Source organism: Castellaniella denitrificans (assembly GCF_027214045.1).
Classification (GTDB): Bacteria; Pseudomonadota; Gammaproteobacteria; order Burkholderiales; family Burkholderiaceae_B; genus Castellaniella; species Castellaniella denitrificans_A.
Map to the genome: position 1 here is coordinate 56,879 of NZ_JAPWHE010000006.1, position 56,394 is coordinate 113,272.

The 56,394-nt window shown below is 65.1% G+C and carries 53 protein-coding genes and 1 riboswitch (2 of these 54 only partly in view); of the genes, 33 read left to right on the forward strand and 20 right to left on the reverse strand.

Translation table 11 applies throughout. From position 1 onward, the window contains the following. Positions 1–776 carry the final stretch of a nitrogen regulation protein NR(I) gene (gene ntrC / locus O4H32_RS09745; protein ID WP_269358680.1) on the forward strand. It extends 796 nt beyond the left edge of the window, so the window shows 776 of its 1,572 coding nt (coding positions 797–1,572); the start codon falls outside the window, past its left edge; the stop codon is at positions 774–776. Here the strand turns inward: ntrC and O4H32_RS09750 are convergent. Genes O4H32_RS09750 through O4H32_RS09760 form a run of 3 tightly spaced genes read right to left on the reverse strand, consistent with a single transcriptional unit; the run spans position 765 to position 4,196 of the window. Continuing rightward, positions 765–1,544, reverse strand: a complete 780-nt coding sequence (locus tag O4H32_RS09750) for an ABC transporter ATP-binding protein (protein ID WP_269358682.1) — start codon at positions 1,542–1,544, stop codon at positions 765–767. The two genes, ntrC and O4H32_RS09750, sit on opposite strands and share 12 nt — an antisense overlap. A gap of 8 nt (positions 1,545–1,552) precedes the next feature. Beyond that, positions 1,553–3,202, reverse strand: a complete 1,650-nt coding sequence (locus tag O4H32_RS09755) for an ABC transporter permease (protein ID WP_269358683.1) — start codon at positions 3,200–3,202, stop codon at positions 1,553–1,555. A 13-nt stretch (positions 3,203–3,215) separates the two neighbouring features. Further along, the gene (locus O4H32_RS09760) at positions 3,216–4,196 is read right to left on the reverse strand and encodes a Fe(3+) ABC transporter substrate-binding protein (protein ID WP_269358921.1); all 981 of its coding nucleotides are present in this window, start codon (positions 4,194–4,196) and stop codon (positions 3,216–3,218) included. 320 nt (positions 4,197–4,516) lie between these two features. Here O4H32_RS09760 and O4H32_RS09765 point away from each other — a divergent pair, with 320 nt between their 5' ends. From O4H32_RS09765 to O4H32_RS09790, 6 genes are all read left to right on the forward strand, one after another. Further along, entirely contained in the window at positions 4,517–5,293 is a 777-nt protein-coding gene (locus O4H32_RS09765; RefSeq protein ID WP_269358685.1) for a ferredoxin--NADP reductase, read from the forward strand. An 86-nt stretch (positions 5,294–5,379) separates the two neighbouring features. Further along, positions 5,380–5,766, forward strand: a complete 387-nt coding sequence (locus tag O4H32_RS09770; protein ID WP_269358687.1) for a Rid family detoxifying hydrolase — start codon at positions 5,380–5,382, stop codon at positions 5,764–5,766. 87 nt (positions 5,767–5,853) lie between these two features. After that, a complete protein-coding gene (gene recG / locus O4H32_RS09775) occupies positions 5,854–7,863 on the forward strand; it encodes an ATP-dependent DNA helicase RecG (protein ID WP_269358923.1) in 2,010 nt (669 codons plus the stop codon). An 11-nt stretch (positions 7,864–7,874) separates the two neighbouring features. Continuing rightward, positions 7,875–8,831 carry a LysR substrate-binding domain-containing protein gene (locus O4H32_RS09780; protein WP_269358690.1) on the forward strand — a complete coding sequence of 319 codons (957 nt, stop codon included), beginning with the start codon at positions 7,875–7,877 and terminating at the stop codon, positions 8,829–8,831. A gap of 94 nt (positions 8,832–8,925) precedes the next feature. Continuing rightward, positions 8,926–9,453: a Dps family protein gene (locus tag O4H32_RS09785; protein ID WP_269358691.1), complete on the forward strand. Its 528-nt coding sequence runs from the start codon at positions 8,926–8,928 to the stop codon at positions 9,451–9,453. A 124-nt stretch (positions 9,454–9,577) separates the two neighbouring features. Continuing rightward, positions 9,578–10,699, forward strand: coding sequence for a branched-chain amino acid ABC transporter substrate-binding protein (locus tag O4H32_RS09790; RefSeq protein ID WP_269358693.1), 1,122 nt, complete (start codon positions 9,578–9,580; stop codon positions 10,697–10,699). A 100-nt stretch (positions 10,700–10,799) separates the two neighbouring features. Here O4H32_RS09790 and O4H32_RS09795 read toward each other — a convergent pair whose 3' ends face one another. From O4H32_RS09795 to ugpB, 4 genes are read right to left on the reverse strand one after another with little or no spacing between them, the layout of a single operon-like run. Further along, positions 10,800–11,876 carry a sn-glycerol-3-phosphate import ATP-binding protein UgpC gene (locus O4H32_RS09795; RefSeq protein WP_269358695.1) on the reverse strand — a complete coding sequence of 359 codons (1,077 nt, stop codon included), beginning with the start codon at positions 11,874–11,876 and terminating at the stop codon, positions 10,800–10,802. 15 nt (positions 11,877–11,891) lie between these two features. Then, complete coding sequence (gene ugpE, locus O4H32_RS09800; RefSeq protein WP_269358697.1) at positions 11,892–12,734, reverse strand: sn-glycerol-3-phosphate ABC transporter permease UgpE; 843 nt, start codon at positions 12,732–12,734, stop codon at positions 11,892–11,894. 27 nt (positions 12,735–12,761) lie between these two features. Beyond that, entirely contained in the window at positions 12,762–13,643 is an 882-nt protein-coding gene (ugpA, locus tag O4H32_RS09805) for a sn-glycerol-3-phosphate ABC transporter permease UgpA (protein ID WP_269358698.1), read from the reverse strand. A gap of 4 nt (positions 13,644–13,647) precedes the next feature. Then, on the reverse strand, positions 13,648–14,958 hold the full coding sequence (ugpB, locus tag O4H32_RS09810) for a sn-glycerol-3-phosphate ABC transporter substrate-binding protein UgpB (RefSeq protein WP_269358700.1): 1,311 nt from the start codon (positions 14,956–14,958) through the stop codon (positions 13,648–13,650). Positions 14,959–15,150: 192 nt separating this feature from the next. Between ugpB and proC the strand changes: the two genes are divergently transcribed. The 6 genes from proC (at position 15,151) to O4H32_RS09840 (ending at position 21,024) form a co-directional block, all read left to right on the forward strand. Next, positions 15,151–15,984 carry a pyrroline-5-carboxylate reductase gene (proC, locus tag O4H32_RS09815; protein WP_269358703.1) on the forward strand — a complete coding sequence of 278 codons (834 nt, stop codon included), beginning with the start codon at positions 15,151–15,153 and terminating at the stop codon, positions 15,982–15,984. A 197-nt stretch (positions 15,985–16,181) separates the two neighbouring features. After that, positions 16,182–17,300: a high-affinity branched-chain amino acid ABC transporter substrate-binding protein gene (locus O4H32_RS09820; RefSeq protein ID WP_269358705.1), complete on the forward strand. Its 1,119-nt coding sequence runs from the start codon at positions 16,182–16,184 to the stop codon at positions 17,298–17,300. Between the two features lie 93 nt (positions 17,301–17,393). Further along, a complete protein-coding gene (gene livH / locus O4H32_RS09825; protein ID WP_269358707.1) occupies positions 17,394–18,323 on the forward strand; it encodes a high-affinity branched-chain amino acid ABC transporter permease LivH in 930 nt (309 codons plus the stop codon). Then, entirely contained in the window at positions 18,324–19,559 is a 1,236-nt protein-coding gene (locus O4H32_RS09830) for a high-affinity branched-chain amino acid ABC transporter permease LivM (protein ID WP_269358708.1), read from the forward strand. After that, on the forward strand, positions 19,556–20,320 hold the full coding sequence (gene livG / locus O4H32_RS09835) for a high-affinity branched-chain amino acid ABC transporter ATP-binding protein LivG (RefSeq protein ID WP_269358710.1): 765 nt from the start codon (positions 19,556–19,558) through the stop codon (positions 20,318–20,320). The genes O4H32_RS09830 and livG overlap by 4 nt, the downstream gene beginning before the upstream one ends. A gap of 2 nt (positions 20,321–20,322) precedes the next feature. Then, complete coding sequence (locus tag O4H32_RS09840) at positions 20,323–21,024, forward strand: ABC transporter ATP-binding protein (RefSeq protein ID WP_269358712.1); 702 nt, start codon at positions 20,323–20,325, stop codon at positions 21,022–21,024. Between the two features lie 99 nt (positions 21,025–21,123). On the opposite strand, the gene O4H32_RS09845 is transcribed toward O4H32_RS09840, so the two are convergent. Next, positions 21,124–21,735, reverse strand: a complete 612-nt coding sequence (locus O4H32_RS09845) for a glutathione S-transferase family protein (RefSeq protein WP_269358713.1) — start codon at positions 21,733–21,735, stop codon at positions 21,124–21,126. A gap of 128 nt (positions 21,736–21,863) precedes the next feature. On the opposite strand from O4H32_RS09845, the gene O4H32_RS09850 reads away from it, so the two are divergent. From O4H32_RS09850 to O4H32_RS09875, 6 genes are all read left to right on the forward strand, one after another. Further along, on the forward strand, positions 21,864–22,844 hold the full coding sequence (locus O4H32_RS09850) for a D-2-hydroxyacid dehydrogenase (protein WP_269358715.1): 981 nt from the start codon (positions 21,864–21,866) through the stop codon (positions 22,842–22,844). 15 nt (positions 22,845–22,859) lie between these two features. Continuing rightward, the gene (locus O4H32_RS09855) at positions 22,860–23,963 is read left to right on the forward strand and encodes a type I glyceraldehyde-3-phosphate dehydrogenase (RefSeq protein ID WP_269358717.1); all 1,104 of its coding nucleotides are present in this window, start codon (positions 22,860–22,862) and stop codon (positions 23,961–23,963) included. Positions 23,964–23,967: 4 nt separating this feature from the next. Next, a complete protein-coding gene (fumC, locus tag O4H32_RS09860; RefSeq protein WP_269358719.1) occupies positions 23,968–25,371 on the forward strand; it encodes a class II fumarate hydratase in 1,404 nt (467 codons plus the stop codon). Positions 25,372–25,432: 61 nt separating this feature from the next. After that, positions 25,433–25,816: a DUF488 domain-containing protein gene (locus tag O4H32_RS09865; protein WP_269358721.1), complete on the forward strand. Its 384-nt coding sequence runs from the start codon at positions 25,433–25,435 to the stop codon at positions 25,814–25,816. 30 nt (positions 25,817–25,846) lie between these two features. Next, positions 25,847–26,176, forward strand: a complete 330-nt coding sequence (locus O4H32_RS09870) for an NfeD family protein (RefSeq protein ID WP_269358723.1) — start codon at positions 25,847–25,849, stop codon at positions 26,174–26,176. Then, entirely contained in the window at positions 26,176–26,961 is a 786-nt protein-coding gene (locus O4H32_RS09875; RefSeq protein ID WP_269358924.1) for a slipin family protein, read from the forward strand. The genes O4H32_RS09870 and O4H32_RS09875 overlap by 1 nt, the downstream gene beginning before the upstream one ends. Here O4H32_RS09875 and O4H32_RS09880 read toward each other — a convergent pair. After that, positions 26,918–27,409, reverse strand: coding sequence for a thioredoxin domain-containing protein (locus O4H32_RS09880; RefSeq protein WP_269358725.1), 492 nt, complete (start codon positions 27,407–27,409; stop codon positions 26,918–26,920). The two genes, O4H32_RS09875 and O4H32_RS09880, sit on opposite strands and share 44 nt — an antisense overlap. A gap of 226 nt (positions 27,410–27,635) precedes the next feature. Here O4H32_RS09880 and O4H32_RS09885 point away from each other — a divergent pair, with 226 nt between their 5' ends. The 3 genes from O4H32_RS09885 (at position 27,636) to nadB (ending at position 32,806) form a co-directional block, all read left to right on the forward strand. Next, entirely contained in the window at positions 27,636–27,968 is a 333-nt protein-coding gene (locus tag O4H32_RS09885; RefSeq protein ID WP_269358727.1) for a c-type cytochrome, read from the forward strand. A 108-nt stretch (positions 27,969–28,076) separates the two neighbouring features. After that, a complete protein-coding gene (locus O4H32_RS09890; RefSeq protein WP_269358729.1) occupies positions 28,077–30,959 on the forward strand; it encodes an adenosylcobalamin-dependent ribonucleoside-diphosphate reductase in 2,883 nt (960 codons plus the stop codon). A gap of 212 nt (positions 30,960–31,171) precedes the next feature. Further along, positions 31,172–32,806, forward strand: coding sequence for an L-aspartate oxidase (gene nadB, locus O4H32_RS09895; RefSeq protein WP_269358731.1), 1,635 nt, complete (start codon positions 31,172–31,174; stop codon positions 32,804–32,806). A 34-nt stretch (positions 32,807–32,840) separates the two neighbouring features. On the opposite strand, the gene nadC is transcribed toward nadB, so the two are convergent. Together nadC and nadA are read right to left on the reverse strand one after the other, a co-directional pair. Further along, positions 32,841–33,722: a carboxylating nicotinate-nucleotide diphosphorylase gene (nadC, locus tag O4H32_RS09900; protein ID WP_269358732.1), complete on the reverse strand. Its 882-nt coding sequence runs from the start codon at positions 33,720–33,722 to the stop codon at positions 32,841–32,843. Then, positions 33,719–34,855, reverse strand: a complete 1,137-nt coding sequence (nadA, locus tag O4H32_RS09905) for a quinolinate synthase NadA (RefSeq protein WP_269358733.1) — start codon at positions 34,853–34,855, stop codon at positions 33,719–33,721. Before nadA ends, nadC begins: the two co-directional genes overlap by 4 nt. Positions 34,856–34,942: 87 nt before the next feature. Then, a riboswitch (yybP-ykoY riboswitch) is annotated at positions 34,943–35,073 on the forward strand. 78 nt (positions 35,074–35,151) lie between these two features. On the opposite strand from nadA, the gene O4H32_RS09910 reads away from it, so the two are divergent. Together O4H32_RS09910 and O4H32_RS09915 are read left to right on the forward strand one after the other, a co-directional pair. Further along, positions 35,152–35,721 (forward strand): TMEM165/GDT1 family protein, encoded by a 570-nt coding sequence (locus O4H32_RS09910; protein ID WP_269358735.1) that lies wholly within the window; start codon positions 35,152–35,154, stop codon positions 35,719–35,721. A gap of 11 nt (positions 35,722–35,732) precedes the next feature. Beyond that, on the forward strand, positions 35,733–37,010 hold the full coding sequence (locus O4H32_RS09915) for an arsenic transporter (protein WP_269358737.1): 1,278 nt from the start codon (positions 35,733–35,735) through the stop codon (positions 37,008–37,010). A gap of 16 nt (positions 37,011–37,026) precedes the next feature. On the opposite strand, the gene O4H32_RS09920 is transcribed toward O4H32_RS09915, so the two are convergent. The 6 genes from O4H32_RS09920 to O4H32_RS09945 form a co-directional block, all read right to left on the reverse strand. After that, a complete protein-coding gene (locus O4H32_RS09920; protein WP_269358739.1) occupies positions 37,027–37,674 on the reverse strand; it encodes a BON domain-containing protein in 648 nt (215 codons plus the stop codon). A 168-nt stretch (positions 37,675–37,842) separates the two neighbouring features. Further along, positions 37,843–38,631 (reverse strand): helix-turn-helix domain-containing protein, encoded by a 789-nt coding sequence (locus tag O4H32_RS09925; RefSeq protein WP_269358741.1) that lies wholly within the window; start codon positions 38,629–38,631, stop codon positions 37,843–37,845. A gap of 199 nt (positions 38,632–38,830) precedes the next feature. Next, entirely contained in the window at positions 38,831–39,511 is a 681-nt protein-coding gene (locus tag O4H32_RS09930; protein WP_269358743.1) for a response regulator, read from the reverse strand. Between the two features lie 9 nt (positions 39,512–39,520). Further along, positions 39,521–40,600, reverse strand: a complete 1,080-nt coding sequence (locus O4H32_RS09935) for a PAS domain-containing sensor histidine kinase (protein ID WP_269358745.1) — start codon at positions 40,598–40,600, stop codon at positions 39,521–39,523. 152 nt (positions 40,601–40,752) lie between these two features. Further along, complete coding sequence (locus tag O4H32_RS09940; protein ID WP_269358747.1) at positions 40,753–41,208, reverse strand: CBS domain-containing protein; 456 nt, start codon at positions 41,206–41,208, stop codon at positions 40,753–40,755. A gap of 67 nt (positions 41,209–41,275) precedes the next feature. Continuing rightward, a complete protein-coding gene (locus O4H32_RS09945) occupies positions 41,276–41,710 on the reverse strand; it encodes an Hsp20/alpha crystallin family protein (protein WP_269358748.1) in 435 nt (144 codons plus the stop codon). Between the two features lie 249 nt (positions 41,711–41,959). Between O4H32_RS09945 and O4H32_RS09950 the strand changes: the two genes are divergently transcribed. Next, positions 41,960–43,750, forward strand: a complete 1,791-nt coding sequence (locus O4H32_RS09950; RefSeq protein ID WP_407932644.1) for a PHA/PHB synthase family protein — start codon at positions 41,960–41,962, stop codon at positions 43,748–43,750. A 79-nt stretch (positions 43,751–43,829) separates the two neighbouring features. Here the strand turns inward: O4H32_RS09950 and O4H32_RS09955 are convergent, their stop codons facing one another. After that, on the reverse strand, positions 43,830–44,273 hold the full coding sequence (locus O4H32_RS09955) for a hypothetical protein (protein WP_269358749.1): 444 nt from the start codon (positions 44,271–44,273) through the stop codon (positions 43,830–43,832). Between the two features lie 221 nt (positions 44,274–44,494). On the opposite strand from O4H32_RS09955, the gene O4H32_RS09960 reads away from it, so the two are divergent. The 3 genes from O4H32_RS09960 (at position 44,495) to O4H32_RS09970 (ending at position 46,403) form a co-directional block, all read left to right on the forward strand. Beyond that, positions 44,495–44,872, forward strand: coding sequence for a TraR/DksA family transcriptional regulator (locus O4H32_RS09960; protein ID WP_269358751.1), 378 nt, complete (start codon positions 44,495–44,497; stop codon positions 44,870–44,872). Between the two features lie 41 nt (positions 44,873–44,913). After that, positions 44,914–45,897 (forward strand): zinc-dependent alcohol dehydrogenase family protein, encoded by a 984-nt coding sequence (locus O4H32_RS09965; RefSeq protein ID WP_269358928.1) that lies wholly within the window; start codon positions 44,914–44,916, stop codon positions 45,895–45,897. 152 nt (positions 45,898–46,049) lie between these two features. After that, complete coding sequence (locus O4H32_RS09970) at positions 46,050–46,403, forward strand: SPW repeat protein (RefSeq protein ID WP_269358753.1); 354 nt, start codon at positions 46,050–46,052, stop codon at positions 46,401–46,403. Between the two features lie 69 nt (positions 46,404–46,472). Here the strand turns inward: O4H32_RS09970 and phbB are convergent, their stop codons facing one another. Next, positions 46,473–47,216, reverse strand: coding sequence for an acetoacetyl-CoA reductase (gene phbB / locus O4H32_RS09975; protein ID WP_269358755.1), 744 nt, complete (start codon positions 47,214–47,216; stop codon positions 46,473–46,475). A gap of 135 nt (positions 47,217–47,351) precedes the next feature. On the opposite strand from phbB, the gene O4H32_RS09980 reads away from it, so the two are divergent. Next, the gene (locus O4H32_RS09980) at positions 47,352–47,891 is read left to right on the forward strand and encodes a DNA polymerase ligase N-terminal domain-containing protein (RefSeq protein ID WP_269358756.1); all 540 of its coding nucleotides are present in this window, start codon (positions 47,352–47,354) and stop codon (positions 47,889–47,891) included. After that, positions 47,881–48,810: a non-homologous end-joining DNA ligase gene (ligD, locus tag O4H32_RS09985; protein WP_269358758.1), complete on the forward strand. Its 930-nt coding sequence runs from the start codon at positions 47,881–47,883 to the stop codon at positions 48,808–48,810. The genes O4H32_RS09980 and ligD overlap by 11 nt, the downstream gene beginning before the upstream one ends. Here ligD and O4H32_RS09990 read toward each other — a convergent pair. After that, positions 48,807–49,646: a universal stress protein gene (locus O4H32_RS09990; protein ID WP_269358760.1), complete on the reverse strand. Its 840-nt coding sequence runs from the start codon at positions 49,644–49,646 to the stop codon at positions 48,807–48,809. The genes ligD and O4H32_RS09990 overlap by 4 nt on opposite strands. A 170-nt stretch (positions 49,647–49,816) precedes the next feature. Here O4H32_RS09990 and O4H32_RS09995 point away from each other — a divergent pair, with 170 nt between their 5' ends. From O4H32_RS09995 to mgtA, 3 genes are all read left to right on the forward strand, one after another. Beyond that, complete coding sequence (locus O4H32_RS09995; RefSeq protein ID WP_269358762.1) at positions 49,817–51,352, forward strand: bifunctional aminoglycoside phosphotransferase/ATP-binding protein; 1,536 nt, start codon at positions 49,817–49,819, stop codon at positions 51,350–51,352. Positions 51,353–51,470: 118 nt separating this feature from the next. After that, positions 51,471–54,158, forward strand: coding sequence for a bifunctional acetate--CoA ligase family protein/GNAT family N-acetyltransferase (locus O4H32_RS10000; RefSeq protein WP_269358764.1), 2,688 nt, complete (start codon positions 51,471–51,473; stop codon positions 54,156–54,158). 24 nt (positions 54,159–54,182) lie between these two features. After that, on the forward strand, positions 54,183–56,394 hold the 5' portion of the coding sequence (gene mgtA / locus O4H32_RS10005) for a magnesium-translocating P-type ATPase (protein ID WP_269358766.1). 401 nt of this gene lie beyond the right edge of the window; the window shows 2,212 of its 2,613 coding nt (coding positions 1–2,212); it begins with the start codon at positions 54,183–54,185; the stop codon falls past the right edge of the window.

The following is a 56,394-nucleotide window of genomic DNA, read 5'->3' on the forward strand; positions in this document are numbered from 1 at the left end:
TGCGGGTGTTGGCCGAAGGCGCTTTCTACCGGGTGGGTGGCGCGCGGCCCGTCCAGGCGGATGTGCGTATCGTGGCCGCGACGCACCAGCCGCTCGAAGAGCGCGTACGGGCGGGCCTGTTTCGCGCCGACCTGTTCCATCGTTTGAACGTCATCCGCCTGCGCCTGCCGCCGCTGCGGGAACGCCGCGAGGACATCGAGTCCCTGGCGCGGCATTTCCTGGCGCGCAGCGCGGCGGAGCTCGGCGTGCCGGTGCGCCGGCTCGACCGCGCCGCGCTGGATGCCTTGCGCCGTTTCGACTACCCCGGCAACATCCGTCAACTGGAGAACGTCTGCCAGTGGCTGACGGTCATGGCGCCCAGCGCCGAAGTCGGCCTCGAGGATCTGCCGCCCGAGATTCTGGACGCCGATGCCGCAGGGATGCCCGGACAGGGCACGCAACCCGGGCTGGACGATCCGCCGTTTCGCGTGCCGGATACGGCGGCCGCCCCGGCACTCACAGGGGGAGACGCCGCGCCGCTGCGGTCCGACTGGCGTGCGGGGCTGGAAGCCGAGGCATTGGACCGTCTGGCTCGTCGCGAATCCGGCGTGATGGATAGGCTGCAGCGGGATTTCGAGCGGACGTTGTTGCGGGTCGGTCTGCGCCAGGCCGGGGGACGTCGTGGCGAGGCCGCGCTGCGTCTGGGCATCGGCCGCAACACGCTGACCCGCAAATGCCGGGAATTGGGCCTCGACAACCCCGATGGGGACGAGGCGCCCGGGGCCTCAGGCGGCTGAAGGCGCGCCCCGCAGGCTGGCCTGGGCACGCCGGGCCATCAGGGCCTCGCGGTGAATGAAGGCCGCGATCTCCGGTGTGGCGGGATGGTGGTGCATCCCGTAGGGTGTGTCCCATTGAGCCAGCCGGCCTTCCTTCAGGATGCCGATCCGGTCGGCCACGGCAAAGGCCTCCGCCTGGTTGTGAGTGACCAGCAGCGCGGTGCGTCCGGTCGCCTTCAGCAGATCGCGCAACTCGAAAGCCAGCCGTTCCCTGGCATCCACGTCCAGATTGGAAAAAGGCTCGTCGAGCAGCAGCAGCTCGGGCTCGGGCGCCAGCGCCCGTGCCAGCGCCACGCGCTGCTGCTGTCCGCCGGACAGTTCATGGGGGTGGCGCGCCGCCTGGTCGGCCAGGCCCACGAGATCCAGCATGGCGCGCACACGCCTGTCTCGCTCGGCCGCGTTCAGCCTGCGCAGGCCGAAGCCGACGTTGGCCGCCACATTCAGGTGGGGGAACAGTGCGTAGTCCTGAAACATCATGCCCACGCGGCGGTGTTCGGGTTCGACGCGCACGCCTTTGTCCGACAGCGATCGCCCGTCCAGCCGGATCGAACCGCCGTCCAGCGGTTCGAAACCGGCGATGGCGCGCAGCACGCTGGTCTTGCCGCAGCCCGAGGCGCCCAGCAGACAGGCGATCTGGCCGGCCTCCAGGGACAGAGTCAGTTCGCGCAGCACCGTGCGTCGGCCGCCATCGGCGGCGTAGCTCAGGGAAATCCGGTTCAGTTCCAGCATATCGTGTCTCAGGAGGCGGGGCGGTCCAGCAGGCGGGCCAGCAGGATCACGGGCAGCAGGCCGGCGGCGACGATACCCAGGGCGGCAATGGCGCCTTCCTCGTAGGTACCGCGCGCGGCTTCGGCATACAGCCAGGTCGCCAGGGTATCGAAATTCAGGGGCCGCAGCAGCAGCGTGGCGGGCAGTTCCTTCATCGCATCCACGAACACCAGCAGCGCCGAGGCGGCCAGGGCCGGACGCAGCAGGGGCAGGTGAACGCGTCGCAGCATGCCGTGAACGTTTTCGCCCAGCAGGCGCGCAGCCTGGTCGATGGACGGCGGGATACGGTCCAGGCCCGCTTCCAGCGTTCCCACGGGAATGGTCAGGAAACGGATCACATAGGCCAGTGCCAGGGCGGCCGGGGTGCCCAGCAGCACCAGGCCCGTCGGGTCCAGGCCGATTGTCGCGCGCAGCGCCGCCAGCCCCCGCTCGATCGCCATCAGAGGGAACAGCAGGCCGATCGCCAGGACGGTGCCGGGCACGGCGTAGCCCAGCGTCGTCAGCCGGGACAGGGCGCTGCGCCAGGCGCGCGCGCGGGGAAGGATGCGGCGGCTCCAGGCAACGACCAGGCCGATGGCCAGGACGATGACCGTGGCCAGTGCCGAGACGGTCAGTGTCTGCCCGGCGGCGCGAAGCAGGGCGGGCGAGGGGCCTTGGCCGCCGCCCAGGCGTTCGAGCGCGAGGGCCAGCAGATAGGCGGCCGGCGCGACGAAGCCGATCAAGACGGGCGTCACACCCAGCAGGGTGGCGAGCCAGCCCGCCGCGCCGGGCAGCCGGCGCGGACGGATCGGCGCCGCGCGGCGGTTGCCGGTGTAGCGCAGGCGCCGGCGGCCGTGGCGTTCGACCGCGATCAGGACGGTCACCAGCGTCAGGGTCACCAGCGCGATCTGGGCGGCGCCCGCCAGATCGGAACGGGTCACCCAGGTGGTGTAGATGGTGACCGTCAGCGTCTGGACCCCCAGGAATTCGGAGGCGCCGATGTCGTTCAAGGTTTCCAGCAGCACCAGGCACAGGCCCACGGCGATGGCCGGCCGGGCCAGGGGCAGGGCGACATGCCGGAATGCGCCCCAGGGGCCGTATCCGAGCAGCCGGGCGGCTTCCATCAGGTGGGCCGCCTGGCTGGCGAACATGCTGCGGGTGGTCAGGTAGACGTAGGGATACAGCACGAACGACAGCAGCACGATGGCGCCTGGCAGGCTGCGCGGGTCCGGCAGCCGGAATTCGCGCGGGCTGGCATAGCCCAGGAGGGCGCGGACAGCCTCCTGGACGGGGCCGATGGGGTGCAGGATGTCGAGGTAGGCGTAGGCCACGATGTAGGTGGGCACGGCCAGCGGCAGCAGCAGCGCCCAGGAAAGGACCTTGCGGGCGGGGAAGTCGTAGGCCGTGACCAGCCAGGCGGCGCCCACCCCCAGGGCGGCGGCCAGCAGGCCCACGCCGGCGAGCAGGAACAGGGTTTGGGCCAGCGCGTCCGGCAGCACGAATTGCAGCAGATGGTCCCAGTGGGCGCCCGATCCCTGGACGGCCTGCCCCACCAGGGCCAGGACCGGGGCCAGCACGGCGAGCGCCGTCAGGACCGTCCCGGTGTGCCAAGGCCAGGCCTGGAACCGGCCGGTCGCCATGCGCGCGTCCCGCCTACTGGTTCAGGCCGGCGCGATCGACCAGTTCGCTGGCCTGCTTGCGGTGGCGCGCAATCTCGGTCAGCGGCAGGGTGTCGATCGTGAGGGGGCCGAAGCTGGCCACGGTCGGGTCAAGCGTCACGCCCGCCCTGACGGGGTATTCGTAGTTGGCTCGCGCGTAGAGGCTCTGGGCTTTGTCCGATACCAGATATTCCAGCAACTGGACGGCCTCGGCGCGGTGCGGCGCGTGACGCGCCACGGCGGCTCCCGACACGTTGACGTGGGTGCCTGGCGCGTTCTTGAACGTGGGCCGAATGACGCGGATGGCATCGCCCCACCGGCGGGCATCGCTGCCTTCGGCGGCGTTCTTCATGTGGCCTGCGTAGTAAGCGTTGGCGATGCCGATGTCGCAAATGCCGCCCAGGATGTCGCGCGCCACATCCCGGTCGCCGCCGGTGGCGGGCCGTGCCAGGTTGGCTTTCACGCCGCGCAGCCATTGTTCGGCCGCCTCGGCACCGTCGTGGGCGATCAGGGCGGCGATGAGCGCGGTGTTGTAAGGATGCTGGCCGGAACGGATGCAGACTTTCCCTTTCCAGCGCGGGTCGGCCAGTTCTTCATAGTGGAAAGACTGGATGTCCAGGTCTTTGGCGACGTAGGCCACCCGGTCACGCAGCGACAGGGCGAACCACTGGCCATCGGCCGCGCGCAGGTTGGCGGGAATGGCGGTCCGCAGCGCGGCGGAGTCGACCGGCTGGGTGACTTCGCCGTCCACCAGGTCCAGCAGGTTGCCGATATCCACCGTCATCAACACATCGGCCGGCGATTGCGCCCCCTCGGCGCGCACCCGTTCGAGCAGGCCATCCTTGACGAAGACCGTATTGACCTTGACGCCGGTATCCTGCGTGAAGGCGGTGAGTAGCGGTTCGACGAGCCTGGGTTCGCGGGTGGTGTACAGATTGACTTCCGTCGCCAGGACGGGCCCGGCCGTCAGCGACATGGCGGCGGCCAGCAGGGACAGGCGTCGGGCGAAGGACGGGGCGCGGAAGCGGATCGGCATGACGGTGCTCATAGCAATAAATGAAAAATGAGAATGGTTCTCAAAATGGATTAGCAATTTATCACCGCATTCAGCTTAAAGCAAGCTGAACGGGCTAAAATGCGTCGCGATCCAGGAGCCGCCGGGTTTCGCGCCTCAGCCTTGCGCGAAATCAAGAAACGCTCCTCGACACGCGGGGATCCGTCTTGCGTTTCCCGGCCATCGCCGTACCATCTCTTTCATAGACATTCATTCTCGAATCCTGGAGTCCGACCTTCGTCATGGCCGCTTTCAATTCCGAGCAAGTCCTCAGTGTGCGCCACTGGAACGACACGCTGTTTTCCTTCAAGACCACCCGCGACCCCGGCCTGCGCTTCCACAATGGCCATTTCGTGATGCTGGGCCTGGAGGTCGAGGGCAAGCCGTTGATGCGTGCGTACAGCATCGCCAGCGCCAACCACGAGGACAACCTGGAGTTCTTCAGCATCAAGGTGCCGAACGGCCCGCTCACCTCGCGCCTGCAGCACCTGAAGCCGGGCGACGCCGTGCTGGTCAGCCGCAAGCCGGTCGGCACGCTGGTGGCCGACGACCTGAGGCCGGGCCGCCACCTGTACCTGTTCGCCACCGGCACGGGGCTGGCGCCGTTCCTCAGCATCATCAAGGATCCGGAGGTCTACGACCGTTTCGAAAAAATCGTCCTGATGCACGGTGTGCGCTTCGTCAGCGAACTCGCCTACGCCGACTACATCCGCCGCGAGTTGCCGCAGGACGAATACCTGGGCGAAATGGTGCGCGACAAGCTGATCTACTATCCCACGGTGACGCGCGAACCTTATGAACACCAGGGCCGGCTGACGACGCTGGTCGAAAGCGGCAAGTTGTTTGACGATATCGGTCTGCCGCCCTTGGATCCGGCCGTCGATCGCGCCATGATCTGCGGCAGCCCGGCCATGCTGACCGACATCCGCGCCATGCTGGACGCCCGGGGCTTCGTCGTTTCGCCGGGGGTCGGCGAACCGGGCGATTATGTCTACGAGCGTGCCTTCGCCGAAAAATGAGCCTGGCGCGGAGCCGCCCCGGCTTTTATTTTTCGCTATTGATCGGTACACTCTGATAGTCTTTTAACCATTACCGAGTGTCCACCATGAGCAAGGCAATCATCCATACCGATGCCGCCCCGGCCGCCGTCGGCCCGTATTCCCAGGCGGTCAGCGCGCCGGCCGGCAAACTGGTCTTCCTGTCGGGCCAGATCGGGCTGGAACCCGGCACGGGCGAACTGGTGTCGGAAAACTTCGAAGGCCAGGTCCGCCAGTCTTTCGCCAATATGCAGGCCGTCATCGAGGCGGCCGGCGGCACGCTGAGCGATATCGTCAAGCTGACCCTGTTCCTGACGGACCTCAGCAAGTTCGCCAGCGCCAACGCCATCATGGCGGAAATCATTCCGCAACCCTACCCGGCGCGTTCGACCCTGGGGGTCGCCAGTCTGCCCAAGGGCGCTCAATTCGAAGTCGAAGCCATTCTGGCGCTCTGACATCCGCCGCCGTCCGCCGGGACACGCACCGTGAATTCGGCTGAAAAGCCGCGCCGGGCCGTGACCGGCGCCCGAAAGCCGGCAGGCGTGCCGCAAGCACGCCTGTTCGAACGCCTGGGCCTGCGCACGGCCGCCGATTTCGCGACGCACCTGCCGCTGCGCTACGAGGACGAGACCCGCATCACACCCATTGGCGATGCCCGACCCGGCGTTCACGCGCTGTTCGAAGGCGAGATTGCCGACAGCGAAATCCGCTTCGGTCCCCGGCGGACGCTGCAGGCCACGCTGACCGACGATTCCGGCCGCCTGGGCCTGCGCTGGCTGCACGTCTACCCGGGGCAGCAGGCCCGTCTGCATGCCGGTCGCCGGATCCGTGCACGGGGCGAAGTCCGGGCGGGTTTTCATGGCCTGGAAATCGTGCATCCGCTGGTGACGGAGCCGGACAAGCCGCTGCCCGACACCCTGACGCCCGTCTACCCCACGACCCAGGGCCTGTCCCAGTCCGCTCTGCGCAAGGCCATCGCCCGCTCCCTGGACGAAGCCGACCTGGGCGATACCTTGCCGTCCGCCGTGCGCGAAGCCTACGGGCTCGCCGATTTCGAGCCATCCCTGCGTCTGCTGCACAATCCGGGGCCGGATATTTCCCTGGACTCGCTGGCCCGGCACAGTCATCCCGCCTGGCGGCGCATCAAGTTCGATGAGTTGCTGGCGCAGCAACTGGCCCTGGCCGATGCCCGGGCCGCACGCCGCGCTCAGTCCGCGCGCAGTCTGCGGGGGGATGGCGGCCTGACGGGCCGCCTGCTGGCCGGCCTGCCGTTCGCGCCCACCGGCGCCCAGTCCCGCGCCGCGGCGCAGATCGGCGAGGACCTGGCGCGCACGCACCCCATGCATCGTCTGTTGCAGGGCGATGTGGGCAGCGGCAAGACGCTGGTGGCGGCGCTCGCGGCCGCCCAGGCCATCGAGGCCGGCGCCCAGGTCGCCGTGATGGCGCCCACGGAAATCCTGGCGGAGCAGCTCTGGCGCAAGCTGTCCGATTGGCTGGGGCCGCTGGGTGTGGCGCCGGTCTGGCTGGCTGGCGGCCTGCCGGCCGCCGAGCGTCGCCAGGCCCTGCGGGCCATGGCGTCCGGCGAGGCCCGGCTGGCGGTCGGTACCCAGGCCCTGATCCAGGACAAGGTGGAATTCGAATCGCTGGGACTGGTGATCAGCGACGAGCAACACCGTTTCGGCGTCGGGCAGCGCCTGGCACTGAATCTCAAGGGCGACCGGGCCCGGTTCCGCCCGCACCAGCTCAGCATGAGCGCCACACCCATTCCGCGCACCCTGGCGATGGCCTTTTTTGCCGACATGGACGTCTCGGTGCTGGATGAACTGCCGCCGGGCCGGGTGCCGGTGCGCACGCGCCTGTTCGACGACCGGCGTCGCGACGAGGTCCTGGCCCGCGTGGGCGAGGTTGTGCGCGCCGGGCGCCAGGCCTACTGGGTCTGCCCCCTGGTCGAGGAAAGCGAAGCCCTGCAGTTGCAGACGGCCGTCGATACCCATGAATTGCTGTGCGCGGCCTTGCCGGATCTGCGCATCGGCCTGATGCACGGCCGCCTGCCGGCACGGGAAAAATCGGCGGTCATGGACGCCTTTCGCGCTGGGGACACCGACTTGCTGGTCGCAACCACCGTCATAGAGGTCGGTGTCGACGTGCCCAACGCCGGCCTGATGGTGATCGAACACGCCGAACGCTTCGGTCTGGCGCAATTGCATCAGTTGCGTGGCCGGGTAGGGCGGGGCGGCGGCGAGGCCACCTGCGTCCTGCTGTACCAGCCGCCCTTGTCGGCCATCGCCCGGGAGCGCCTGCGGGCCATGTACGAGACGACCGATGGGTTCGAGATCGCGCGCCGCGACCTGGCCCAGCGCGGGCCGGGCGAGCTGCTGGGTTTGCGGCAGTCTGGGCAGGCTTTGCTGCGCTTCGCCGACCTGGACTCCGATGAAGACCTGCTCGAGCAGGCCCGCGAGGCGGCCGCCTGGCTGTCGGCCGAGTTTCCCGAGCATGCCCGCGCCCACCGGCAACGCTGGATGGCGGGCGCCGACCAGTATCTGCGCAGTTGAGAGGAACCCTCATGACGCTGACCGAACTGAAATACATCGTCGCCGTGGCGCGCGAGCGCCATTTCGGGCGGGCCGCGGAAGCCTGTTTCGTCAGCCAGCCCACGCTGTCCGTGGCCATTCGCAAACTCGAGGAGGAACTGGGCGTGGTGCTGTTCGAGCGCGGTGGCGCCGAGGTCGGCATCACGCCCATCGGCCTGCGCGTCGTCGCCCAGGCCCAGAAGGTTCTGGAAGAGGGTGCCAATCTGCGCGAAATCGCCCGCCAGGGGCACGACCCGCTGGAAGGTCCGCTGCGCGTCGGCGTGATCTACACCGTGGGGCCGTACCTGCTGCCTTACCTGGTACCCGAGCAGATCCGCCGCACCCCCCAGATGCCGTTGCTGCTCCAGGAAAATTACACCGCGCGGCTGCTGGAGTTGCTGAGGCAGGGCGAGATCGACTGCGCCATCGTCGCCCTGCCGCTGCCCGACACCGGCCTGTCTCAATGCGCTCTGTACGACGAACCTTTCTACGTCGCCCTGCCGCACAGTCATCCCTGGGCACAGGAAGCGCAGATCGATTCCGCCCGCCTGAAGGAAGAGACCATGCTGTTGCTGGGTGCCGGCCATTGCTTCCGCGACCAGGTGCTGGAAGTCTGCCCGGAACTGTCCCGTTTCTCGGCCTCCAGCGAAGGCATCCAGCGCACTTTCGAGGGGTCCTCGCTGGAAACCATCCGCCATATGGTGGCCGCGGGCATCGGCATCACCGTCCTGCCGGCGAGCGCTCTGGGCATGCAGGGCGTCGAAAGCCGGCTGCTGCGTTTCGTGCCGTTCAAGCCGCCGGCCCCCGATCGGCGTGTGGTGCTGGTCTGGCGCAAGAGCTTCCCACGCCAGGCGGCCATCGAAGCCTTGATCCAGGCGGTGCGCCACTGCGGCATGCCGGGCGCGACCATGCTGGAGGATGCGGCTCCTGTGGCCACCGAAGCGGACTGACGCAAACGCCCGATATGCCGGAATCGATCAATGCAAAGGGTTTTCCCTATGTTATTCTGAAGGCGTCCGATCGATTTCTAGAAGGAGCAACCTTATGGCCAAGACCGTCAAGAAAACCAGTCCGAAGAAATCCTCCATCGCGCCGTCCAGCGGCCTGCCCATCGACATCGGCATTTCCGCCGAGGACCGCGCCGAGGTCGTCGCGGAACTGTCCAAAACGCTGGCGGACACCTACACGCTGTACCTGATGACCCACAACTTCCACTGGAACGTCACGGGGCCCATGTTCAGCACGCTGCACCAGATGTTCATGACCCAATACACGGAAATCTGGCAGGCGCTGGACGCCATCGCCGAGCGCATCCGCGCCCTGGGGCATTACGCACCTGGCACCTATGCCGAATATGCGCGGCTCAGCTCGATCGCCGAGCCCGCGTCGGTGCCTTCGGCCGAGGACATGCTGCGCATGCTGGTCGACGGCAACGAATCGGTCGCGCGCACCGCACGCCGGGCCTTCCAGTGCGCCGACGCCGTGAACGATCAGCCCACGGCCGACTTGCTCACGCAGCGCCTGGACGTGCATGAAAAGAACGCCTGGATGTTGCGCAGCCTGCTGGCCTGACCTCATATCCACGCGTTGTTGCGCGACCCCGCGCAACGCGATATCGGGAAAACCCCCGTATGGCGCAATGGCCGCTATCCGGGGGTTTCGTGTATTCTTTTCCAGGTCTTTCACAGGAGGTTTTATGAACGTACGCTTTACGCCGATGGCAGCCGCACTGGGTCTGGCCGCCGGCATGATGCTTTCTTCCGTGGCGCATGCCGATACCATCCGCATCGCCATCGCGGGGCCCTTCACCGGGGCGTTGACCCAGTACGGAGACATGGTCAAGGAAGGCGTGGACACGGCGATCGAGACCATCAACGCCAATGGCGGCGTGCTGGGCAACAAGCTGGAAGCCGTTGTGATCGACGACGGCTGCGAGCCCAAACAGGGCCCGGTCGTGGCCAACCGCGTCGTCAATGAAAAGATCCACTACGTCGTAGGCCACGTGTGCTCGGGCGCCACGATCGCCGCGACGCCCGTCTACAACAACGAAGGCGTGGTCATGATTTCCCCGTCCGCCACCTCGCCCCTGGTGACCGACGGCAAGAACTACGACATGATCTTCCGCACCATCGGCCGTGACGACCAGCAAGGTCCCGCCGCCGCGGAATTCATCGCTCAAAAGGTCAAGCCCAAGGCCGTGGCCGTGCTGCACGACAAGCAATCGTACGGCCAGGGCATCGCCACCGCCGTCAAGGCGGATCTCGAAAAGGCCGGCATCAAGGTCGTTCTGTTCGAAGGCATCAACGCCGGCGACAGCGACTATTCCGCCGTGATCACCAAACTGAAGTCCTCGGGCGCCGACTTCGTCTACTACGGCGGCTACCATCCCGAAATGGGCCTGTTGCTGCGCCAAGGCGCAGAACAGGGCCTGCAGGCCAAATTTATGGGCCCCGAAGGCGTGGGCAACCCGGACATCAATGCCATCGCCGGCCCGGCCGTTGAAGGCATGCTGGTGACCCTGCCGGCCGACTTCACCTCCGATCCGGCCAATGCGTCCGTGGTCAAGGCCTTCAAGGACAAGAACCGCAACCCGGGCGGCGCCTTCCAGTTGACCGCCTACTCCGCCGTCGAAGCCATCGCCGCCGGCATCAAGGGCGCGGGCAAGGACGATCCGGCCAAGGTCGCCGCCTGGCTGCATGGCCACTCGGTCAAGACCCCGATTGGCGACATCGCGTGGAACAAGCAGGGCGACCTCAAGTCCTTCAAGTTCGACGTCTTCACCTGGCATGCCGACGGTTCCAAGTCCGTCTTCAAGTAATCCGTTCCGTCCCGGGGCGTCATGACGCCCCGGCGACGAAAACGGCGCGACCCTTCCGGGGCCGCGCCGTTTTTTCATGGCCGCGCCATGCCGGCGCGACTCAGTCCTGGATGCGCTTTCCGGTTTCGGCGTCGAACCAGTGCGCCGGGTGCTCGCCATCCGGCCCCAGCGTGATCTCGTCGCCGGGCGACAGGGCGCGGCTTCGGGTTTCGGATACGGCGCAGCGCAGGACCAGTGCCTGATCACCCCAGCGGGCATGGATCAGCTGTTCGGACCCCAGGATCTCGATCATCTCGACCCGGGCTTGCAAGCCCGGCGCGCCGAGCTTCAGGTGTTCCGGGCGCAGCCCCAGGATCAGACCGTGCGCGGCGGATCGAGGGGGCGCGGCCAGGGGCAGGGCGGCACCGTCCGGGCCGACGGCCCGGCCCTGGACATCGGTGTCCACCCGCAGCAGATTCATCGGCGGCGAGCCGATGAAGCCGGCCACGAAGAGGGTGGCGGGCCGTTCAAAGACCTCGACAGGCGTGCCGATCTGTTCGGGCACCCCTTTGTTCATGACGATCATGCGGTGGGCCAGCGTCATGGCCTCGACCTGGTCATGGGTGACGTACAAGCTGGTGGTGCCCAGGCGCTGGTGCAGCTTCTGGATTTCCAGGCGCATCTGCACACGCAGCTTGGCGTCCAGGTTGGACAGGGGTTCGTCGAACAGGAAAACAGCCGGTTCGCGCACGATGGCGCGGCCCATGGCCACGCGCTGGCGCTGGCCGCCGGATAGCTGGCGCGGGCGCCGTTCCAGCAACTGCCCCAGTTCCAGGATGCGGGCGGCGTCCTCGACGCGGCGGCGGATTTCGCCGCGCCCCAGGCGGCGGATCTTCAGGCCGTAGGCCATGTTGTCGAAGACGCTCATGTGAGGGTAGAGCGCGTAGTTCTGGAACACCATGGCAATGTCGCGTTCTGCGGGTTCCAGGTCGTTGACGACCCGGTCGCCGATCGCGATTTCTCCGCCGGTGATGGTCTCCAGTCCCGCCACCATGCGCATCAGGGTCGATTTGCCGCAGCCTGACGGCCCGACGATCACGACGAATTCACCATTGCGGACTTCCATGTCGAGGCCGTGGATGACAGCCACGTTGCCCGGATAAATCTTGCGCACGTTGCGGAAGCTGAGGGTTGCCATGGGGAATGCGTTTTCCTATTTTTCTGAATCGACCAGGCCCTTGACGAACCATTTCTGCATCAGGATGACGACGGCCGCGGGCGGCAGCATCGCCAGCATGGCCGTAGCCATCACCAGATTCCATTCGGTGACGCTGTCACCCCCGGCGATCATGCGGCGGATGCCGACCACGACGGGGTACATGTTTTCGTGCGTGGTGATGATCAGCGGCCACAGATACTGGTTCCAGCCGTAGATGAACTGGATCACGAACAGGGCGGCGATGCTGGTGCGCGACAGCGGCAGCAGGATGTCCTTGAAAAATCGCATGGGGCCGGCGCCGTCGATGCGCGCGGCCTCGACCAGTTCATCGGGCACGGTCAGGAAGAACTGCCGGAACAGAAAGGTGGCCGTGGCCGAGGCGATCAGCGGCAAGGTCAGGCCGGCGTAGCTGTTGAGCATGCCCAGGTCGGCGACCACCGCATAGGTGGGCGCGATGCGGACTTCCACGGGAAGCATCAGGGTGACGAAGATCATCCAGAAACACAGCATACGAAAGGGAAAGCGGAAGTACACCACGGCGAAGGCCGACAGCATGGAAATGACGATCTTGCCGATGGCGATCGCCAGGGCCATGAAGGTGCTGATCCACAGCATCCGGCCCACGGGCGGGGTATTGATCGCTCCGCCTTTCAGCACGGCCCAGTAGTTGTCCAGGAAGTGGGCGCCAGGGACCAGGGACATCGGCGCCCGGGCGACTTCCTGGGCCGTCTGGGTGGAGGCCACGAAAGCCACGTACAGCGGAAAGGCGATGACCGCCACACCCAGGATCAGCGTGAGGTGCGAGACGAGGTCGAGCAGCGGACGGCGTTCAACCATGGGCGCCTCCGGAAAGAGGGGCATCCATCAGTAGTTCACCTTGCGGTCGACGTAGCGGAACTGCAGCGCCGTCAGGCCGATCACGATCAGCATCAGGATCACCGACTGGGCGGCGGAGGCGCCCAGGTCCAGGCCTTTGAATCCGGCGTTGTAGACTTTGTAGACCAGGATGTCGGTGGCGTGCCCGGGCCCGCCCTGCGTGACCACGTCGATTACCGCGAAGGTATCGAAGAAAGCGTAGATGAAGTTGATCACCAGCAGAAAGAAGGTCGTGGGCGAGAGCAGCGGAAACACGATGGTGCGGAAGCGCCGGAAGGGGCCCGCGCCGTCGATGGCGGCGGCCTCGATCAGCGAACGGGGGATGGACTGCAGGCCGGCCAGGAAGAACAGGAAGTTGTAGGACACCTGCTTCCAGATCGAGGCGAAGACGACCAGCGCCATGGCGTCGGCGCCGTCCAGGCGCGGATTCCAGTCGAGGCCAAGCTGCGCCAGGTAGACCGCCAGGATGCCGACCGAGGGCGAGAACAGGAACAGCCACAGCACTCCGGCGACCGCCGCCGCGACCGCATAGGGCCAGATCAGCAGGGTCTTGTAGATGCCCGCGCCGCGCACCACGCGGTCGGCCATCACGGCCAGCAGCAGCGAGATCGCCAGTCCGCCGCAGGCCACCAGCGCAGAGAACCAGAGCGTGGTGCGAAACGAGCCCAGGTAGTCGGCGCTGGAGAACAGGTCCGCGAAATTGTCCAGCCCCGCGAACTGCGAGGACAGGCCGAAGGGGTCCTCCAGACGGAAGGACTGCCACATAGCCTGGCCCGCAGGCCAGAAGAAGAACACCAGCGTGATGGCCAGTTGCGGCGCCAGCAGCAGCCAGGGCAGGCTGCGGTGGCGGAAAACGACGCGTTTCTCCATCAACCTACTTGACGCTCTTCTGGAAGCGTTCGAGCAGGGCGTTGCCCTGGGTGTTCATTTTCTTCAGGCCTTCCTCGGGGCTGGTCTGGCCGGCGAAGATCTGTTCCATGGTGCTGTCCTCGATGTCGCGGATCTGCGGCAGATAGCCCAGCCGGATGCCGCGCGAATTCGCGGTGGTGTTGGCGTCGAGTTGCCTGACCGCGATTTCCGTGCCCGGGTTCTTGTCGTAGAAGCCGGATTCCTTGGTGGCCTGATAGCCGGCCTTGGTGACGGGAACGTAGCCGGTGCCCTGGTGCCAGGCGGCGGCCTGCGTGGGGCTGGCCAGGAACTTGAAGAACTTGATCACGCCCTTGTAGGCGGCGTCGGACTTGCCGGAGAACACCCACAGAGAGGCGCCGCCGATGATGGAATTCTGGGGTGCGCCCTGCACGTCGGGATAATAGGGCAGGGTGCTGGTGCCGAAGGCGAAGCCGCCGGTCTTGATGATGGAGGCGCGCATGCCGCTCGAGCCGGTGTACATGCCGCACTTGCCCGAGGTGAACAGGGCGTTGCCCGCATCGCCGCGCCCGCCGTAGGTGAAGGTGCCGGCCTTGGCCATTTCGGACAGGAAGCCCAGGTGCTTCTTGAACAACGGGCTGTCGAGCCGCAGGCGGGCGTCCAGGCCGCCGAAGCCGTTGTCCTGGCTGGCGTAGGGCACGTTGTGCCAGGCGGCGAAATTTTCCAGCAGCACCCAGGACGGCCAGGCCGAAGAATAGCCGCATTCCATCCCGGCGGCGCGCAGTTTTTTCGCGGCCTCGGCGACCTCGGGCCAGGTCTTGGGAGGGTGTTCGGGATCCAGGCCGGCTTTTTTGAAGGCGTCCTTGTTGTAGTACAGCACGGGAGTGGAGCTGTTGAAGGGCATGGACACCAGCTTGCCGTCCGGGGATGAGTAGTAGCCGGCCACGGCGCCCAGGAAGGCGGACGGATCGATGGGGTCGCCGACGGATTCGGACAGCGCCTGGACGGGCTTGATGGCGCCCTTGGCGTACATCATGGTGGCGGTGCCGACCTCGAAGACCTGGAGAATGTCGGGGGCGTTGCCCGCGCGGAAAGCGGCGATTCCGGCATTCATGGATTCGCCGTAGTTGCCCTTGTAGACGGCATGCACGACGTAGTCGGACTGACTGGCGTTGAAGTCCTGGGCGAGCTTGGCGACGCGTTCGCCCAAGGGGCCTTCCATGGAATGCCAGAACGTGATGTCGGTGGCGGCCTGGGCCATGCCTGCGCTGGTCAGCAAGGCGACCAGCGCGGTCGTGCGGAACAAGGGAAAAGCCATGGTGGTCTCCTGTGATTGTGCCCCCCTCCGGTCCCGTCGGGGCGGCGGCGGGAGGTGATTATAGGCAGCCATTGTGATGGGCTGATGACCGCTTTGGCAATCCCTGATTTCCTTGTCTCCTCACCTTGTTTTTTTGCAGACTCCCGGTCGGGGGCTTCTATGAAAAGACGCTTGTCCGTACAATGCCGGGTCATGAAAACCGAACTCTCTCTCGCGCTCATTGGTGGCGGCAATATGGCCAACGCCCTGGCCAGCGGCCTGATCGGCCGTCGTTGCGCGGCCGGCAACGTGCATGTCATCGACCCCGGCGAGGCCACTCGCGGGGGCTGGGAGGCGCTGGGCACCACCACGGCCGCGGCGCCCGACGCCCGTCTGTCCGAATGCCGCGTCTGGTTCTTCGCCGTCAAGCCCCAGGTGATGGCCGAGGTCGTGCGCCAGTGCCGGCCGTGGTTGCGTCCCGACACCCTGGTCATCAGCATCGCCGCCGGCATCCCCGGAGAGGCGATCGCGCGCTGGCTGGGCACCGATGACCAGCCCTACACTCGGGTCGTGCGCTGCATGCCCAACACGCCTGCGCTGATCGCCAGCGGCATGACGGGCATGGCGGCCTTGTCGGGCGTGGACGAGTCCGACCGTGCGCTGGCGGAGGAATTGTTGCGCGCCGTCGGCGAGGTCATCTGGGTGAGTGACGACGCCGCCATCGACGCCGTCACGGCGGTGTCCGGCAGCGGTCCGGCCTATGTCTTCCTGTTCCTGGAATCCCTGATCGCGGCCGGGATCGAACAGGGATTGACGCCGGACCAGGCGCGCCGGCTGGCGCTGGGCACCTTCCATGGCGCCACCCAGCTGGCGACGTTGTCGCCGGATTCGCCCGCGGTCCTGCGGGAGCGGGTGACTTCGAAGGGCGGCACCACGGCGGCGGCCCTGGCGGTCTTACAGGATCGCGGCCTGCCCGACATCATGCGCCAGGCGGTCTCCGCCGCCGCCCGTCGCGCGGGCGAACTGGCGCGGGAGTTCTCGGTTTGATCCGTCCCCAATAATTTGGCGCGGCGCATCGCCACGCTTCTTCATAAGGGATTAACCGTAGTGACACCCCCCGGGTGAGCCGTCAGAATACGCCTGCCGCTCAGGGCGGAAGCAAAACCAAGGCTTTCAGCGCCCCTGGCTTCGACCCTGACCGGGTTGTCGAAACCGCCAACGGCGCCTCTACCGGAGACTATCGAATGAAGTTCAAACTGCGCATCACCCCCTGCATCCTCGCGTTCGGATCTCTGGCTCTGGTTGCCGGCGCCCATGCCGACACCCTCAAGATCGGCATCCCACAGCCGATGACCGGTCCCAACACCCAGTACGGCGATCAAATACAGGCGGGCGCGCTGACGGCCATCGATGCCATGAACGAAGCCGGCGGCATCAAGGGCATGAAGATCGAACCGCTGCTGATCGACGATGGCTGCGAACCCAAGCAGGCGGTCCCGGCCGCCAATCGCGTGATCAACTCCGGCGCCAAGTTCGCCGTGGCGCATGCCTGCTCGGGCACCACCGTGCCGGCCGTGAACGTCTACGAACAGGAAGGCATCGTCGCCATCACCCCGGGCGCCACGTCCCCGCTGGTGACCGACACGATCAAGCCGCACTTCTTCTTCCGCACCATCGGCCGCGACGACCAGCAGGGTCCTTTCGCCGCCGATTACATCGCCAAGCAACTCAAGCCCAAGAAGGTTGCCATCCTGCACGACAAGCAGACCTATGGCAACGGGGTGGCCACCCAGGTCCAGAAAGCCCTCGAAAAGGACGGCGTGAACATCGCCATGTTCGAGGGCATCAACGTGGGCGACAGCGACTATTCCGCCGTGATCTCGAAACTGAAGGCGCTGGGCCCCGACCTGATCTATTTCGGCGGCTATCACCCCGAATTGGGCCTGCTGCTGCGCCAGGCGCGCGAACAGGGCCTGGACACCCAGTTCATGGGTCCCGAAGGCGTGGCCAACAAGGATCTCGCCGCCATCGCCGGGCCGGCCGTCGACAAGCTGCTGGTGACGCTGCCCGCCGACTTCACCAAGCGCAAGGGCAATGAACAGATCCTCGAACAGTTCAAGAAATATCAGCGCAGTCCCGACGGCGCGTTCACCATGACCGCCTACGCGGCGATGCAGGTGCTGGCCGCCAGCATCAACGCGGTGGGCGCGGACCCGGCCAAGGTCGCCGATTACATGCACGGCCACAGCTTCGATACCGCGATCGGCAAGGTCGATTACGATGCGAAGGGCGACCTCAAGCATTTCGAATTCGCCGTCTTCCGCTGGGATGCCAATGGCAACCTGACCCAGATCCAGCCCTGACGGGCTCTGCCGGCCCCGGCGCAAGCCGGGGCCGCCGCGGTTCTTCCGGGCGCTTGTCGCCCGGCCGTTTTTTCGTCTTATTCCCCCGACATCATGTCCGACCTGCTTCCTCTATTGACGCAACAGCTGTTCAACGGCTTGTCGCTGGGCGCCATCTATGCCCTGATCGCCATCGGCTACACCATGGTCTACGGCATCATCGGCATGATCAACTTCGCCCACGGCGAAATCTACATGATCGGCGCCTACGTGGGCCTGGTCACGCTGTCGGCCATCGGCGTCAACAGCGGCCTGCCGCTGCCCCTGATGGTGCTGATCATGCTGATCATGGCCGTGCTGGTGACTGCGGTCTACGGCTTCGCCGTCGAAAAAATCGCCTATGCGCCGCTGCGCGACAGCCCGCGCCTGGTGCCGCTGATCTCCGCCATCGGCATGTCGATCTTCCTGCAGAACTGGGTGGCCACGGGACAGGGCGCGCGCGACATGGCCGTGCCCGCCTTGATCACCGGGTCGTTCAACTTCACGATCGGCGCCAGCGATTTCAGCGTGACCGCGCCGTATTCCCGCATTCTGATCATCGTGGTCACGGTGCTGATGATGATCGGCCTGACGCTGTTCATCAAGTATTCCCGCACCGGCCAGGCGTCGCGGGCCTGCTCCCAGGATCTGCGCATGGCCAACCTGCTGGGCATCGACACCGGCCGGATCATTTCCTTCACCTTCATGATCGGCGCCATGCTGGCCGCGGTCGGCGGGGTGCTGATCGCCCTGGCCATCGGCAAGCTCAACCCCTTCATCGGTTTCATCGCCGGCATCAAGGCCTTCACCGCCGCCGTGCTGGGCGGGATCGGCAGCATCCCCGGCGCCATGCTGGGCGGCGTGCTGCTGGGTCTGGCCGAGACCTTCGCCGCCGCCTTCATCTCCTCGCAGTACAAGGACATCGTCGCCTTCCTGCTGCTGGTCTTCATCCTGCTGTTCCGTCCCACGGGGCTGTTGGGCAAACCCGAGGTGGAAAAAGTCTAAATGAACCAGAATCTCAAGAACGCGGCGATCGCCTCGCTGCTGGCGGGTGTGATCATCGCGCCCGTGTATGGTTTGCAGATCCTGCGCAAGGGACAGGAAACCTATCTGCAGCCCGATTGGAAAATGATCCTCGGCGGCATGCTGGCCGTCTTCGTCATCCAGCTGCTCAATGCCTGGCTGCGCCAGCGCAGGGCGGGCAAGGTCGCCTCGCCCTCGCGCTTGCGCCTGCCCGCCGTCACCGACAAATTCCGCCACCGGGCGATCCTGGTGCTGATCCTGTTCGCGCTGGCATGGCCCTTTTTCACGGGGCGGGCCCAGGTGGACATCGCCACGCTGGTGCTGATCTACGTCATGCTGGGGCTGGGCCTGAACATCGTGGTGGGCTTCGCCGGTCTGCTGGACCTGGGCTTCGTCGGTTTCTACGCCACGGGCGCCTATACCTACGCGCTGCTGTATCACTGGGCGGACTGGGGGTTCTGGCAAGCGTTGCCGTTCGCCGGACTGGTGTCGGCCTTTTTCGGCTTCATCCTTGGTTTCCCGGTGTTGCGGCTGCGCGGCGATTACCTGGCGATCGTGACGTTGGGTTTTGGCGAAATCATCCGCCTGTTGCTCATCAACCTGAACAGCTTCACGGGCGGTCCGGACGGCATCTCGGGAATCCCCAAGCCATCCTTTTTCGGCTACCAGATGATGCGCCGTTCGGTGGACGGCATGCCGACTTTCCATGAACTGATGGGCTGGCCCTTCGACAGTCAGGACGTGGTGATCTACCTGTACCTGATGGCCTTGGTGCTGGTGCTCTTCACCCTTTACTTCACCAGCCGCCTGATCCGCATGCCGATCGGCCGCGCCTGGGAGGCCCTGCGCGAAGACGAGATCGCCTGTCGTTCCCTGGGCCTGAATCCGCGCAACATCAAGCTCTCGGCCTTCACCATGGGCGCCATGTTCGCCGGCTTCGGCGGGGCGTTCTTCGCCGCGCGCCAGGGCCTGGTCAACCCCGAGTCCTTCACCTTCATCGAGTCGGCGCTGATCCTGGCCATCGTCGTGCTGGGTGGCATGGGCTCGCAACTCGGGGTCATCCTGGCCGCCGTGCTGCTGACCGTCATCCCCGAGATCGCCCGCGAATTCGCCGAATACCGCATGCTGATCTTCGGCCTGGTCATGGTCGTCATGATGGTCTGGCGCCCGCAGGGCCTGCTGCCGGTGAAACGTCCGCAAGTGGAATTGGAATCATGAGTGAAACATTGCTGAAGGTCAGCGGACTGACCATGCGGTTCGGAGGTCTGCTGGCCGTCGACCAGGTCGAATTCGATGTGCGTCGCGACGAGGTCTTCGCCATCATCGGCCCCAATGGCGCCGGCAAGACCACCGTCTTCAACTGCGTGGGCGGCTTTTACAAGCCCACCACGGGCGACATCCTGATGGACGGCAAGACCCTCACCGGCCTGCCCAGCCACAAGGTTGCTCGCCACGGTCTGGTGCGCACGTTCCAGAACGTGCGTCTGTTCAAGAACCTGACCGTGCTGGAAAACCTGATGGTGGCGCAGCACACCCTGATGGAAACCGGCCTGCTGCAGGGGCTGTTCAAACTGCCCTCGTTCCGGCATTCCGAGACCGAGGCCAAGAAACGCGCGGTGCAATGGCTGGATTTCATGGGCATCCGCGAGTACGCCAACCGCGAGGCCGGCAATCTGGCCTACGGTCATCAGCGGCGCCTGGAGATCGCGCGCTGCATGATCACCCAGCCGCGCCTGCTGATGCTCGACGAGCCCGCTGCGGGCCTGAATCCTCAGGAAAAGCGCGACCTGCAATCGCTGATCGACCAGTTGCGGCGTGAATTCGGCGTGGCCGTGTTGCTGATCGAACACGACATGAGCCTGGTCATGGGCGTGTCGGATCGCATCCTGGTCATGGAGCATGGCAAACCCATCATCACCGGCCTGCCCGACGAAGTTCGCGCGGATCCCCGCGTCATCAAAGCCTATCTGGGGGAATGACCGTGCTCAAGCTCGAAAACGTCAGCACGTTCTACGGGGCCATCCAGGCTCTGAACGAAGTGTCCGTAGAGGTCAACCAGGGGGAAATCGTCACCCTGATCGGTGCCAACGGCGCCGGCAAGACGACCCTGCTCATGTCGGTCTGCGGCAATCCGCGCGCCCGCTCGGGCAGGATCACTTTCCTGGACGAGGACATCACCCAGGAGTCCACGCACGTCATCATGCAGCGCGGGATCGCCATCTCGCCCGAGGGCCGACGCGTGTTCCCGGACCTGACGGTGGCGGAAAATCTGAACATGGGGGCGTTCTTCCTGAACCGCGCCCAGACCGAAGAGGGCATGGAACACGTCTTCGACCTGTTCCCGCGCCTGCGCGAGCGCGCCGGCCAGCGCGCCGGCACGATGTCCGGCGGCGAACAGCAGATGCTGGCCATCGGCCGCGCGCTGATGACGCGTCCCAAACTGTTGCTGCTGGATGAGCCGACCCTGGGCCTGGCGCCGTTGATCATCGCGCAGATCTTCGACATCATCCGCACCATCCGCGAGGAGGGCGTAACGGTGTTCCTGGTCGAGCAGAATGCCAACAAGGCGCTGCAAGTGGCCGATCGGGGCTACGTCCTGGAAACCGGCAAGGTCGTGCTGGCCGACACCGGCGCCAACCTCCTCAGCAACGACGAAGTTCGAAAAGCGTACCTCGGCGCCTGAGGCCGTCCCGGCATCGATACCAAGACAAACGGCCCCACCTTCGGGTGGGGCCGTTTTTTTGCGCCTGTCCACAGGACAGCCCGCAGGGGCTGTCCTGAGTCAGTCCAATCCTTCCGCCTTCAGCGCCGCCCGGACACCGGCGTCGGCGCGCAGGCGGGCCTGGAATTCCCGCAGCGCATCCAGGCCATCCAGCGGGATCTTTTTCGCGTCCGCCCACAGCAGCAGCACGAACAGGTAGGCATCCGCCACGGAACGGCTACCGGCGAGCCAGTCGCGGCCACGCAGCCGGGCGTCCACGATGGCGAACAGGCTGCGCAATTTTTCGGCCGCCTTGCCAGCCACCACCTTGCCCGCAGCCTCGTCGCCGTCCGTGTAGTAGGTCGGGCCGAAGACCAGGGAAAAGGTCTTGTGCAGATCGGAATTGCACAGGCCCAGCCAGCGGCGGGTCTCCGCGCGCTCATTGGGCGTGTCACCCAGCAGGCCGGCCTCGGGGTTCAGCTCGGCCAGATATTCCAGAATGGCGGTACCCTGGGTCAGGACGAAGTCGCCGTCCACCAGCGTGGGGACGGCGCCCATCGGATTGAGCGCCAGATAGGCGGCTTCCTTGGTCTGTTCGCGGGTCAGGCGGACGGTTTCGTAGGGCTTGCCGATCCATTCGAGCGCAATATGGGTGGCCAAGGGGCATGCGCCGGGAAAATAATAAAGTTTCATGAGGTTCCCAGAGTGGAATAGGGGGGATCGCCCTGTGTTATACCACCGCACGAGGCCGTTGAGGATTGAAGCATTCATCCATGGGGTAGACTATCCAGTTGACGCTGTCTTACGATGAGGCCTCTTTCATGGATCCCTTGCGCATTGTTTTCCTGGACCGGGATTCCCTGCCGGCGACGGAGCATTTCACCGGCCCGGAGGCGCCCCACGAACTTGTGCAGTACCCGCGCACCGCGCCGGAGCAGGTCGTCGAGCGCATCCGCGACGCCGACATCGTGATCGTCAACAAGGTCGTGCTGGCCGCAGACGCGATCGACCAGGCGCCGCGCCTGCGCATGATCGCGGTCAGCGCGACGGGTACCGACAACATTGACCTGGACGCCTGCGACCGGCGCGGCATCATCGTGTCCAACGTGCGCGATTATGCCGTGCATGCCGTGCCGGAGCACACCTTCGCCCTGATGCTGGCGTTGCGGCGCAACCTCCTTGCCTACCGCCAATCCGTGCGCGAAGGCCGTTGGCAGGCCAGCGGCCAGTTCTGCTATTTCGACTTTCCCGTGCGCGACCTCGCCGGATCCACGCTGGGCATCATCGGCCGGGGCGCGCTGGGTGAAGCGGTGGCCGAGATCGCCCGTGCTTTCGACATGAAGGTCCAGTTCGCCGCGCGCCGGGACGCGAGCGAACCGACCCACGACTACACGGATTTCAATCACGTGCTGCGCACCAGCGATGTGATCAGCCTGCATTGCCCGCTCAATCACCAGACCCGGGGCATGATCGGCGCCGCCGAATTCTCCCTGATGGAACGCAAGCCGCTGCTGGTGAACACCGCGCGCGGCGGACTCGTGGATGAATACGCGTTGGAGCACGCGCTGCGGACCGGCCAGATCAGCGGGGCGGGCTTCGATGTCGCCTCCCAGGAGCCCCCCGCGCCCGACCACCCGCTGATGCGTCTGCTGGATCTTCCGAATTTCATCCTGACTCCGCACATGGCCTGGGCCAGCGACGTCGCCATCCGGACGATGATCCGGCAGGTGCGTGACAATATCGATGCGTTCTTGCGGGACGATCCCCGCAATGTCGTCGCCGGCTATCGCGCCACCCGCTGACCCCGAAGCCCATCCATGCCAGCCGATCGTCCCGGACCCGATGTGTCCCGACCCCTGCGCATCGCCATCAATGGATATGGCCGCATCGGCCGCTGCGTGCTGCGCGCGTTGATGGAATCCCCGCATCGCCGATCACTGGATGTGGTGGCGATCAACGAGCCGGCGGATCTCGATTCCATGGCCTACCTGACCCGTTTCGATTCGACCCACGGCATATTCCCGGGCGAGGTCGGGGTGCTTGAAGGCGGGCTGGAGATCGCCGGGCGGGCGATCCCTGTCTTTCATGCGCGGGACCCTGCGGACGGCCCCTGGAGCCGGCTGGATTTCGATCTGTTGCTGGAATGCTCGGGTGCCTTCGCCACGCGCGAGCGTCTGCAGGCTTTCCTGGAAGCCGGCTGCCCCCGGGTCCTGGTCTCGCATCCGGGCCGCAGCGCGGCCGACGTGGATTGCACCATCGTCCACGGCATCAACGACGGCGACTTGCGGCCGGACCAGCGCATCGTGTCGGCGGCCTCGTGCACGACCAACGCAGCCGTACCGATCCTGGATCTGCTGGAACGCCATCTTGGCGTGGACGGCGCCTTCTTGACCACGTTGCATTCGGTGATGAACGACCAGCCCATGATCGACGGCTACCATCACACCGACCTGCGCCGCACCCGCTCGGCCATGCAGTCGATCGTGCCGGTCGCCACCGGCCTGGCCCAGGGCATCGAACGCATGCTGCCCGGCCTGGCCGGGCGCATTCAGGCCAAGGCGGTGCGGGTCCCCATCCTGAACGTTTCGGCCATCGATCTGGCCGTCAACCTGCGCCGGAATACCTCGCCGGACGCCCTGAACGCGCTGTTCGCCGCGGCGGCGCTGGCCCGACCGGACCTGATCGCCTGTACCGACCAGCCCCACGCCTCGGTGGACTTCAACCACGATCCGCATTCGGCCGTTGTCGACCTGGGCCAGACCCGGGTCAACCAGGGCCGCTTCGCCAACCTGCTCATCTGGTTCGACAACGAATGGGGCTTCGCCAACCGGATGCTCGACGTGGCGCGGGTATGGGCCGGACTTTTTCAGGATTCCGCCGCGCCGGCGCACGCAACCTTTTCTTCTTCTCCCGGAGTTTGACATCATGGCCGATATTCGGACCGAAACCGATTCCATGGGCGCCATCGAGGTGCCCGCCGCGCATTACTGGGGCGCGCAAACGCAGCGCTCCATCCAGAACTTCCCGATCGGCGTGGCCCGGTTCCGCTGGCAACCCCCGGTGATCCGCGCCCTGGGCGTGCTGAAAAAGGCCGCGGCCCAGGCCAATGCCGAACTCGGTGAACTGCCCGCCGACATCGGCAACCTGATCGTGCGCGCCGCCGATGAGGTCATCGAAGGCAAGCTCGACGGGGAGTTCCCGCTCGTGGTGTTCCAGACCGGCTCGGGCACTCAGTCGAACATGAATGCCAACGAGGTCATCTCCAACCGGGCCATCGAGCTGGCCGGCGGTCAGGTCGGCTCCAAGGCTCCGGTGCACCCGAACGACCACGTCAATCGCGGCCAATCGTCCAACGACACCTTTCCCACGGCCATGCACATCGCGGTGGCCGAAGAACTGTCGCGCCATTTCTTCCCGTCCGTCGGGCGCCTGCGCGCCACGCTGGACGCCAAGGCCAGGGCTTTCCAGGACGTCGTCAAGACGGGGCGCACCCACTTGCAGGACGCCACGCCGATCACGCTGGGCCAGGAAATCAGTGCCTGGGTGGCGCAGATCGATTTCGCTCTGGACGCCGTGCAATCGGCGTTGCCGGGCATCTATGACCTGGCGATCGGCGGCACGGCCGTGGGCACCGGCCTGAATGCCCATCCGCGTTTCGGCGAACTGGCCGCCGCGCGCATCGCCGACATCACCGGCCTGCCGTTCCGCAGCGCCGAAAACAAGTTTTTCGCCCTGTCCGCGCATGACGCGCTGGTCAATCTGTCGGCCGCGCTGCGCACCCTGGCTGGCGCCCTGATGAAGATCGCCAACGACGTGCGCTGGCTGTCCAGCGGTCCGCGCTGCGGCATCGGCGAACTGCTGATCCCGGAAAACGAACCCGGCTCGTCCATCATGCCGGGCAAGGTCAACCCCACCCAGTGCGAGGCCATGACCATGGTCTGCGCCCAGGTCTACGGCAACGACGCCGCCGTGGCCTTCGCCGGTTCCCAGGGCAATTTCCAGTTGAACGTCTACAAGCCCGTCATGGTGCACAACGTCCTGGAAAGCATCGGCCTGCTGGCCGACGCCTGCCTGTCTTTCGACGAGCACTGCGCCGTCGGCATCGAGCCCAATCGGCCGCGCATCGAGGAAAATCTGAACAAGAACCTGATGCTGGTCACCGCGCTGAACCGCCACATTGGCTACGACAAGGCCGCCGCCATCGCCAAGAAGGCCCACAAGGAACACAGCACCTTGCGGGAAGCCGCGCTGGCGCTGGGCTTTTTGACCGATGCGCAGTACGATGAATGGATCGTTCCTCTGGACATGACCCACCCCAGCAAGGCATGAGACCGGACACGGGACAGCCCTCCGCAGACTGTCCCGCGCCAGCCGGATCCGAGCCGTGAGCATGATGAAATCGCCTGTACGGATCAAACGCGTTTACGAAGCCCCGTCGGACACAGACGGTCTGCGCGTGTTCATCGACAGGCTTTGGCCGCGGGGTGTTTCCAAGGGTGCGTTTGAATATGATCTTTGGTGCAAGGACCTGGCGCCCAGCCCGGCGCTGCGCGCCTGGTTCGGCCACAAGCCCGAACACTGGGACGGCTTTCGCCGCGATTACGACGCCGAATTGCGGGACGAACGGGCGCAGGCCCGCATGGGAGAAGTCTTCGCCGCGGCCGAAGGCCGGCGCATCACCCTGGTGTTCGGCGCCAAGGATCCCGAACACAATCATGCGCTGATCCTGGCCGATGCCATGAACGACTATGCCAGGCGTCACCGCCTCGCCTGAACGGGTTCCGCCCACTACTTCGGAAAGGACATGCTGCTGGTCTATTTCGGTTCGCAATCGGTCTGGGCGCTGTCGCTTCTGGGGCTGATCCTGCTGCTGGCCGTGGTCATCGCCATCCAGGCGCATCGTGGCCGGGCCCGTGGCGGGAACGAAGAATTGCCCGGCATGATCGGCGAGATCACCCAGGCCTCCGATGCGCGTGGCCGCGCGCGCGCCCTGGTGCGTGGAGAAGTCTGGCAAGTGCATGCCGACGCACCATTGCGGCCTGGCCAGGCCGTACGGGTCTTGGCCGAGCGCGGCCTGATGCTTGAAGTCGAACCCGTCCCCGATCGGGATGTTTTTCTGGGAGAGCCCTCATGATGTTCCTGGAGCTGAATTCGGGCCTCGGCCTGCTGGTGCTCGTTTTTCTGGTGTTCGTGCTGTTCAAGCTGTTCCGCATCCTGCGTGAGTATGAGCGCGCCGTCATCTTCACACTGGGCCGGTACACCGGCACCAAGGGCCCGGGACTGATCATCGTCATCCCCTTCCTGCAGCATGCGCTGCGGGTGGACATGCGCGTGGTGACGCTGGACATCCCGCCTCAGGACGTGATTTCCCGCGACAATGTGTCGGTGCAGGTGAACGCGGTGGTGTATTTCCGGGTGGTGGATCCCGGCAAGGCGATCATTCAGGTCGAACGCTACCTGGAGGCCACCAGCCAGTTGGCGCAGACGACGCTGCGGGCGGTGCTGGGCAAGCACGAATTGGACGAGATGCTGGCCGAACGCGAAAAGCTGAATCAGGATGTCCAGACCATCCTGGACGCCCAGACGGATGGCTGGGGCATCAAGGTCACCAACGTGGAGATCAAGGACATCGGCCTGAACGAGACCATGGTGCGGGCCATGGCGCGCCAGGCGGAGGCCGAGCGTGAACGCCGCGCCAAGGTCATCCACGCCGAGGGTGAACGCCAGGCGGCGCGGGCACTGGCCGATGCGGCCAATACGCTGGCGCAGGAGCCGTCCGCCATGCAGTTGCGCTACCTGGAGACCCTGGCCCAGGTAGCGGGCGACAAATCGTCCACGCTGGTTTTCCCGATTCCCATCGACCTGCTGGCCGGGTTCATGGGGCCGTCGCGTCCGCCTCGGCCAGAAGCCGACCAATGACGGCGCCGGCCTTCAGGTCATCCAAGCGGCCGAAATGATGCAGGCGGACGCCGCCCCGGGCGTCCAGGATCACCAGGGATGGCGTGCCCTGCAGTCCCCAGGCCTGCATGGTCAGGGGAATCGGATTGCCGGACGGCGCGGGGCGGTCGATGCCCACGGGGAAACGGATCCGGTATTCGTGCAGGAACGCCCGCAGCGCGACTTCGCCCATGGCGGCGTGATGCTCGAAGACCGTGTGCAGTCCGATGACCTGGACGCGCCCCGGGGGAAAGGACTCATGGATCGCCTTGGCCTGGGGCAGCCCGTGGGACACGCATCCCGGACACAGCATCTGGAAGGCGTGCACGACCACCACGGATCCGCGCAGCGACTCCAGCGAGGGCGGGTCGTCGTGGATGTTCAGCCACGTCTCGATCTCCCAGGGGGGAGGCAGCGCACCGTTGATCATGATCAGGTTCCACGATGAAGTCGGTCGATTCCATGATAGGACGGACGTACAATCAAAGAAAGACGCCCGGCCGGGAAAACCTACAATTCGTAGTGGTAATCGCCTGCGAATTGACCGACCATGGTGTAATGATGCGCCTTCGACGCCCGGTGTGCCGGCGGCGAGGCGGTGCGGGGCGCTCGTGGGGCGCCCCTCGGAAACTTCCCTGTCTGACGGAGACTCACACATGAAACTGTCCGCTCTCGCCCTGAGCCTTTCCCTGCTGGCCATGGGCCAGGCCGCCCACGCCGCGCCGGATTTCGCCCAGGTCAAGGACATCCTGACCAAGAACGCCTGTCTGGCCTGTCATTCGGTCGACAAGAAGGTCGTCGGGCCCGCGTACATCGATGTCGCGGCCAAGCACAAGGGCCAGGCGGACGCCGCCGACGTCCTCACCAAGCACATCAAGGGCGGCAGTTCCGGTGTGTACGGGCCGATTCCGATGCCGCCCAACGTCGGCATTTCCGACGCCGACATCAAGACGGTGGTCGACTGGCTGGTGGCTGGCGCCCCGCACTGATCGCCCGACGCGCTTGCGCGGACCCTGTGCGCGGCTGTCGGCCGCCACAGGGTTTTTTACTTTCAGGGTCCGGATCCGCGGACCCGTCCTTCATCAACAGGAGCCGGCATGAACCGAGTCGATGTCTTCTCGGGCCTGGAAACCCAGTCCATTTCCGTCGAAGTCCTGCGGGAAAAATACGCCAAAGGCGACGAAACCTCGATCGTCGAAATCCAGCGGCGCGTGGCGCGCGCGTTGGCCTCAGTCGAAAAACCGAAGCAGCGCGCCCGTTACCGTGCCTTGTTCCTGGATGCCCAGCAGCGCGGTTTCATCCCTGCGGGCCGGATCAATTCGGCCGCGGGCACGGACCTGGCCGCCACGCTCATCAACTGCTTCGTCCAGCCGGTCGGCGATTCGGTGTCCGATCCGGTGGACGGCCGGCCGGGCATCTACGACGCCCTGCAAAAGGCCGCCGAGACCATGCGCCGCGGCGGCGGGGTGGGTTACAACTTCAGCCACATCCGTCCGGCGGGCGCCATCGTCAAGGGTACGGCCTCAAAGGCGTCCGGGCCCGTTTCCTACATGCGCGTGTTCGACCGCTCCTGCGAGACTGTCGAATCGGCCGGATCGCGGCGCGGCGCACAGATGGGTGTGCTCGACGTCGGCCATCCCGACATCGAGACGTTCATCGAGGCCAAGCAGACGGCCGGCGAACTGACCAACTTCAACGTGTCGGTCAGCGTCACCGACGAATTCATGCGCGCCGTCGAGCACGACGCCCCGTTTCCCCTGACCCATGCGGCGGAGCCTTCGGACGACCTCAAGGCCGCCGGCGCCTATCGCCGCGAGGACGGTCTGTGGGTCTACCGCGAAATCCGGGCGCGCGACCTGTGGGACCGGATCATGCGATCCACCTACGACTACGCCGAGCCCGGCGTGCTGTTCCATGACCGGATCAACGGCGAGAACAATCTGCATTATCTGGAAACGCTGGGTGCCACCAACCCTTGCGGCGAACAGCCGCTGCCGGGCTACGGTTGCTGCTGCCTGGGTTCCATCGACCTGACGCGCTTCGTGCGCGACCCGTTCGGCTTGCAGGGTGATCCTTCGGTGGATTGGGACGGCCTGGCCGAGGTCGTGGGGGTGGCCGTGCGCATGCTGGACAACGTGCTCGACGCCACCGTCTGGCCGCTGCCCGAGCAGGCGGCCGAGGCCGCCCGCAAGCGCCGCGTCGGTCTGGGCGTCACAGGGCTGGGCGATGCGCTGATCATGCTGAAGCTGGCCTATGACAGCGAGCCCGCGCGCGCGATGGCCGCCCGTTTCGCTCGCGAAGTGGCCCACGCCGCTTATCGGGCCTCGGTGGATCTGGCCCGCGAGCGCGGCCCTTTCCCGGGCTTCCAGGCCGGCCCCTATCTGGACAGCGGTTTTGCCCGGCGCCTGCCCGAGGACATCCGTGCCGCCATCGCGGAGCACGGCATCCGCAACAGCCATCTCACCTCGATCGCCCCGACGGGCACGATTTCCCTGGCCTTCGCGGACAATGCCTCCAACGGCATCGAACCGCCTTTCTCCTGGACCTATACGCGTACCAAGCGCATGGCCGATGGCGGCAGGCAGGACTATGTGGTCGAGGACCACGCCTACCGGCTCTACCGCCTGATGGGAGGCGACGTGTCCGGCGCGCTGCCGCCGTATTTCCGCACCGCCCTGGAGATCTCCGCGCGCGACCACGCGCTGATGGTCGCGGCCGTCAAGGACCACGTCGACGCCGCGATTTCCAAGACCGTGAACGTGGCCGCGGACTACCCCTACGAGGACTTCAAGGATCTGTACATGCAGGCCTGGAAACTCGGTCTGAAGGGGATCACCACCTATCGTCCCAGCGGCAAGCGCGGCGCCGTATTGTCCGTGTCTCCGGCGGCCGAAGCGCCCGCACAGCCGGAGGCCATCTCCCTGTCCGAGGCCGATCGCCGCCTGGTACTCAAGCGTGTCATCGAGCCTGTGCTCAACAGCCTGCGCTGGCCCAATCGTCCACGGTTGCCGCGCGGGGCCTCCTGCTGGGCATCGGACGCCATCGAGTCTCCGGAAGGCAGTTTCGTGGTTTTCGTATCCGATCTGCAGAAGCGGCCCTTCGAAGTCTGGGTCAACGGCGCCCGCCCGCCGCGCGGCCTGGGTTCCGTGTCCAAGATGCTCAGCCTGGACATGTACACGGACGACTTCCCCTGGCTCAATCGCAAACTGGAAGTTCTGGCCGCCACCAATGGCGGCTCGGCCTTCCAGATCCTGGACCCCGAGGCCGGCGAACCGATCTGGGTGCCTTCGACGGTGGCCGCTTTGGCGCGCCTGGTCGCGTTCCGCCACCGCTCGCTGGGCATCGACATCGACGCCGCGGCCGCGCCGAAGTCGGCAATGATGGAAGCGCTGATCGCGCCGCGTGAACCCAAGACCGGCCCCGATGGCACCATGGGGTGGATCTGCGATGTCCTCAACCCGGTGACGGGCGACGATTTCGTGCTGATGGTCAAGGAATTGCGCATGCCCGACGGCTCCACCCGTCCGTATTCAGTGTGGGGCGCCGGCAAGTTCCCTCGTGCCTTCGAGGGCCTGTTCAAGCTCCTGAGCCTGGACATGCGCATCGTCGATCCGGCCTGGATCGCCATGAAGCTGCGCAAGCTGATGAATTACGCCGAGCCCCAGGGCGATTTTCTGGCACGCGTGCCCGGCGCCGAAAAATCCAGCTCCTTCCCCTCGACCGAAGCCTACATCGCCCGCCTGTTGATCCACCGCTATGCGATGCTCGGCATTCTTGACGAACAGGGCGAGCCCGTCGAGCAGATGGGCGTCGTCCAGGCCGAGTCCGAAGCCACCGAGGCCATGGCGGCCGCGCATCCGGCCCGCCAGGCGCCGCCCGTCCACGGAACCGAGTGCCCCGAATGCCACCTGCACAGCGTCATCAAGAAAGACGGCTGCCAGTTCTGCACCCACTGCGGATACACGGGCGCATGTGGATGAGACAGGACGAGGAACAGTCCCTGCGGACTGTTCCTCGCCTGTCGAATCCGAGCCCCGCTTGCAAGCGGCGAGGTGGAGAGATGCCCCGGCTCGAGGTTTCCTCGCCTGTCGAATCCGAGCCGCTTGCAAGCGGCGAGGTGCGGGAAACGGATATAGAATGATTCCCCCGGCCCGGGGAGACCGGGGGCTCAACCACTCACACAAGAAGTGACATGAATCATCAATACGACGTCCTGATCATCGGCAGCGGCCTGTCCGGCCTGACGGTGGCGTTGCATCTGGCGGCCGACAAGAAAGTCGCCGTGCTGTCGAAAAAAGCCCTGCTGGACGGGGCGAGCAACTGGGCGCAGGGCGGCATCGCCGCCGTGCTGGATTCGCAGGACAGTCACGACGAGCACATCGCCGACACGCTGGTCGCGGGCGCCGGACTGTGCGATTCCGACGCCACGCGTCACATCGTCGAGCAGGGGCGGTCGGCCATCGACTGGCTGATCGAACTGGGCGTGCCCTTTACCCCCGATCAGGGCGCCGAACTGGGTTTCCACCTGACCCGCGAAGGCGGCCACAGCCAACGGCGCATCATCCATGCGGCCGACGCCACCGGCCATCTGGTCCAGTTGACCCTGGAGCAGCAGGTCCGGGCACACCGCAACATCACCCTGCTGGAATACCATTCCGGCGTCGAACTCATCACCAGCCGTATCCTGGCCGGCGGCGGTGCCCCATCCACCGGCCAGCCGGCCCGCTGCCTTGGGGCCTACGTGTACGACGAACGCGCCGACCGGGTGCACACCATCCTGGCGTCCCGCGTCGTGCTGGCGACCGGCGGCGCGGGCAAGGTCTACCTGCACACCAGCAACCCCGACACCTCCACCGGCGACGGCATCGCCATGGCTTGGCGGGCGGGTTGTCGCGTGGCCAACATGGAATTCATGCAGTTCCATCCGACTTGCATGTTCCATCCGCAAGCCAAATCCTTCCTGATCTCCGAGGCCGTGCGCGGAGAGGGCGGGGTGTTGCGCCTGCCGGCCTCGGCCGGCGCCCAGGCAGGCGAACGCTTCATGCAATGGCACGATGATCGTCTGGAACTGGCCCCGCGCGACGTGGTGGCCCGCGCCATCGATTTCGAGATCAAGAAGCGCGGCCTGACCCATGTGGATCTGGACATCAGCCATCGGCCGGCCGAATTCATCCGCGCGCATTTTCCGACCATCCACGCCCGCTGCCTGGAGTTCGGCATCGACATGACCCGCGAACCGATTCCGGTGGTGCCGGCGATGCACTTCACCTGCGGCGGCGTGGTGGTCGACATGAATGGCCGCACCGACATTCCGGGCCTCTACGCGGTGGGGGAAACCGCTTACACCGGCCTGCATGGCGCCAACCGTCTGGCCAGCAACTCGTTGCTGGAATGCTTGGTGATCGGCCGCAGCGCCGCGCACGACATCGATGCCCAGCCCGATCCGGATCCCCTGCCGGGTCAGGTGCCCGACTGGGACGAGAGCCGGGCCCGGGACAGCTCCGAGGCCGTGCTGGTCACACACGCCTGGGACGAGGTCCGCCGCCTGATGTCCAACTACGTCGGCATCGTGCGCACCCAGAAGCGTCTGGGCCGCGCGCGCCAGCGCATCAGCCTGCTGGACCAGGAAATCGAATCGTATTACCAGGAGCACCGGGTCACCAGCGATCTGCTGGAATGCCGCAACCTGATCCAGGTCGCGGCCCTGGTGGTGGCGGCGGCGCTGTCGCGCAAGGAAAGCCGCGGCCTGCACTACTGCCAGGATTTCCCCTGGACCTTGCCCCGGGCGCTGCCCACGGTGATGACGCCGGAAGAAGGCTTTCGCTGATGGTGCGCCGGCACGCGGCCGGCGCCGGCGGGGATCAGACGATCCGCAGGGAATAATCGACGGCCCGGACGTCCTTGGTCAGGCTGCCGATCGATATCCGGTCCACGCCCGTCAGGGCGATCGCGCGCACGGTTTCGTGATGAATGCCGCCTGATGCTTCGAGCAGGGCGCGGCCGGCGTTCAGGGCGACCGCCGCGGCCAGGTCTTCCAGGCTGAAGTTGTCGAGCAGCACGGAAACGGCTCCGGCGTCCAGCGCCTGACGCAATTCGTCCAGCGATTCGACCTCGATCTGGATCGGGACACCACCCGAGACGTCCCGTGCGGCCCGCAAGGCGGCGGCGATGCCGCCCGCCGCCATGATGTGGTTTTCCTTGATCAGGATGCCGTCGTACAGCGCCATGCGCTGGTTCTGGCCACCGCCCACGCGCACGGCGTATTTCTCGGCCTGGCGCAGGCCGGGCAGCGTCTTGCGGGTATCGAGAATGGCGGCGCGCGTCCCGGCCGTCAGGTCCACATAGCGGCGGGTCGCCGTGGCCACGCCCGACAGCAACTGCAGGAAGTTCAGCGCGGTGCGCTCCGCAGTCAGCAGGGCGCGCGCCGGGCCATGCAGGCGGCAGACCACGGAATCGGCTTCCATCAGGTCGCCCTCGGCGTAGGCCCAGTCGAGCAGAATGCGTGCGTCCACCCGGTGCATCACGGTCTCGAACCAGGGGGCGCCGCACAGCACGGCGGGTTCGCGCACGATGACGCGGGCGGCCTCGACTTGGTCCTCGGGGATCAGCAGGCCTGTGAGGTCGCCCGGACCGACGTCCTCGGCCAGCGCGCGTTCGACGCTGGCTTCGATTGAGGATTGCAGGATGGGCGGGAAGGGGGCGTGGGGATTGCGCAGTGAGGAAGAGGGCGAGGACGTGCTCATGCCGGACCGATTCCCGAAAACAGGGCCTGTTCCTGCGCCAGGTCGGGACCGGGACGGGGATCGCGGCGGCGCGCGGCGGCGAAGTCCAGCATGCGGTCGATGCAGACCTTGGCCTGGCGTCCCAGCGCGGGATCCAGGCGGACTTCGTTGGTGCCGAATTCCAGCGCGTCGGCCACGCCCTTGAGGGAGTTCATGGCCATCCAGGGGCAATGGGCGCAGCTCTTGCAGGTGGCGGATTCGCCGGCTGTCGGCGCGGCAATGAAGGTCTTGCCGGGGGCGGCCAGGCGCATCTTGTGCAACAGGCCCTGGTCGGTGGCGACGATGAAGGTCGTGGCCGGCGATTCGGTCACGGCCGCCAGCAGCCGCGAGGTCGACCCCACCACATCGGCCTGGGCCACGACGGAGGCGGGCGATTCGGGGTGCACCAGCACCAGGGCGCCCGGATGTTCTTTGCGCATCAGGTCGAGCTCGATGCCCTTGAATTCGTCGTGAACGGTGCAGGAGCCTTGCCACAGCACCATGTCCGCGCCGGTTTCGCGCTGGATGTAGGACCCCAGGTGGCGGTCCGGCGCCCAGAGGATTTTCTGGCCCTTGCGGTGCAGTTCCGCGACGATGTCCAGCCCGATGGAGGACGTCACCATCCAGTCGGCCTGGGCCTTTACGGCGGCGCTGGTGTTGGCGTACACCACGACCGTGCGATCGGGGTGCTGCGCCCGGAACGCGGCGAAGGCCACCGGATCGCAGCCCAGGTCCAGCGAACAGGTGGCGTCCAGATCGGGCATCAGGATGCGCTTTTCGGGGGAGAGGATCTTGGCCGTCTCGCCCATGAAGCGCACGCCCGAGACCACCAGGGTGTCGGCGGCGTGATCGCGGCCGAAACGCGCCATTTCCAGCGAATCGGAAACGCAGCCGCCGGTTTCCTCGGCCAGATCCTGGATATCGGCGTCCACGTAGTAGTGCGCGACCAGGGCGGCGTTGCGGGATTTCAGCAAATGCCGGATGCGGTCTTTCTGGAATTCGCGTTCCTGGGGAGACAGCGGGGGATTCACCCGGGCCCAGGCTTCGGCCACCGTATGCGTGCCGACGGCCATGTCCGGGCGGTCGAATTCGACGATTCGGGTACCTGAGGGCATGATGATATGGGATTGAAGCGGAAAAAAGTGTAGAAGGCCATCATACGCCAAAGCGGTCCGCATCGCCCGGTGCGGGTATAATTCGCGCCACCCGTCATCGGGGAGTAGCCTGCCCGCAGCCAGGCCCGTCCGTCCAGGACGGCGCGCCGCGCGGTGCATGCGTCAACATACTTGGCCGTTCGGCCATGGCGCATGCGGTCCACGCATCATCCGGACCTGGCAAGACCGCTGACTGCGTTTCCCGCCGCAAGGGGCCGGCGGGGACGTAGTCGCGCCAGCCCCGGACGTTATTTTCCATGGATGCCTTCCTCGTTTCCACCGGTGTGGTCGCCCTGGGCGAAATCGGCGACAAGACCCAGTTGCTGGCCATGATGCTGGCCGCCCGCTATCATCGGCCCGGCCTGATCTGTCTGGGCGTGCTGATCGCCACGCTGGCCAATCACGCCCTGGCCGGCCTGGCCGGCCAATTGGTCGCCCGGCTGCTCGATCCCGATATCCTGCAGTGGGCAGTGGGGATTTCCTTCCTGCTCATGGCAGGCTGGCTGCTGATTCCCGACAAGCTGGAGGAAGCGCCCCGGCCAATGCGCGGCCTGGGCGTGCTGACGGCCACGATCACGTTGTTCTTCCTGGCGGAGATGGGAGACAAGACCCAGATCGCCACCGTGGCCCTGGCGGCGCGCTACGAGAATCTCGTGGCGGTCGTGGGCGGCAGCACGCTGGGCATGATGCTGGCCAATGTGCCCGCCGTGTATTTCGGCGCCCGCGCCGCCGACCGCCTGCCGGCCCGGCTGGTGCATGGCGTCGCCGCCGCGCTCTTCGCGATCATGGGCGGCGTCACGCTGGCGAACGCGGCCGGCTGGGTGTAGGACGGCCTTCGATGCCCGCTCTGTTCCTGTTCGTCCTGACGCTGGGGCTGGTCATCTGGCAACCCCGCGGCCTGGGCATTGGCTGGAGCGCCGGCCTGGGCGCCGGGCTCGCGCTGCTGACCGGCGTCATCCGGCTGGAGGACATCCCGGTGGTCTGGGGCATCGTCTGGAACGCCACCGGCACCTTCATCGCCGTCGTCATCATCAGCCTCCTGCTGGAGGCCGCCGGGTTTTTCGAGTGGGCCGCCCTGCACGTGGCCCGCTGGGGCGGCGGCCGGGGCGGGCGGCTGTTCGTCCTGATGATCCTGCTGGGCGCCGGCGTCAGCGCGTTGTTCAACAATGACGGCGCGGCGCTGATCCTGACCCCGATCGTCGCCGCCATGCTGGCGGCGCTGCGCTTTTCTCCTCAGGCGACCCTGGCTTTCGTCATGGCGGCGGGCTTCATCGCCGACATCGCCAGCCTGCCGCTGGTGGTGTCCAATCTGGTGAACATCGTCACGGCGGATTATTTCGGCATCGGCTTCGCCCGCTATGCGGCCGTCATGGCGCCGGTCGATCTGGTGGCCATTCTGGCGTCCCTGGCGGTCTTGGGGCTGGTGTTCCGCCGCGCCATTCCGCGGCGTTACGATGCGCAACGGCTGCCGGCGCCGGCCTCGGTCGTGCGCGACCGGCCGACGTTCATGGCGGGGTGGGGCGTGCTGGCCTGGTTGCTGCTGGGGTTCTTCGTGCTTGAACCCCGGGGCATTCCCGTCAGCGCGACGGCGGCGGCCGGCGCCCTGGCCCTGGCCGGCGTGGCCGCCCGGGGTGGCCGCATTCCGGTCCTGCGCCGTGTGCGCGGGGCGCCCTGGCAGATCATCGTGTTCGCCCTGGGCATGTACCTGGTGGTCTACGGTCTGCGGCACGCGGGGTTGACGACATTCTTGACGCGGTCTCTGGATTGGCTGGCCGGGCAGGGACTTTGGACCGCGACCCTGGGGACGGGGCTGTTGAGCGCGGTCCTGTCGTCCCTGATGAACAACCTGCCCACCGTCCTGATCGGCGCCCTGTCGATCGAGGCGTCCCAGGCGCAGGGTGTCGTGCGCGAGGCGATGATCTACGCGCACGTGATCGGCTGCGACCTGGGACCCAAGATGACGCCGATCGGCAGCCTGGCCACGCTGCTGTGGCTGCACGTGCTGCGCGGCCGGGACATCCGCATCGGCTGGGGGCAATATTGCCGGATCGGGCTGACGTTGACCCTGCCGGTGCTGGCCGCAGCCTTGGCGGCGCTGGCGTGGCGGCTCGGGTGACCGGGCGCGGCCGGCGCTATTCCAGCACCAGCCGATCCTCTACGCTCGCCACTCCGGGCGCCGCCCAGGCCGCTTGTTCGATCGACTTCCGTTCCCTCCAGCTGCGGACTTTGCCGTCCAAGGTCACCTTGCTGTCCTTGACGGACACGGTGACGCCGCTGGCCTCGACTTCGGCGCTGCGCTTGAGGGCTTCCTCGATCCGGCGCTTGACGTCGCTTGCCACGATCGCCGGCGCGACGATGATCTGATTGGTGACGCCGAGCACGCCGGAAAGCTTGCGGACCGCGTGTTCGGCGGCGGATCGCTGGAAATACCAATCCACTTTACCCGACAGGGTGACCCATCCCTTCTGGACCTTGACCTGGATCTTGTCGCTGGGGATCGTCACGTCCCAGGCGATGATCCTGAGGGCGCGGCTGGCGATCTCGTCGTCCGCGATGTGTTTGCCCAAACTATCGCGAACCTCGATCTCCTGCGCGATGCCCCGGACGCCGTTCACGCCTCGAACCACGCGTTCCGCCGTGAGTTTCTGCGCATAGGTGGCCACATGTCCGGTCAGCGTCACCACCCCATTGTCCACAGCGACGCCGATATTCGCCGCATCAATACTCGGCTCATAATCCAGTGCGCTTTCAACCATGTCCCGCAATGTCGTGTCTTTCATGAGAATCTCCGAAACTCATCGAATGGATGTCGATTGATCGGTCGTCATACCGATGAGTCATTGTGCGGCGCCGGTCCGGCGGGATATTGACGATGGTCAACAATGCGCCGTCGGCGCCGGGGGGCGCGGATGTCTCGATTCAGGGGGCGACGGATCCCGGGGCGGCGGTCACCGGCTGGAACCCATCTGGCTCAAAGCTTTCGGATCGCGTATGCAAAGGCGCCGCCTGCTCACGTCCACGATATGCGCCGACTGCAGCCGTCCGAGCGCGCGGCTGACGGTTTCGATTTTCATGCCCAGATGGCGGGCGATGTCTTCGCGCGTCATCTTCAGTACAAATTCTTGTGGCGAATAGCCATTGGTGGCCATGCGCTCCGACATGGTGAGGATGAAATTGGCGATGCGCTCTTCACTGCTCATGTTGGCCATCACCATCAGCAAACGCCTGTAATGGCTCGTTTCATGCGCGATCGCCCGGTTCAGCTGCAATGCCGCTTCCGTATCGGTTCTGGAACAGGCCAGCACATCGGAGAAAGGCAGCACGCATACCAGGGAATCTTCGAGGGCGACGGCATCGCACATGTGATGGCCGGTTTCGATGCCGTCCAGGCCCAGCAGGGAGCCGGCCATGGGAAACGACGCGATCTGTTCCGTGCCGGCGGAGTTCGTGATGCGCAGTTTCATGGATCCGGCATAGAGCTGGTACAGATTGACCAGAGGGTCGCCGGCGCGATAGAGGGCCTGCCCGCGCCGCACGGCACGGCGGTTGATGGCTCCTGTCGGAAAAGGCTGCTGCTCGGAGCGCCTTGCATGGCGGCATAAGTCTGGAACCGAACAAGCGCCCGCGGCCGCCATTTTGCACGTGACCGGCGCAGGAGGGCTTGGGGATGGAAAACGAATGAAAGGACCATAGTCCTGCATATCGCGGCGCTCGGCCGACAGGTAAGCGGTATCCATTGCGTGCCTCGCGTGATTTTTCTGGGGGGCCCGGGTTTGTATAAAGCTTGGCAAGACACATAGTGCCGGGGGCGGGCGGCTCACGCTATCCACATAGTGCCGGGGGCGGGCGGCTCACGCTATCGGCGGATTCAGATAGTTTTTAAAGAAATGGACTACAGGCGTAGGAATCTTCCTACGAACATCGCTGGAGAATCGGCTAGTTGCCTGTGTTGGGCTGCGCCGGGTGCGAATCCAGCGGGCCGGGGTCATTGAGCAGGTGATGGCTGATGGCGTAGCGGACCAGGTCCGCCTGGTTGCGCATGTGCATCTTGAGGAACAAGCGGGTTTTGTAGGTGCTGACGGTCTTGACGCTGATGAACAGACGCCGGGCGATTTCCGCATTGTTCTGGCCTTCCGCAAGCAGCTGGAAAACCGTGAATTCACGATCCGACAGGAGCAGGTGAGGGGAGTCGCCCCCATCGCCGCGCCCATCGAAGGCAATGCTTTCGGCCAGCGCCTGGCTCAGGAATCGCCCGCCCATCGCCACCTTGCGCACCGCCTGGACCAGTTCCTCGGCCGCGCCGTCCTTGGTCAAGTAGCCCGATGCGCCCGCCTTGATCGCCCGTGTCGCATATTGCTGTTCTCCATGCATGGTCAGCACCAGAATGGGAACGCCGGGGTATTCCGTCTTGATCTGGCGGATCAAGTCGATGCCGTCCCGTCCGGGCATCGACATGTCGAGCACCAGCACGTTCCAGTGTCGTCGGGCCAGAAGGGCCAGCACTTCCTGGCCGTTTCCCGCCTCGCCTTCCACCAGGATGTCGCTGGTTTGATGAAGCAGGCGTTTCAGTCCTTCACGCAGCAACGTATGATCATCCGCGAGCAAAAGCGAAATCATGATTTTTTCCTACGAAGGCAGCGGCGGCTGCTCCAGAGGCACGCGCACCTCCAGTCGCAATCCCCCGTTCGGGCGGGTATGAATCGACACGGTGCCGTTCAACAGGCGCACGCGTTCGCGCATGCCCATCAGCCCCAGGCGTTTGGGCAATGCTTTGGCCAGATGCTCGGGCGTCGAGCCAATCCCGTTGTCCTGGACGACCAGGACACAATGCGTCTCCGAACAATGCAGTTCAAGCAGAACGTGCGTCGCGCGCGCATGCTTGACAATGTTCGTGAGCGCTTCCTGGGCCACGCGGAACAGCACGGTGCCCATCACCGTGGAAAGCGCGTGTTGGCCGATGTCGATGCGCGTTTTCACATCCATGCCGTAGCGGGCAGAGAAGTCCGCCATCAACCATTCCACTGCGGCGGGCAGGCCCAGATCGTCCAGCATGATGGGCCGCAGATCGGATGCGATGCGACGCAGGGAAGTGAAGGCGCTTTTGATCAAATGACGCATTGCGTCCACGTGGCCGGATCCGGCGACGGTCAGCGGATGCATGGTTGTTTCGAGTTGGGACAGTTCCATCGAAAGGGTGGTCAGGCATTGGCCGATGTCATCGTGCAATTCCCGCGCGATGTGTCTTTTTTCCTGTTCCCGTTCCCTCAGCAAGGCATTGGACAACCGCGTGAGTTCATCGCGCGAGGCGCGCAATGCCTGCTCGATCTGTTGCTGTTCCGTCATGTCGCGCAGGAAGACCGACAGGTAGACGTCCGTTGGCGTGCCGATGCGCGAGATGGACGCCTCCATGGGAAATTCCTCGCCGTTGGCCTTCAGGCCCCAGAGCGGGGCGCCCAGCCTCGCGCCGCGTTTGGATGCCCCCGCATTCCTGAACCGCGCAATATGCCGCGCGTGGGCCTTGCGAAAGCGCGCCGGAACCAGAATGCCCAGGTCCCGCCCCGTGACTTGTTCGGCGGCATAGAGAAAGACTTTCTCGGCCGCCGGGTTGAACATGACGAGGCGGTGCGCCGCATCGACTGTAATGATCGGTTCGGTCGTGGATTGAATGATATCGATCAGCGGGGGCAGCGTGGGTGAATGCGTCATGGCATCATTCCGGCGGACCTCTCGATTGAAATAATCAAATCTGCGGGATCATTGTCGCAATTTAAAAAACCAAAGGAAAATTCTACGCCAACGGGCCGGTTCTGGAATAAAAATCCGGGGGTGCCGCCAAGCGGACGGGTTTTTCAATCCGTTCATATTTTCTGTGTAATGAGCGCGCGCAGAAAATCGCGGCGGTTGATCATGCCGACGATTTTTCCTCTGCGCGTGATGGGTACGTGTTTGATCCCGTGTCTCAGCATCACATCCACGATTTCCCGGAGGTCCGCCCGGCCATTGCGCGTAATGACCGGGCTCGTCATGACACTCGCCGCCGTTGTCTCGCCCAACTGGAGATTATGCAGAAACTCGAGATTGATCGGCTCGTCTTCGGCCAGCAATTCAAGCCAATCGATCAGCCTTTGCTGGCAAGCGCCGCCTTTTCGTCGGATGAGATCGCCTTCGCTGACCATGCCGACCAATGAGCCGTCGCCTGCGGTCACCATGAGGGCGCCGACGTTCTTGGTCAGCATGAGGCGGATGATTTCCGACACGAGGGTTCCTGTGCCGATGCTCAGCGGAGAGGGCGTCATCAGTTCACGCGCAAGCATGGGATTTCTCCGTAACAACGAAATGCCCCGATCGTCCGGAACACAGGGAAGCAAAAAAGCCGGAATATCATTCAATCTGGATTTTCCTGTGCTCGCGATCCGCTTTTTTCGGCAGAGTCAATGTCAGCAGGCCATTTTGATACGTGGCCCTGACTTCCGGCTCATTGATCGATTGCGACAAGGCGATCGTTCGCTCGATCTGGCCCCAGAAGCGCTCTTGGCGGATGACGCGGCCTTCGTTCTTGTCCTCTTTGTTTTGTTCCTTGTTGGCCCGGATCGTGACAATGTTGTCATCGACTTCCACCGAGATGTCCTCTTTCGGGACACCGGGGATCTCGGCCTTCAGGACGAAATCGGCATCGGATTCAGTGAGGTCGACGCCCATGCCCATGCCAACGGCCCCATCCTCCGCACCCTGGCGGATGGGCCTGAGAAAGGCATGAAACATGTCGGGCAAAATATCCGTGGAAGCGGACAGGGAATAGGGCATGGGGTTGCGCATGTGAATCTCCTGATGTGTCGAAGCCGGCAATGGCTCGCCGTTTATTCATGGTGATCTTTCGGCGGAAGCCTGATTTGATTTCCATCAACGATCCCGACCGAGGGAGCGTCCGGGCCAGGCGCGATGCGCCAACCCGCGCCGATGCCGTGCGGTTCGCCATGAGCACGCCGACGCGATTTTTTCTTGAGATAACTCAAGATGGCCGGAGGCGCTTCTCACTAGGATGAAAAGAGGCGGTTGGCCCATGTCATGGGTGGCCGGCGTCGCTTTCTTTCCCTTTTGTTTCCTTTCGAGACGACGGTGAACGATGCATCCTACGAAGCAGCGGCGCCAGCGCACTGCGCGCCGCCTCATGCGGACAGCTCCTGGGAGCGCATTGACCGGGTGGCTTTCGCAACCGTGGCCAAATTGTCCGGCGGGTTGTCGCCGTTCGGCATGGCCTTCGCGCATCTGGACTGGGCGGCCCACATGGCGTGCAGCCCGGGCAAGGCCTTGGCGCTCTGGCAATTGTTGTTGCCGGGTCAGGACCGGGACGGGACGGCCGATCCCGCCGGAACGGACCGGCGTTTCAAGCATCCTGGCTGGGAAAACCAGCCGTACAGGCAATGGCGCGATCAATTCCTGAAGGCGCAGGCATTCTGGGACCAGGCCACCCGTAACGTCGATGGCGTGCAGCCACATCACCTGCATGTCCAGCACTTCATCACGCGACAATTGCTGGACACGGCCTCACCCAGCAATTTGTGGTGGACCAATCCCGAGGTGCTGGCCGCCGCGCGGGACTCGGCGGGCATGAATTTCGTGCATGGCGGATTGCGCATGCTGGCCGACTGGAAGGATTTGCTGGCCGGGGATGCGCCGGGCACGTCGCCTCAGGCGCTGTCCGCCTACCGGGTAGGGAAAGAAATCGCGGCGACTCCGGGCCAGGTCGTGTTTCGCAATGAGCTGTTCGAGTTGATCCGCTACGCGCCCGCCACCGACGAAGCATGGCGTGAACCGGTGCTCATCGTGCCTTCCTGGCTGCTGAAATATTACATACTGGATCTGTCGGCGCACAATTCGCTGATCCGCCATCTCGTGTACTGTGGCCATACGGTGTTCGCGATGTCCTGGAGGAATCCCGACGCGGAGGCGCGCGATACCGGCCTGGAAGATTACCTGGAACGCGGGGTGCTGCGGGCACTGTCCGAAACCGCGCGTGGCGCAGGGTGCCGGCGGGTGCACGCGGTGGGCTATTGTCTGGGGGGCACGCTGCTGGCCCTGTGCGCCGCCGCCCTGGCTCGCGAGCCGCGCCAGGACGTGAGACTGCAGACCATGACATTGCTGGCCGCCCAGACGGATTTCAGCGAGCCGGGCGAACTGGGCTTGTTCATGGGAACCAGCGCCGTCGCTTTCCTGGATGGCCTGATGTGGCAACAAGGATATCTGGATGGCGTGCAGCTGGCGGGGGTGTTTCAACTGCTCAACGCCCGCGACCTGATCTGGTCGCGGCTGGTGCGCGAGTATCTGCTCGGCCATGCGCAACGCGTGACCGACATGATGGCCTGGAATGCGGATACGACACGTCTACCCTACCGCCTGCACAGCGAAACGCTGCGCTACCTGTATCACGGCAATGATCTGGCCGAGGGACGATATTGCTGGCGCGGCGCGCCAGTGTCCCTGTCCGACTTGCGTGTGCCGGCCTTCGTGGTTGCGACGGAGCGCGATCACATTTCACCCTGGAAATCCGTATACAAGCTTCATCGGCTTTGTGCCCAGGATCTTTCATTCGTCCTTGCGTCAGGCGGCCACAATGGGGGCATCGTCGCGCCGCCAGGGCAGGCGCATGCCCAGTTCCGGCTCGCTCAGCGCAAACTGGGCCAATCCTACCGTTCCCCCGAATCCTGGATGGCGCGCACGCCGATCCGCCCCGGCTCGTGGTGGCCCGCATGGGAGGCGTGGCTGACGGCGCATTCGAGCGTGCGCGTTCCGGTCCAGGCTGTGGCGCAGGCGCACACATTATGCGCCGCCCCCGGCACCTACGTTTTCAATGCCTGAGACATCCGGCCGGTGCGCGGCTCATGGACGAAGGCCGAAGCAGCGCGCGGTATCGCGCCGCAGCTTGCGCAAGACGTTCTCAATGCGCACTTGCGCGCTGCGAATTGTGCTTGCGGTTCGCGGGCGTCGCAAGATCGACACCGGCCAGCGGGTTGTAAGGCATGGCGGGCAGGTGCGTGGCCAGCGTCATGTAGGCCTTCTGCATGTGATCCAGGCCATTGCGGGTCGCGGTCTGCGTGACGGTCTGTCCTTCCAGCACCGCCTGGATCAGTTCCAGCACATACTGATTCCAGCGGCCGATCTGCTCTGCATAGGCCTGTTGCTGCCAGACGGAGCATTGCGCCATGTTTTCGACGTTTTCCAGTTTTCCCGCGTGGCGCGTGGTGGCATCGGCGAATTCGGCGTCCGTGCGGCGCTGCACTTCACGGATGCGCTCCATGCAAGTGAAATAAGTTTTGCAGGCGTCGAGCATGATGCCTGCTCCGGCTTTGTAAAACGACGCCGACGTGTCATTTTGTTCCATGGCGACCTCCTTGCCTGATCATGGGTGCACATATTTTCAGTATGCCTTTCATGCGCGGGGGTTTCTTGACGTTCATCAACCATCCGCCTACCCATCGGGGCAGGCCCCGGTCTGTTCGGACATTGACGCGCATCAATGAACGATGGCCTATTGCCGCTAGGATGAAACGATATCGCACAGGATCGCCGTGCCGTATCCGGTGCCCGAGCGGGAGAGTGAAAATGAAGCCGTTGTCCGCGTCCGTTCTGAAAGCCTTGGAAAGCAAGCTGATCCGGCTGCGCGACACGGCCTTGAGCGAGGTCCGGATGGTCGAAACCCGCGATTTGCGGCCGTACGAGGAAACGGATGGAGAGGTCAGGGACCCGGCCGAGCGCGCGGAAGCCCGGCGAGAGGATGAAATCGACCAGGCTGAAATGACGCTTGACCAGGCGACGGCGCGCGCGGCCGATGCGGCGCTGCAGCGAATCGCGAACGGCAGCTATGGCGCATGCCGGGATTGCGGCCAGGCCATTTCCCAGGCGCGCCTGTTCGCTTTGCCGATCGCGTTGCGTTGCGCGGCGTGTCAGCAGAAATACGAACAGCGGAGCGGCCGGCGATAAGCCGGACCGGAAAAGACCTCATGCCATCGACGCCGTATCGCATGCAGGCGATGGTCCTGCACCGGGCCGGGCAGGCGCTGCGTCATGAACAGCGGGATATTCCCTCTCCAGGCCCCGGCCAGGTGCGTGTGCGCGTCGAAGCCTGCGCCGTGTGCCGCACGGACCTGCATGTCGTCGATGGAGAGTTGCCGGATCAAAAGACGCCCGTCATCCCGGGGCACGAGATTGTCGGCCTCGTCGAGGCGGCTGGAGAGGGCGTCGCCGGTATCGCTCCAGGCGCACGGGTCGGCATCGCCTGGCTGGCGCACACGTGCGGCCGCTGCCTCTATTGCCGCAGCGGCCGCGAGAACCTGTGCGATTCCGCCGCTTTCACGGGCCATACCCGGGATGGCGGTTTCGCCAGTCATGTGATTGCGGAGCATGCGTATACATTCCCGTTGCCCGGGGATGCGGACCCCGTGAAGCTGGCGCCCTTGATGTGCGCCGGCATGATTGGCTGGCGTTGCCTGCGCGCATTGGGCCCGGCCCGGCTCGTCGGCCTGTATGGCTTTGGCGCGGCCGCGCATCTTTTGGCGCAGGTACTGCGCTGGGAAGGCAGGACGTTTCATGCCTTCACACGCCCCGGGGACAGCCAGAGCCAGGCCTTGGCGCAATCATTGGGCGCGGCCTGGGCCGGCGCTTCGGACGCCATGCCGCCCGCCCCGCTTGACGGCGCCATCCTCTTCGCCCCCGTCGGAGCGCTCGTGCCGGCTGCGCTCAAGGCTGTGCGCAAAGGGGGGCGGGTGGTGTGCGGCGGCATCCACATGTCGGACATTCCCTCGATGCCATACAGCCTGCTTTGGGGAGAAAGAGAACTGGTCTCCGTGGCCAATCTCACGCGCCGCGATGGCCGGGAATTTCTGGGTATCGCAGGCAGGATCGGCATCGAGCCGAAAACGACCCGCTACGCTCTGAGGGAAGCCAACCGTGCCCTGGATGATCTGCGGACCGGGCGGGTCGAAGGCGCGGCCGTTCTCGTTCCTTGAGCAAGATTTCCCTGCTTCGCAGACCGTTGACTGAAGTCAACATCATCCATGAACGCTCTTTCTATCCTGAATGAGCAGTTTCCGTGGATCTGTTTCCTGAAGATCATTTTTATGCGAAATGACGCATGCGGTTTTTCACTGAGAGGTGGATCATGTACAAAGAACGGTGGCAGCCGATATTGGCATTGGTGCTGGGCGTCTATATCATCGCCACGCCCTGGCTCATCCCTTATCTTTTAAAGAGCCCCGCGCTGCTGGCGGGCGCCGCATGGAGTCACTATGCGGCGGGCCTGGCGATCGTCGTCGCGGCCATTTTCGCCATCATGTCCTTCGAAGAATGGACGGCGTGGCTGGAGGCGCTGCTGGGCCTGTGGATCATCATCGCGCCCTGGGCGCTCGGATTCGCCGCCCTGTCCGTCTTTACATGGAGTTCGGTGATCGTGGGCATCGCGCTGATCGTGAGCGCGATCGGCGCGCTGTCGTCCAGGCTGATGCAATCCTTGTGACCGTCGGGCATGATTGACCGCCGGTCGCGCTCGCGCGGCCGGCGGCCCCTCCGGGATCCTGGCGGACATTTATTGCATGTGCATGCCCCCATTGATCGCGAAGTCCGCGCCAACGATATAGGCGGCTTCATCCGACGCCAGGAATCCGACCAGCGCGGCAACCTCTTCGGGTTTTCCGAGGCGTCCCAAGGGAATCTGAGGCAATATCTTCTCGTTGATGATGGAAGCCGGCAACGCCGTGACCATGCGCGTGTCCATGTATCCTGGCGAGACGGTATTCACCGTGATGCCGTGACGCGCCATTTCCTGGGCCAGCGACATCGTGAACCCATGCACACCGGCCTTCGCCGCCGCATAGTTGGTCTGGCCGGCCTGGCCCTTTTGCCCGTTCACGGATGAAATGTTGATGATTCTTCCCCATCCGCGCGCGATCATGTTGTCGAGGACGGGCTGGGTCATGTTGAACAAAGAATCGAGATCCGCCCGCATGACCGCCTGCCAGTCGTCCTTGCGCATCTTGCGCAGACTGGCGTCGCGGGTGACACCGGCATTGTTGACCAGCACGTCGATGCTTCCCAATGAGTCATGCACCCGCTTGACACAGTCGCGGCATGAATCGTAGTCGGTGACATCCACGGGAAATACATGAAAGTCCATGCCGCAGGCTTTCATCTGAGCCACCCAGTGTGCCGCGTGCTTGTTGGCGGGCGAGGCCGTCACCGCCACCGCGCAGTTTCCCGAGTACAGGCGCGTGCTGATGGCCTGCCCCAGACCGCCCATGCCACCCGTCACCAGGGCAATACGCTTGTCCATGACTTGTCTCCTTGATTGTTGTGTCGGACCTGACGGCAGTGTGCGGCGCGCCGGCGTCCTTTTTGTTGACCACCATCAAGAAGAAGGGTGCCCTGCCGCGCATACTTTTCGCAGCGGGCAAAGGACAACGGCCTCATGCCGCAACAGGCTGATCAGGATCCGACCATGCAGACAAGACCTTTTCATGAGCGTGTTTTCGTTGTCCAGAAACATTGGGCGAGCCGGCTGCACTATGATTTCCGCCTGGAATTGGGGGATGCGCTGAAGAGCTGGGTGGTGCCCAAAGGGCCCAGCATGGACCCCGCGGTCAGGCGCATGGCGATAGAGACGGAGGATCACGCGCTTGCCTACAGCCGTTTCGAAGGCACGATTCCGCAGGACCGCTACGGCGCGGGCCGGGTGATCATCTGGGATGAAGGGGTCTGGATCCCGGAAGGAGACCCGCTGGCAGGGTACCGGAACGGTCATCTGGCATTCACGTTGAAAGGCGGCAAAATGCGCGGTCGCTGGGCGCTGATCCGCATGCAGACACGCCGGCACGAGAAGCATCCGCCCTGGTTGCTGATCAAGATGCGCGACAGCCATGCGCATGACGAAGCGCATGATCCGGGTACCGGCCAACGGCCCGGCATGGTCTTGTCCGGGCACAGCCCCCGGATTCAGTATGGCGGATGACGCACGCGACCGGATCCTGGTTGCGAGCCGTCTCGCCCGGCTGACTCACCCGGACCGGATCATCGATGCGCTTTCGGGCCTGCGCAAGCTGGATCTGGCCCGCTACTATGCGAAGGCGGCGCCGTTGCTGCTGAAACATCTGCGTGGCCGGCCTGTGGCCTTCGTGCGGGCGCCGACGGGCATCGCGGGTGGCACTTTCTTCCAGCGGCATCCGGGCGGTCATGCCATGCCGGGCGTCAATCCGTTGCCGCAACACCTGTATCCCGGCCATCCACCCTTGATGGAAATCGCCACGCTGGAAGGCATCATGGCCTGCGTGCAGATGAATGTGGTGGAGTTTCATACGTGGAACGTGTCCAGAACGGCCATCGGCAGGCCCGATCGGATGGTGTTCGATCTGGATCCGGGGCGGGGCGTCCAGTGGGGGCAAGTCTGTCAGGCGGCGGATATGGTCCGCGCTTTCCTGGCGGAATTCGGATTGACGTCCTGGCTGAAAACCAGTGGCGGCCGGGGACTGCACATCATTGTGCCGCTGATCGACCGGCATGGCCTGGATATCGTGAGCGTCCTGTCGCGCGGCATGGCCCAGCGCCTTGCCCGGACGGCGCCCGGGGTGTTCGCCGCGCAGAGCGGCGACAGGCACCGGGTTGGCAGGGTCTTCGCCGATTACCTGCGCAACGGCCAGGCCGCAACCACCGTGGCGGCCTGGTCGGCGAGGGCGAGGCCCGGCCTGGGGGTTTCGGTGCCGGTGGCCTGGGATGAGGTGTCCGCTCTCCGCGGTGGCGACCATTGGTCGGTCGCCACCGCGGGCACGCGCCTGAATGTGGGCGATACTCCCTGGCGAGACTATGCGCCCCAATCGCTGGACAAGGCCTTGAAGGCCTTCGGCCCGGCCTTGCGCATGATGATGAAAGACTAGTGTGCGAACAGGATCGGAACGGTCATGCTCTGAAGCAATGTCTTCGATGTACCCCCCAGGATCCACTCTCGCACGCGGCTGCGGTTGTAAAGCCCCATGACGATCATGTCGCAACCGCTGTCGGACGCCACATTCAGAATGACGTTGCCGATGCCGACCCCTTCGCTCGTCGCATGCACGGTCTTGGGCGCTGGGTAGCCATGCGCCGCGCAGTAGGCCGGCAAGTCCCCCGGCTGGATGTCCAGCGCCTGCAGCATGTCCGGCTGAGGATCGACCGTCAGGAGGGTGAGTTTCGAAGCGGTGCGCAACAACGGGGCGGCGTCCGCCAATGCCCGGGCGGCCCGGCGGCCATAGTCCCAGCAGAGCAGCACGTGTTGTCCCAGGGGCTGGCGGGCGTCATCGACATACGGGACCACCAGGACGGGCCGACCGGCCGTCGTGATCACGGAGTCGACCACACTGGGCGGTATGGACCAGTTCGACTGCGCCATGTCCGTCTGGCTCATGATCAGCAGATCGCAGGAACGGGCATGCACGGCCAGGGCTTCTTCGGCGGGGCCCTGTGGCATCCGGCATTCGCCCTTCACGCCTGCGCTTTCGAGTTGCTGCAGGAAATATGCCTTGATTTCGCGCTTTTCCCGCGCAAACTGTTCCTGCAGTTTGGACAGTACCTGCTGCACAATGCCGGCTTCATCATAAAGATAGCCGGGCATGGGCGGATCGGTGCAAATGCCGATCACCTCGGCCTTGTGACGCATGGCCAGCTGGATGGCCACCTGCACACGGCCCGTCTGGGTGACGTCCTTGGTCAGATCAAGTGCGATACGCCCGAGCATGACAGCCTCCTGTTGGCCAGTGATCCCGATGTCGAACATCAGTCTATGCCCGGGATGGTTCCGCAAGTTGATTTAACGCAAGATACCGCTGCAAAGCCTCGCTATCCTGATTTGAGTCCATGAAACCGTCGGGCGCCCGTGCCGCGGAGCATGATTCGCAAGAGGCAGACATGCGCGTCGAGGATCAGACCGAGGTGCTGGAATTTCTGGGGAACCCGGCAAGCTACGGCATGCCGGATGGCACGCGTGTCGCGACGGCCGGGACTCACATCTCCAGCATATTCCTTGTCGGTCGGTGCGCATTCAAACTCAAGCGCGCCGTTCAATTGCCTTATGTGGATTTTTCCACCGCCGCGCGCAGGCTGGCCGCCTGTCGCGACGAGGTGCGTTTGAACCGCCGGACCGCGCCGATGCTTTATACGGGCGTGCGACGTATTACCCGGGAGGCGGACGGCCGTCTGGCTTTCGATGGCCAGGGCGAACTGGTCGATGCCGTGGTTGAAATGAACCGTTTCGATCAGCGCGACGTGTTCGAAGAGAGGGCTGCGCAGGGTCGGCTGGATCCCGCCATGCTGACCGAACTGGCGCGCGTGGTGGCGCGCACCCACGACCATGCCGGCGTCGTTCATCGGCGGGGTGGCGCCGCTGGTATCGCAACCGTGCTCGATGGCAACGAACGGGCGCTGGACGGTGCGCATTTCCTTCCGGCCGGCCTGGGCGCCGCCTTGTCCGCCGGATTGCGCGCCGCTTTTCATGGCCACGAAGCGCTGCTCGATGCGCGAGAACGGGCCGGCAAGGTACGCTGGTGCCATGGCGATCTGCACCTGCGCAACATTTGCCTGATCGACGGCAAGCCCGTGCTTTTCGACTGCCTCGAGTTCGATGAGGCAATGGCCACGATCGATGTGCTGTATGACCTCGCTTTTCTGGTGATGGACCTGTGGCGCCATGGCCTTCGGTCCGAGGCCAATCTGGTCTTCAATCGCTATCTGGACGAACGCGATGAGGTCGAGGGCCTGCCGCTCATGCCTTTCTTCATGGCGATGCGGGCCGGCATCCGGGCCCATGTCACCGCCGAGCAGGCCGGCCGGGCGACCGGGCCGCGCCGCGCCGCGCTCGTGTCCGAGGCACAGGCATACGCCGTCCTGGCGATGCGTTTGCTCGCTCCTGTCCCGGGACGCATGGTGGCGATCGGGGGCCTGAGCGGCACGGGCAAGTCGACGGTGGCGGCGGCGATCGCGGACCAGGTCGGCCCCGCGCCGGGTGCGCGGGTGCTGGAAAGCGACCGGATCCGCAAGCGCCTCCATGGCGTGAGGGCCGAGGCTCGCCTGTCCGAGCAGGCGTATCGCCCGGCCGTGTCCGCGCGCGTCTACGCTGACCTGGCGCGGGACGCCCGGGCCGTTCTTGACAGTCGCCATGCCGTGGTGGTGGACGCGGTATTCGAAAGAATGGCCTGTCGCGAGTGTATCGAGCGCGTGGCCCGCGAGGCCTGCGTACCGTTCACGGGCATCTGGCTCCATGCCCGCGCACAAACCCTGCTGGCCCGGGTGGATGCGCGACGAGGAGATGCTTCCGACGCGACGGCCGAGGTCGTGCGCGCCCAGATGGCGGCGCAAAGCGGCCCCGTGCCCTGGGTCCGGATCGATGCGGATGCGCCGCCCGGCGAGGTCGCCGCCAGAGTGATGCGGGCCATGGAGACGACTTGAAATCGTTCCGGGACCTTGTCCATTGTTGACCTTTCTCAAGATGGCGGCAATCTCGCCCGGTACGCTGAAAGCATGGTTTCGCAAGCCCGGAGATCCTTTCAGTGGAAAACCTAGCGGCATGAGCATCCGCAATCTGCATCATCTGTTCCGGCCCCGCTCCGTCGCGGTGATCGGCGCCACGGATCGCCCCCAGAGCGTGGGGGCGACGGTCATGCTCAACCTGATGCGCGGGGGCTTCAGAGGCACCATCATGCCCGTCAACCCCAAGCATGCGCATGTCGCGGGCTTGCCGGCTTTCCATGACCTGTCGGCGCTGCCGACCGTCCCGGACCTGGCCGTTCTGTGCACGCCGGCGCGCACCATCCCGGATCTGGTGGGGCAGCTCGGCCGGCTGGGCACCAAAGCCGCAGTCGTCCTGACGGCGGGGCTCGAAGCGGAGGCGGCGGGGCAGGGCATCAGCCTGCAGCAGGCCATGCTGGATGCGGCAAAACCGCATTTGCTCAGGATACTGGGGCCCAATTGCATCGGTTTGATCGTCCCCGGTCTGGGCTTGAACGCCAGTTTCGCCGAAGCGGCGGCGTTGCCCGGAAAAATCGCTTTCGTGTCGCAGTCGGGCGCGCTGGCGACGGCCATTCTGGATTGGGCGGCGGGAAGCGGCATCGGTTTCTCGACATTCATTTCGATCGGCAACAGCGCCGACGTCGATTTCGGCGACATCCTGGACTATCTGGCCAGTGACCCGGATACGCGCGGCATTCTGCTTTATATCGAATCCATCCGGTCCGCCCGAAAATTCATGTCGGCCGCGCGTGCGGCCGCCCGCAACAAACCGGTCATCGTCGTCAAGGCGGGGCGGTCGTCGGCCGGCGCCGTGACGGCCGCGTCACATCCGGGGGCGATGGCCGGATCGGATGCTGTCTTCGACGCGGCCATCCGGCGGGCTGGCATGCTGCGGGTGGAAACGACCCAGGACCTGTTCAGCGCCATTGAAACCCTGTCGCGCGCCAGACCCCTGCGAGGAGAACAACTGATCATCCTGACCAATGGCGGGGGACCCGGCATCATGGCGGCCGATGCACTGTGCCTCGCCGGAGAAAGCCTGTCCGTCCTGACCGATGAAACCAGAAACCGGCTCGACGCCTTTCTGCCCGCCACCTGGTCCATGACCAACCCGATCGACATCACCGGCGAGGCATCGGCCGATTGCTATGGCAAAGCGCTATCGACTGTGCTGGACGATGGCGGTGTCGATCCCGTGTTGTTGATCCATGCGCCGACCGCCATTGTAAAAAGCGAAGCCGTGGCCCGTGAATGCGCGCCGCTGGCGGCGGCATCGTCGCGCAATCTCTTTGGCTGCTGGCTGGGTGGACAAGGCGTATTGGCGGCCAGACAAGTCTTCGCCCGGGCGGGCATCCCCACCTACCAGACGCCCGAAGAGGCGGTCAAAGCTTTCCTGCATTTGCTCGCCTATCGGAGGAACCAGGCGCTTCTGCTGCAGACGCCGCCTTCGGTGCCCCAGGATTTCTCCGTCGACGCGGACCGGGCCCGGCACATCATCCAGGATGCGCTCCATCATGAGCGCATCCTGGATGAGTTCCAGGCCAAAGCGGTATTGTCGGCCTATGGCATTCCTGTGGTGGAGACCCATGTCGCATCGACGGTGGAGGCCGCGGCGGCGCACGCGGAGAAAATCGGCTTTCCCGTTGCGCTGAAGATTCTCTCCCCGGACCTCACGCACAAATCCGACGCAGGCGGCGTGGCCCTTGGCCTGGAGTCCCCGGATCGCGTCAAGGCCGCGGCGCGGCACATGATCGAGCACATCGGGAAAACGCATCCGGACGCCCGGCTTCAGGGTTTCACCGTGCAGCGCATGATCCAGCGGCCCGGCGCGCATGAACTGATGCTGGGTATGGCCGAGGATGCCACTTTCGGCCCGATCCTGCGGTTCGGTCACGGAGGCGCCGCCACGCTCGTCATCAATGACCGTGCCGTGAGCCTGCCGCCCTTGAACCTGGCGCTCGCGGAAAGCCTGGTGGCCGGCACGCGTATCTCCAGGCTGCTGCGAGGCTATCGCGACCATCCCGCCGCCGATCTGCCCGGCCTGTATCTCACGCTGGTCAAACTGTCCCAGTTGGTCATTGATTGCCCTGAAATCGTCGAACTGGACATCAACCCTTTGTTGCTGGACGAGCATGGCGCCCTGGCGCTCGATGCGCGCATCAGGGTTTCGCCCGCCCGATTGCCCGGGTCCGGCCGTCTCGCCATTCGCCCTTATCCAAAAGAACTCGAAGAGGTTTGCCGTCTGGAAAAGGCAGGGGGCAAAACCATGTTGCTGCGTCCCATTCTTCCCTCCGACGCGCAGGCCTATCGGCTTTTCCTGCAAACCCTCAGCCCGGAAGACGTCCGGAACCGGTTTTTCTGCGCCATGCGCCAGTTGCCGCTGTCAGAACTTTCGCGGGTCGCCCAGATCGACTATGACCGTGAGATGACGCTGATCATGACGGATCGCAACGAAGCGGGCGAAGAGGAAATCCTGGGAGTGATGAGGCTGGCGACCGATCCGGACAACCAGTGCGCGGAAATGGGGATTGTCGTCGGCACGGCCTGGCAGTCCAAGGGACTGGGATCGGCGTTGCTGTCCAAGGGCATCCGTTATTGCCGGGAGCGGGGGACGGCCGGGATGGCGGGCACGGTGCTGGGCGAGAACGCCCGCATGCTTGCCCTGGCCAAAAAGTTCGGCTTTGAAGCCGCTCCGCCGCATGAGGGCATCGTCGACATTTATCTCGCCCTCGCGGCAGGCCGATAGGCCGTCGCCGCTCGCGGGCCTCCCATGCCGAATGAACGCACGCAAACGAATCCGCCCGGACCCGCAGGCCATCCGGATGCTTGCTGGTGGCGGTCGGACGCCGTGCTGTCGAGCCTGCATGCGTCTTTGGGCGGTCTGAGCAGCGCGCAGGCCCGGCGACGTCTGCGGATGTTCGGCCCCAATCGATTCGACACAGCCGGCCGTCATCGGCCATGCCTCGAAATTCTCAGCCGCTTGCGCAATCCGCTGGTCTTGCTGCTGTTGGTTGCAGGCGCTGTGTCCGCGGCGGTCGGGGAGACCCTGAGTGCGGGCATCATCGCCTTCATGGTTCTGCTGAGCGTGATTTTCGACTATCTGCAGGAACACAAGGCCGAGCGGGCCGCCGAGAATCTGAGACAAATGGTTGCGCTCAAAACGATGGCGCAACGCGACGGGGCGTATCGGGAAATCCCCGTGGAGAACCTGGTGCCCGGCGACATGATCCGGCTGTCGGCGGGCAGCCTGGTGCCCGCCGATGGGCTGATGATTGAAGCCACGGATCTGTTCGTCCAGCAGGCCGCATTGACAGGGGAGTCTTTTCCTGTTGAAAAACATCCACATGCCGTGCCTGCGGACGATGCCCTGGATCACGCCGCGAATGCCGTGTTCATGGGGTCGAGCGTCATCTCGGGAACAGGCACCATGCTCATCGTCAAGACGGGCAAAAGTACCCAGCTCGGCCTGGTGGGCGGCGTCATTGCCGGGCGCCGGCCGCCGACGGCCTTCGACATGGGACTGCGCCAGTTCGGTTATCTGATTCTGCGCGTCACATTCCTGCTGGTCTTGTTCGTGCTCCTGGCCAATGGCCTGATGAAGCGCCCCTGGCTGGAGTCGTCTCTTTTTTCTCTGGCGCTGGCGGTCGGGTTGACACCGGAGCTGCTGCCCATGATCGTCACCGTGACCTTGTCGCGCGGGGCGATCCGGCTTTCGAAGCAGGGCGCCATCGTCAAACGGCTGTCCGCCATGCAGGACCTGGGCGCCATGGACATCCTGTGCACGGACAAGACCGGCACGCTCACCGAAGCGAAGATCAGTCTGTCCAGCCATGTGGACATCGCCGGCCGCAACAATGAGCATGTGCTTGAATGGGCCTATCTCAACAGCCGTTTCGAAACCGGTGTGCATACGCCGCTGGAAGACGCCATCCTCGCCGAAGCGCACGTGGATATCAGTGCCTGGGTCAAAGTCGACGAGGTTCCGTTCGATTTCGAGCGCCGCCGCCTGTCCGTCCTGCTTCGCCATCGGGATGAAAGCTTTCTGATCGTCAAGGGCGCCCCCGAGGACGTGCTGGGGCACTGTAATCAGTATGAGGAGATGAACGCCCAGGCCATGCCATGGACGGCGCAATCCCGGGCGCTGGCGCGGGAAACCTTGCGCGGTCTCTGCGCGAATGGCTACCGGGTGCTGGGCATCGCCTGGAAAAAGGCGCCGGCCGGCGCCACGCACGCAAGGCTCGAAGATGAAAACGATCTGATCTTCGCCGGTTACGCCGCTTTTCTCGATCCGCCCAAAAAAGACGCCGGGGAGGCGATCGCCCATCTGACGGGCCAAGGCATTGCCGTGAAGATCCTGACCGGCGACAGCGATCTCGTCGCCCGGCACCTATGCGACGCCCTGGGCGTTCCGGTGACGGGCGTCCTGATGGGGCGTGAGATCGCCTTGCTCGACGATCACGCCTTGTCCGTGCGGGCGGAATCCGCCAATCTGTTCTGCCGCATCAGCCCCATCCAGAAGAACCGTCTGGTCCTGGCCTTGCGCAGGCGAGGGCACGTTGTCGGGTTCGTGGGGGACGGCATCAACGACGCCCCGGCGCTGCACAGCGCGGATGTGGGCATTTCGGTGGATACGGCGGCCGATGTCGCCAAGGATTCGGCGGACATGATCATGCTCAGACACGATCTGGGGATGCTGGAAGAGGGGGTCCGTGAAGGACGCCGGACTTTCGCGAACATCCGCAAATACATCATGGTGGGCACGAGCTCGAATTTCGGCAATATGCTCAGCATGGCCGGCGCCGTGCTGTTCCTGCCCTTTCTGCCCATGTTGCCGACCCAGGTGCTGTTGAACAATGTGCTCTACGACCTGTCCGAAACGGTCCTGCCGCTGGATGGGGTGGACGAGGCTGACGTCCAATTGCCTCAGCACTGGGATGTCACGCTGCTGCGCAATTTCATGTTGATCCTGGGGCCGGTCAGTT

Bases quoted from the DNA above. Each gene is read 5' to 3' on its own strand.
- O4H32_RS09855 (WP_269358717.1), top strand. From the start codon at position 22,860: ATGCCAGCCGATCGTCCCGGACCCGATGTGTCCCGACCCCTGCGCATC.
- livG (WP_269358710.1), top strand. From the start codon at position 19,556: ATGAGTGAAACATTGCTGAAGGTCAGCGGACTGACCATGCGGTTCGGA.
- ugpB (WP_269358700.1), bottom strand. From the start codon at position 14,958: ATGGCTTTTCCCTTGTTCCGCACGACCGCGCTGGTCGCCTTGCTGACC.
- fumC (WP_269358719.1), top strand. From the start codon at position 23,968: ATGGCCGATATTCGGACCGAAACCGATTCCATGGGCGCCATCGAGGTG.
- O4H32_RS09920 (WP_269358739.1), bottom strand. From the start codon at position 37,674: ATGAAAGACACGACATTGCGGGACATGGTTGAAAGCGCACTGGATTAT.
- O4H32_RS09765 (WP_269358685.1), top strand. From the start codon at position 4,517: ATGGCCGCTTTCAATTCCGAGCAAGTCCTCAGTGTGCGCCACTGGAAC.
- O4H32_RS09950 (WP_407932644.1), top strand. From the start codon at position 41,960: ATGGGTGGCCGGCGTCGCTTTCTTTCCCTTTTGTTTCCTTTCGAGACG.
- O4H32_RS09945 (WP_269358748.1), bottom strand. From the start codon at position 41,710: ATGCGCAACCCCATGCCCTATTCCCTGTCCGCTTCCACGGATATTTTG.
- O4H32_RS09980 (WP_269358756.1), top strand. From the start codon at position 47,352: ATGCCGCAACAGGCTGATCAGGATCCGACCATGCAGACAAGACCTTTT.
- O4H32_RS09970 (WP_269358753.1), top strand. From the start codon at position 46,050: ATGTACAAAGAACGGTGGCAGCCGATATTGGCATTGGTGCTGGGCGTC.
- O4H32_RS09990 (WP_269358760.1), bottom strand. From the start codon at position 49,646: ATGCTCGGGCGTATCGCACTTGATCTGACCAAGGACGTCACCCAGACG.
- phbB (WP_269358755.1), bottom strand. From the start codon at position 47,216: ATGGACAAGCGTATTGCCCTGGTGACGGGTGGCATGGGCGGTCTGGGG.
- O4H32_RS09760 (WP_269358921.1), bottom strand. From the start codon at position 4,196: ATGTCGCTGACGGCCGGGCCCGTCCTGGCGACGGAAGTCAATCTGTAC.
- nadA (WP_269358733.1), bottom strand. From the start codon at position 34,855: ATGCCCTCAGGTACCCGAATCGTCGAATTCGACCGCCCGGACATGGCC.
- O4H32_RS09890 (WP_269358729.1), top strand. From the start codon at position 28,077: ATGAACCGAGTCGATGTCTTCTCGGGCCTGGAAACCCAGTCCATTTCC.
- O4H32_RS09750 (WP_269358682.1), bottom strand. From the start codon at position 1,544: ATGCTGGAACTGAACCGGATTTCCCTGAGCTACGCCGCCGATGGCGGC.
- O4H32_RS09995 (WP_269358762.1), top strand. From the start codon at position 49,817: ATGCGCGTCGAGGATCAGACCGAGGTGCTGGAATTTCTGGGGAACCCG.
- O4H32_RS09770 (WP_269358687.1), top strand. From the start codon at position 5,380: ATGAGCAAGGCAATCATCCATACCGATGCCGCCCCGGCCGCCGTCGGC.
- O4H32_RS09830 (WP_269358708.1), top strand. From the start codon at position 18,324: ATGAACCAGAATCTCAAGAACGCGGCGATCGCCTCGCTGCTGGCGGGT.
- ugpE (WP_269358697.1), bottom strand. From the start codon at position 12,734: ATGGTTGAACGCCGTCCGCTGCTCGACCTCGTCTCGCACCTCACGCTG.
- O4H32_RS09785 (WP_269358691.1), top strand. From the start codon at position 8,926: ATGGCCAAGACCGTCAAGAAAACCAGTCCGAAGAAATCCTCCATCGCG.
- O4H32_RS09930 (WP_269358743.1), bottom strand. From the start codon at position 39,511: ATGATTTCGCTTTTGCTCGCGGATGATCATACGTTGCTGCGTGAAGGA.
- O4H32_RS09960 (WP_269358751.1), top strand. From the start codon at position 44,495: ATGAAGCCGTTGTCCGCGTCCGTTCTGAAAGCCTTGGAAAGCAAGCTG.
- O4H32_RS09935 (WP_269358745.1), bottom strand. From the start codon at position 40,600: ATGACGCATTCACCCACGCTGCCCCCGCTGATCGATATCATTCAATCC.
- livH (WP_269358707.1), top strand. From the start codon at position 17,394: ATGTCCGACCTGCTTCCTCTATTGACGCAACAGCTGTTCAACGGCTTG.
- O4H32_RS09965 (WP_269358928.1), top strand. From the start codon at position 44,914: ATGCAGGCGATGGTCCTGCACCGGGCCGGGCAGGCGCTGCGTCATGAA.
- O4H32_RS09875 (WP_269358924.1), top strand. From the start codon at position 26,176: ATGTTCCTGGAGCTGAATTCGGGCCTCGGCCTGCTGGTGCTCGTTTTT.
- O4H32_RS09870 (WP_269358723.1), top strand. From the start codon at position 25,847: ATGCTGCTGGTCTATTTCGGTTCGCAATCGGTCTGGGCGCTGTCGCTT.
- O4H32_RS09910 (WP_269358735.1), top strand. From the start codon at position 35,152: ATGGATGCCTTCCTCGTTTCCACCGGTGTGGTCGCCCTGGGCGAAATC.
- ugpA (WP_269358698.1), bottom strand. From the start codon at position 13,643: ATGGAGAAACGCGTCGTTTTCCGCCACCGCAGCCTGCCCTGGCTGCTG.
- nadC (WP_269358732.1), bottom strand. From the start codon at position 33,722: ATGAGCACGTCCTCGCCCTCTTCCTCACTGCGCAATCCCCACGCCCCC.
- O4H32_RS09865 (WP_269358721.1), top strand. From the start codon at position 25,433: ATGATGAAATCGCCTGTACGGATCAAACGCGTTTACGAAGCCCCGTCG.
- proC (WP_269358703.1), top strand. From the start codon at position 15,151: ATGAAAACCGAACTCTCTCTCGCGCTCATTGGTGGCGGCAATATGGCC.
- O4H32_RS09915 (WP_269358737.1), top strand. From the start codon at position 35,733: ATGCCCGCTCTGTTCCTGTTCGTCCTGACGCTGGGGCTGGTCATCTGG.
- O4H32_RS09845 (WP_269358713.1), bottom strand. From the start codon at position 21,735: ATGAAACTTTATTATTTTCCCGGCGCATGCCCCTTGGCCACCCATATT.
- nadB (WP_269358731.1), top strand. From the start codon at position 31,172: ATGAATCATCAATACGACGTCCTGATCATCGGCAGCGGCCTGTCCGGC.
- O4H32_RS09925 (WP_269358741.1), bottom strand. From the start codon at position 38,631: ATGGATACCGCTTACCTGTCGGCCGAGCGCCGCGATATGCAGGACTAT.
- O4H32_RS09780 (WP_269358690.1), top strand. From the start codon at position 7,875: ATGACGCTGACCGAACTGAAATACATCGTCGCCGTGGCGCGCGAGCGC.
- O4H32_RS09790 (WP_269358693.1), top strand. From the start codon at position 9,578: ATGAACGTACGCTTTACGCCGATGGCAGCCGCACTGGGTCTGGCCGCC.
- O4H32_RS09940 (WP_269358747.1), bottom strand. From the start codon at position 41,208: ATGCTTGCGCGTGAACTGATGACGCCCTCTCCGCTGAGCATCGGCACA.
- O4H32_RS09955 (WP_269358749.1), bottom strand. From the start codon at position 44,273: ATGGAACAAAATGACACGTCGGCGTCGTTTTACAAAGCCGGAGCAGGC.
- O4H32_RS10000 (WP_269358764.1), top strand. From the start codon at position 51,471: ATGAGCATCCGCAATCTGCATCATCTGTTCCGGCCCCGCTCCGTCGCG.
- O4H32_RS09850 (WP_269358715.1), top strand. From the start codon at position 21,864: ATGGATCCCTTGCGCATTGTTTTCCTGGACCGGGATTCCCTGCCGGCG.
- ligD (WP_269358758.1), top strand. From the start codon at position 47,881: ATGGCGGATGACGCACGCGACCGGATCCTGGTTGCGAGCCGTCTCGCC.
- O4H32_RS09880 (WP_269358725.1), bottom strand. From the start codon at position 27,409: ATGATCAACGGTGCGCTGCCTCCCCCCTGGGAGATCGAGACGTGGCTG.
- O4H32_RS09755 (WP_269358683.1), bottom strand. From the start codon at position 3,202: ATGGCGACCGGCCGGTTCCAGGCCTGGCCTTGGCACACCGGGACGGTC.
- O4H32_RS09820 (WP_269358705.1), top strand. From the start codon at position 16,182: ATGAAGTTCAAACTGCGCATCACCCCCTGCATCCTCGCGTTCGGATCT.
- O4H32_RS09885 (WP_269358727.1), top strand. From the start codon at position 27,636: ATGAAACTGTCCGCTCTCGCCCTGAGCCTTTCCCTGCTGGCCATGGGC.
- O4H32_RS09795 (WP_269358695.1), bottom strand. From the start codon at position 11,876: ATGGCAACCCTCAGCTTCCGCAACGTGCGCAAGATTTATCCGGGCAAC.